Here is a 41,828-nt window from a genome sequence, read left to right on the forward strand (position 1 = left end):
GGGCGCCTTCCACCTCGACATCCGGCTGCGGATCGCGGCGGGAGAGGTGGTCGCCCTGCTCGGCCCGAACGGCGCCGGCAAGACCACCGCCCTGCGTGCCCTGGCCGGGCTGCACCCACTCACCGCCGGGCACCTCACCCTCGCCCAGGTCGATCTCGACCGGCCCGACCGGCGGGTGTGGGTGCCGCCCGAGCGGCGGCCGGTGGGCGTGGTGTTCCAGGACTACCTGCTCTTCCCGCACCTGAGCGCACTCGACAACGTCGCGTTCGGGCCGCGCCGGCACGGCGCCGACCGGCGTACCGCCCGAGCCCGGGCGGGAAACTGGCTGGACCGGGTCGGCCTGGGCGGGCAGGCCCGACACAAGCCGCGGCAGCTCTCCGGCGGGCAGGCCCAGCGGGTCGCCCTGGCCCGGGCCCTCGCCGTCGAGCCGACCCTGCTCCTGCTCGACGAGCCCCTCGCCGCGCTGGACGCGCGTACCCGGCTGGACACCCGCGCCGAACTCCAGCGGCACCTCGGCGACCATCCCGGCGCCACCCTGCTGGTCACCCACGACCCCCTCGATGCCCTGGTGCTGGCCGACCGGCTGGTCATCGTCGAGCACGGACGGGTGGTCCAGGAGGGCGACGCGGCGAGCGTCACCGCCCGCCCGCGCACCGACTACGTCGCCCGGCTGGTCGGCCTCAACCTGCACCGGGGCCGGGCCGACGGGCACCGGGTCACCGTCGGCGGGCTCACCCTCACCGCGGCGGACACGGTGCACGGGGACGCCTTCGTCGCCTTCCCACCCGCCGCCGTCGCGCTGCACCCGGTCCGCCCCGACGGCAGCCCACGCAACGTCTGGCCGGCCACCGTGACCGGGGTGCAGCGGCACGGCGACAACCTGCGCGTCCAGCTCGACGGGCCGGTCGCGGTGGCCGCCGACGTCACCCCCGCCGCGGCCGCCCAACTGCGGCTGCACCCCGGCCAGCCGGTCTGGGCGGCGGTCAAAGCGGCGGAGACGCGGGCATACCCGGCCTGAGAAACCCCTGAGTGACGGACGCCTCATGGACGGTCACCGGTCGGCCGGGGCAGGTTTGACGTCAAACTGCTCGGTCATCGGACGACGGAGTGACGACGAAAGGGGAAGGGGTGCCCGAGACGACCCGCATTCGGCCCAGTCACGACGCCGTACTGCCGGACGACGTGACCGACCCGCTGCTGTGGCGGGTGGCGTACGACGTGGCCGCCGCTCACCGACCCGACGCCACGGGCGTCTGCACCAGCCTGCTCTGCGTCGACCAGGGCGCGCCCTGCGCGCCGATGGTCTACGCCCGCCGGGCGATGCGGGTGGCCCGCGGCGGCGGACAGCGACCCGCGACCCGGGAGACGCCCGACCCGATGGCCAGCGACCAGCGGCGCGACGCCGCCTGACGACGACGCGCCCGGCGACCCGCGGGGTCGCCGGCACTCGCCGTGGAGCGGCCGGCTCAGTGGGTTGGGCCGAAGGCGGCGAGGAAGCGGTCCCGGAAGGCGTCCATCGGCCACACCGGGGCCTGCTGCCCGGGGCGCAGGCCGTCCTGCCAGCCCCAGCCGGCCACCCGGTTCAGCACCCTCGGGTCCGCCGCCACGATGGTGATCGGCACGTCCCGGCTGGCGTGCTCGCCGGTCACCGGCGCCGCCGGCTGGTGGTCGCCGAGGAAGACCAGCACCAGGTCGTCCCCGCCGTACGTCAGCACGTACGAGACCAGGGTGCGCAGGGTGTACTCGATCGACTGCCGGTAGCCGGCGCGGATCGCCGCGCTGTCCCGCTGCACCGGGCCCTCGATCCGGGCCCGGTGGTAGATCGTGCCGTCGCCGACCGCCGTCCAGGGCACCGGCTGGGGGATCGCCGACCACGGCGAGTGGCTGGAGATCAGCGGGATCTCCGCCATCAGCGGGGCGTGCGGCTTCGCCCGCTCCAGCCGCTGGAAGGTGGCCAGCGCGTACTGGTCGGGCATCGGCGCGTAGCTGAACTTGGGACCGCGGTAGGCGAGCCGCTCGGCACCGTAGTAGCGGTCGAAGCCGAAGAACTTCCCCTCCGGCCACGGTTGGGTGGCGGCCGGCATCACCCCGACCGTCTGCCAGCCGGCCCGGTGGAACGCGCCGCCCAGCGTGAGCCGGTTGCCGGCCAGCAGGTCGCGGTGGCGCTGGTCGTTGTCGACCCACAGCCCGGAGAGCAGCGTGTCGTGCGCCAGCCAGCTGCCGCCGCCGAAGGTGGGCGAGCGGAGGAAGCCGCTGCGGGCGTCGTACCCGGCCGCGCGCAGCCGGCGGTAGCCGTCATCGAGCACCGCGTTGACGCCCGGCGCGAGCCCGGGGGCCTCGACGGCGTCCCGGCCGTAGCTCTCCACGAACGCGACCAGCACGTCCTTGCCGCGCAACCCGGTCAGCAGCCGGTCGCCGGGGACGTCCCGGTACGCGTCGACGGACGCCTCCCGGGCGAACGCGACACGGTCCCGCAGCCCGGCGCGGAACTGCCCGGCGTGCGCCGCGACCAGCCTGGTGGCGTCCCGGTCGGCGACCGGAACGCCGGCGAGCCGGACCCCGAACAGGGCACAGCCCAGCCAGAGCACCGACAGCGCCGCGACCACCCGTACCGAGGCGGCCCGGTGCCGGGCGACCACCCGGGCCAGCCGCAGCGCACCCCGGGCCACCAGGACCGGCAGGCCGACGGCGAGCAGCAGCGCCCCGGCCGCTGCGGCGACCGCGCCGGCCCGGCCGACCGAGTCGGCCAGGAATCCGAAGCCGTCGTCGAACAGCCCCCAGTCGAGCAGCACGTCGAACGGGCGGTCGCGGGCCACGAAGAAGCCCATGTCCAGCAGCTTGAGCAGGACGAGCAGCCCGAGCACCAGGCCGAGCAGCAGCGCGACCGGCCGGCGGACCCGGGCCGGAAGCACCAGCAGCAGTCCCGCCGCGACCAGCCCTTCCAGCGGGATCCGCAGGAACGCGCCCGGTCCGAGCCGGTGCGGCTCGTCGGGTACGACCAGCGCCGCCAGCACGAGCATCGCGGCGAGCCCGGTGCCCGCCCCGGCCAGGATCCGGCGCCCCCGCGACGCCGCCACCTCGCGTGGCGCGGTCGCCTCCTCCGGCGTGATCGCCCCGCCCGGCAACATCGGCTCCTCCGGCGGTCCGAGCTCCCCGGGCGAGGTTGCCGAGGCCGGGGTGCGGGGCGGCGGGACGGGCGGGCCCGCGGCCAGCCGCCGCCGGGAGATGAGGGGTGACACGGCGAGGTCCTTCTCTGCGGGGGTGAGAGGGGGGCGTCAGACCGGCTGGTGAGCGGCGATCCGGGCGGGAACGGGCGCCGGCCGTGCGGGATGACCGCCCGGCACGGCCGGACCGACCACGTCGACGGGGACGGCCGCGGACGGTGCCGGCCGCACTGGGGCAAGCGCCCCGACCGAAGTGGTGGCGCGGGCCGGGCGGTGCCGCCACAGCCAGGCCACGTCACGGCCGAACGACTCGATCAGCAGGGCCAGCGCGCCGGCGACCAGCGCGGCGGTCGCCACCGGCGGCAGCAGGTGACTCGCCGCGACCGCCAGCACCACGCCCTGGACCGCCGCGACGACCTTGCGCCAGTACCGGGGCGGCAGGCTGCCGCGCATCCAGGGCAGCGCCCAACTCGCCGCGACGAAGGCGTACCGCATGCCGCCGATGGCCAGCACCCAGCCGCCGATCGACGGCGCCACGTGGGCGCTGAGCACGAGGATCAGGAACGCGTCGACCTCCATGTCGAACCGCGCACCCAGGGCGCTGGCCGTGCCGGTGCGCCGGGCCACCAGACCGTCGACCGCGTCCAGCGCCAGCGCCACGGCGGTCAGCGGGACCAGCACCGCCGGCGCCGGCCCAGCCCCGCCGGGCACCACGAGAGCCAGCACCCCGCCGACCAGCAGCGCCCGGGCGAGCGTCACCCGGTCGGCGGGACCGAGCCGCCGCGCGCCGCTCACGCGCAGGCCGCGCCACAGCAGGCCGCAGAGCACCCCGCCGTACGCCAGGCCGGCGGCCCAGCCCGCGACGCCGATGCCCACCGTGCCGGCGAGCCCGGCCAGCAGGGCGAACTGAGCGATCAGCCCGACCAGTGGGCCGTTTCGAACCGTGGACACTCTGCCTCCGTGTCTATGATCGACAACCCCTGTCCATCAACACGGAGAACTCGGCCGCCCGGTTCGGTCCGGACGTGGAGAAGAGGAGCACTGGTGACCCGGGAAGCTCGCGCCTTCTGGCTCCGCGCCCCCGGCGAGGGTGAGCTCCGCCCGGTCGACCTTCCGCCGCCCGGCCCCGACGAGGTGCTGGTCCGCGCCCGCTACTCCGGCGTCAGCCGGGGCACCGAGACCCTGGTCTTCACCGGCCGGGTCCCCACCGACCAGTACGCCACCATGCGCGCCCCGTTCCAGGAGGGCGACTTCCCGGCCCCGGTCAAGTACGGCTACCTGAGCGTCGGCACCGTCGAGGAGGGCCCGAACGCGCTGCGCGGGCGGAACGTCTTCTGCCTGCACCCGCACCAGACCCGGTACGTGGTGCCGGCCGACGCCGTGGTGGTCGTACCCGAGAACGTGCCGCCGGCCCGAGCGGTGCTGGCCGGCACGGTGGAGACGGCGGTGAACGCCCTCTGGGACGCCGCGCCGCTGGTCGGCGACCGGGTGACCGTGGTCGGCGCGGGCATGGTCGGCTGCTGCGTGGCCGCCCTGCTGGCCCGCTTCCCCGGCGTACGCACCGAGCTGGTCGACGCGGACCCGGCGCGGGCCGAGGTGGCCGCCGCGCTCGGGGTCGACTTCGCCCTGCCCGCCTACGCGACCGGCGACCGGGACCTGGTGGTGCACGCCAGCGCCACCGCCGAGGGGCTGCAACGCTCGCTCGACCTGCTCCGCCCGGAACGCACCGTGCTCGAGCTGAGCTGGTACGGCGACCGCCCGGTCACCCTGGCCCTGGGCGGCGCGTTCCACTCGAAGCGGCTCGGCATCCGCAGCAGCCAGGTCGGCACCGTCTCGCCCCGGCGGGGCGACCGGAGCTACGCCGACCGGCTGGCGCTGGCCCTGGAGCTGCTCGCCGACCCGGTGTTCGACGCGCTGCTCACCGGCCCGTCCCGCTTCGCCGAGCTGCCCGACGTGCTCGACCGGCTGGCCTCCGGCCGGCTCCCCGCGCTCTGCCACCTCATCACCTACGACGAGGAGTGATCCGTGTTCAGCGTGACCGTCCGGGACCACATGATGGTCGCCCACAGCTTCCGGGGCGAGGTGTTCGGCCCGGCCCAGCGGCTGCACGGCGCCACCTTCGTCGTCGACGCCACCTTCCGCCGGGAGGAGCTGGACGCCGACGGGATCGTGGTCGACATCGGCCTGGCCACCGAGCAGCTCAAGGCCGTGCTCGGCGAGCTGACCTACCGGAACCTGGACGACGAGCCGGCCTTCGCCGGGGTGAACACTACCACCGAGGTGCTGGCCCGCACGGTCGCCGACCGGCTCGCCGACGCCGTGCACGCCGGCCGCCTCGGCGCGGGCGCCCGCGGCCTCGCCGGGATCACCGTCACCCTGCACGAGTCGCATGTCGCCTGGGCCAGCTACGAGCGGTCGCTGTAGCCGGATGAGCGTCGTCCACGTGGTGCTGCCGGGCGACATCGACGACCCGGCCACCCCCAGCGGCGGCAACGCGTACGACCGGCGGGCCTGCCACGGTCTGGCCGCCCTCGGCTGGACGGTGCGGGAGCACCCGGTGCCCGGCGGCTGGCCGCATCCCGGGCCGGGGGAGCGGGCCGCCCTCGCCGGGCTGCTCGCAGGGTTGCCCGACGGCGCGCTCGTGCTGCTCGACGGGCTGGTCGCCTCGGTGGTGCCCGAGGTGCTGGCGCCGCACGCCCGGCGGCTGCGTCTGGTGGTGCTGGTGCACCTGCCGCTGGAGGACGAGGTCGAGGGGGCGGCCCTGGCGGCGGCGGCCGGCGTGGTCACCACCAGCGAGTGGACCCGCCGCCGGCTGCTCGACCGGTACCCGCTCCCGGCCGAGCGGGTGTGGGCCGCCCCGCCCGGCGTGGACCCGGCACCGCTCGCCCCTGCATCGCCGGGCGGCGGCCGGCTTCTCTGCGTCGCGGCGGTCACCCCGGTCAAGGGGCACGACATGCTCGCCGCCGCCCTGGCCACGCTCGCCGACCTGCCCTGGACCTGCGACTGCGTCGGCGCGCTCACCCGCGATCCCGGTTTCGTCGACCGGCTCCGGCGGCAGCTCACCGACGCCGGCCTGGCCGACCGGGTCCGGCTGCCGGGCCCCTGCTCCGGCGCCGCCCTGGCCGCCGCGTACGCCGGTACCGACCTGCTGGTCCTGCCGTCCCGGCAGGAGACCTACGGAATGGCGGTCACCGAGGCGCTCGCGCGGGGCGTACCGGTGCTGGGCAGCGCGACCGGCGGGCTGCCGGAGGCGCTCGGGCACACCCCGGACGGCGCTCGCCCCGGCCTGCTCGTATCCCCCGAGGACCCCGCGGCGCTGGCCGAGGCGCTGCGGCGCTGGCTCACCGGACCGGATCTGCGCGCCCGGCTGCGCGGCGCGGCCCGGCAGCGGCGGGACACCCTGACTGGCTGGACGGTCACCGCGGAGCGCGTGGCGGCGGCCCTCAGGGAGACGACGGCGGCATGACCACGCTACTTCCCCCCGATTTCGCCGACTGGCTGCGGCTGCGCGAGCCCGCCGACGCGGCGGCGCGCTCGGCCGAACTGGTCGACGCGGTCCGCCGCCGTCTGCCCGCCCACCGGCCGGTGATCGTGCACGACCTCGGCAGCGGCACCGGCTCGATGGTCCGCTGGCTCGCGCCCCGGCTGCCCGGACCGCAGCACTGGGTGCTGCACGAGCGGGACGCCGACCTGCGGGCGCACGCCGCCGTCGACCTGATCGCCGCCGCCGACGGCCGCCCGGTCACGGTGCGGACCTGCGGCTCCGACATCACCCGGTTGCGGGCCGCCGACCTCGCCGACGCCCACCTGGTCACCGCGTCGGCGCTGCTGGACATGCTCACCGCCGAGGAGATCGAGCGGATGGCGGCCGCCTGCACCGGCCGCCCTACCCTGTTCGCGATCACTGTGCTCGGCCGGGTCGAGTTCACCCCGGCCGATCCGCTCGACGCCGAGTTCGCCGCCGCGTTCAACGCCCACCAGCGCCGGACCGTCGACGGTCGGACCCTGCTCGGGCCCGACGCGGTGGCCGCCACGGTGGCGGCCTTCCGCCGCCGGGGCGTCGACGCCCAGGTCCGGGCCAGCCCGTGGCGGCTCGGCCCGGACCAGGCGGCGCTCACCGCCGAGTGGCTGGTCGGCTGGCTCGACGCGGCCGTGGCGGAGCGGCCGGAGCTGGCCGGGGCGGCCGGGTCCTACCGGGACCGGCGGCTGGCCGAGGCGGCGACGGGCCGGCTGCGCGTGGTGCTGCACCACGCCGACCTGCTGGCCGGGTGAACCGCGCAGCACTGCGGCACGTGACAACAGGGGAACACAGGGAGGACCGGTTGTCACATGCCACGATCGTCGCGCCCACCAAGGCGCTCGCGGACCCTCCCTCCTCCCGCCCCGGCCCGGCCGCCGTCGAGGCGGGCCCGACCCCGGCGGCCTGGTCGCCCTGGCCGTGGGTCCGGGCGCTCGGCGGGCTCGGGGTGCTCGCCGTCCTGGTCTGGTCGGTGGGCACCGGCCCGTTCCTGGCCGGGCTGCGGCTGATCGACGCGCCGGCCCTCGCCGCCGCGCTCGCCATCGGGGCGCTCACCACGGTCTGCTGCGCCTGGCGCTGGTCACTGGTCGCCGGCGGGCTGGGCGTCCGACTGCCGCTGAGCAGCGCCGTCGCCCACTGCTACCGGGCGGTCTTCCTCAACGCCACCCTCCCCGGCGGGGTGCTCGGCGACGTGCACCGGGCGGTCCGGCACGGCCGCGACGCCGGGGACGTCGTCCGGGGCGTCCGGGCGGTGGTCTGGGAGCGTACCGCCGGGCAGGTGGTGCAGCTGGTCATCGCGGTGGCCGTACTGGCCGTGCTGCCCTCCCCGGTCCGGCCGTACCTGCCGGCGGTGGTGGCCGGGCTGGCCGTCGCCGGGCTGGGACTGGTGCTGCTGGCCCGGGCGGTGCCCCGCTCCGGCGCGTCCCGGTGGGCCCGGGCGGCGCGTACCGCGGTGGCCGACGTCCGGGCCGGGCTGCTCGCCCGGCGGACCTGGCTCGGCGTGGTGCTGGCCTCCGCCGTGGTGGTCGCCGGCCACCTGGCCACCTTCGTGGTCGCGGCGCGCACCGCTGGCGCCGACGCGCCGCTGTCCCGGCTGCTGCCGCTGACCCTGCTGGCCCTGCTCGCCATGGGGTTGCCGGTGAACGTGGGCGGCTTCGGGCCGCGCGAGGGCGTGGCCGCCTGGGCGTTCGCCGCCGCGGGGCTCAGCGCCGCCCAGGGAGTTGCTACCGCCACCGTGTACGGGGCGCTGGTCCTGGCCGCCAGCCTGCCCGGCGCGGCGGTGCTGCTGGTCGGCCGGTTCCCTTTCCGGGTGTCGGGCGACTGTCGGTGATCCCGCCTACGGTGAGGGTGCGAGGTGTGCGGTGCCGGCGCGTCCGGCTGCCCCGGACGAAGGAGTACGGATGGACGAAGCGCTGCCGACGGCGACGGTCCGGACCCAGGTCTCGGTGCCGCTGCGGTTCCCCGACGGGTACGTGACGACCGCCCGGGTCTACTCCTTCCACGGCCTGGTGGACGACCGCGAGCACCTCGCCTTCGGGCTCGGCGACCGGGCGGGCACCGGGGCGAGCGCCGCCGGGGACACGTCCCCGCTGCTGGTGCGCCCGCACAGCGAATGCCTCACCGGGGACGTGTTCGGCAGCCAGCGCTGCGACTGCGGGCCGCAGCTGCGGGAGGCGGTCGAGCGGATCGCCGAGGCCGGCGGATACCTGCTCTACCTGCGTCAGGAGGGCCGGGGCATCGGCCTGTACGCCAAGCTCGACGCGTACGCCCTCCAGGACGGGGGTCTCGACACGTACGAGGCGAACGTGGCGCTGGGCCGGGGCGCCGACGAGCGCGACTACACGGTGGCCGCGCAGATGCTCGCGGCGCTGGGCGTGACCCGGGTGAACCTGCTCAGCAACAACCCGGACAAGGCGGCGCAGCTTGACCGGCTGGGCGTGACGGTGGTTGACCGGGTGTCGACCGGGGTGCACCTGTCCCCGGCGAACGCCAACTACCTGGCGGCGAAGGCGACCCGCGCCGACCACGCCCTCGACCTGCCGTTCGTGCCGTGACCGGCCGGCCCTACGTGCTGCTCAGCTGCGCGATGTCGATCGACGGCTACATCGACGACGCCTCAGCCGAGCGGCTGCTGTTCTCCAACGACTCCGACTTCGACCGGATCGACGCAGTCCGGGCCGGCTGCGACGCGATCCTGGTCGGCGCGGCCACGGTCCGCCGGGACGACCCGCGCCTGCTGGTGCGTTCCGAGCGGCGGCGGTCCGACCGGGTGGCGCGCGGCCTGCCCCCGTCGCCGGTCAAGGTCACCGTCACCGCCAGCGGTGACCTCGACCCGACCGCCCGCTTCTTCAACCTGGGCGACGGGGCGAAGCTGGTCTACTGCCCGGGTGGCGCGGTGGAGAAGACCCGGGAGCAGGTGGGCGAGGTGGCCACCGTGGTCGACGCGGGCGATCCGCTCACCCCGGAGGCGGTGCTCGCCGATCTCGCCGCCCGGGGCGTCCGTCGGCTGATGGTGGAGGGCGGCGGCAGCGTGCACGCCCAGTTCCTCGCCGCCGGCCTCGCCGACGAGTTGCACCTGGTGGTCGCGCCGTTCTTCGTCGGCGACGGCCGGGCGCCCCGCTTCGTCGCGGACGGACACTATCCGTGGCACCCGGGCCGTCGCGCCCGGGTCGTCGAGGTACGCCAGATCGGCGACGTGGTGCTCACCCGCTACGCCCTTTCCGACCGCTGTGACGGGCACGGCGGCGCGTAGCGGCGCGAGATCGGCGAGCTGGCGGTGTCTCGACGCGCTGGACACCGCCACCTCGGCGAACTGGCGCAACCGGCCGGGCCGTCAGAGCACCTGGGACAGGAACCGGCGCAGCCGCGGGTGCTCCGGCGCCTCGAAGACGGCGGCCGGCTCGCCGGCCTCCAGCACGACACCCCGGTCCATGAACGCCACCGTGTCGGCCACCTCACGGGCGAACCCCATCTCGTGGGTCACCACCACCATGGTCATGCCGGCGGCGGAGAGGTCGGCGATCACCCCGAGCACGCCCTTGACCAGCTCCGGGTCGAGCGCCGAGGTGGCCTCGTCGAAGAGCATCACCTGCGGTCGCAGGGCCAGCGCGCGGGCGATCGCCACCCGCTGCTGCTGCCCGCCGGACAGGTGCGCCGGCCGGGCGTCGGCCTTGGCGGCCAGCCCGACGAGGTCCAGCTGGGCCCGGGCCACCTGCACCGCCTCGTCCTCGGGGAGCTTCTTCAGCTTCCGCAGGGCGAGGGTGATGTTGCGCAGCACGGTCATGTGCGGGAAGAGGTTGAACTGCTGGAAGACCATGCCGATCCGCTGGCGCAGCGCGTCCGGGTCGTCGCGCAGCACGCTGCGGCCGTCCAGCAGCACGTCGCCGCAGTCCGGTTCGATGAGCCGGTTGATGGTGCGCAGGAGGGTCGACTTGCCGGACCCGGACGGGCCGATCACGCAGGCGGTGCCGCCCCGGGCCACGTCCAGGTCGGCGCCGCGCAGCACCTGGTGCGCGCCGAAGGCCAGGTGCACGTCCCGGACGGCGAGGCTGACCGAGGTGGCGGTGGCGGTGGTGGTCATCGCGGGTCCTTCCGTCCGGTGGTGGGCAGGGCGGTCTCCCCGGCCAGGGACAGCTCGACGTCGTCGGCGTCCTCCGGGGCGACGGCAACCGCCCGGCCCTGGCGCAGCCGCCGGTCGATCCAGTTGACCGCGTGGGTCAGCGGCACGGTCAGCACCAGATAGAACAGGCCGGCCAGCAGCAGCGCCGACTCGTTGCCGGTGGTGGCCGCGTAGTCCTGGCCGATCCGGAACAGCTCCCGCTGGCTGGCCACCAGGCCGAGGAAGTAGACCAGGCTGGAATCCTTGATCAGGGCGATGAGCTGGTTGACCCACGCCGGCAGCACCCGGCGTACCCCCTGCGGGACGATGACCAGCCGCATCGCTTCGCCCCAGGAGAAGCCGAGCGCGCGGGCACCCTCCAGCTGGGCGGCCTCCACGCTCTGGATGCCGGAGCGGAATATCTCCCCGATGTAGGCGGCGGCGATCAGCGACAGCGCCAGCACGCCGAGCGGGTAGGGGTTCGGTCCCCAGACCTGCATGCCGAGCGGCGCCAGGCCGACGCCGATGAGCAGGATGGTCGCCGCGGCCGGCAGGCCGCGGAACACGTCGGTGTAGACCCGGGCCGGCCACCGCAACCATCGGGTACGCGAGATGCCCGCGATCGCCAGCAGCATGCCCAGCACCGAGCCGAGCAGGGCGGCGGAGACCGCCAGGATCAGCGTGTTCGGCAGCCCGACCGTCAGCATCTCGGGCAGCGCCTCGCGCATGGAGTCCCAGTCGAAGAAGGTCTCCCACAGGGTGCTCAACGGATCCATCAGACGTCTCTCCTACCGCCCCGCTCGCTCGTCGTCGTACGTCAGGAAGCAGCCGACGGCGACGGCACCGCGACCGTGCCGCTGCCCGGCTTGAAGTCGGCCGGGATCGGCCGGCCCGGGTAGTACTGCGCCTGCAGCTTGCTCCAGGTGCCGTCGGCGATCACCTCGTCGAGGCCCTTGTTCAGCGCCTCGCGCAGCTTGTCGTTGCCCTTGGCGACCGCGTACGCGGTCGGGGCCGGGCTGAGCTGCTTGGCGGCCACCTTGACCTTGCCGTTGCTGTCGGCGGCGGACTTGTCGCCGATCTCGGCCGGGGCGATCCAGGCGTCGGCGGTGCCGGCCTTCAGCTGGTTGATCGCGCCGTTGTAGTCGGGCACCCGCACCGGGTTGAGGTTCTGCTTCGTGGCGTAGTCGTCCTGCACCGTGCCCTGCACGACCACCACCCGCTTGCCGGCGAGCTGGTCGAAGCTGGTGATCGACGAGCCGGCCGGCACGTCGAGCCCGAAGTAGCCGAAGTCGTAGCCGTTGCCGAAGTCGACGGTCTTCTTGCGGGCCTCGGTGATCGTGATGGACGAGCTGCCCACGTCGAACTTGTGGTTGTTGACCTGGGCGAGCAGGGCCGAGAAGTCGGTGCCGACGAACTCGACCTTCAGGCCGATCTTCGCGGCGACCGCGGTGAGCAGGTCGTTGTCGAAGCCGGTGAACTTGCCGTCCTTCAGGTACACGTTCGGCGGGGCGTCGGTGAGCGTGCCGGTCCGCAGCACGCCGGCCTGGAGGAGGCCGTACGGGTTGGCGGCCGCGCTGGTGGAGCCGCCGCCGTCGCCGCCGCAGGCGGTGAGGCTGGTGGCGGCGAGCACGGCGGCGGCGCCGAGCGCGGCGACGCGGGTCAGGGTGGGAAGGAATCGCACAGGTGTCTCCAGGGTCGAATGGCGACGTGGGCGCACGCCGCCGACGGCGCGCCCGGGACGGGCGAGCCGGAAGGGGATGGTGCGGAAGGAAGTGGAGGTGGGTGCTCAGCGCATTCGGCGACAGGCGTCGCTGCACACCCGCATCAGGTCGACGTGCCGGCGCTTGACCAGCGCGAAGTCGGCCGGGTACGCCACGCCGTCGGCGGGCGGGGTGCGGAGCTGAGCAGACATGGTTCTCCCTGGTCGGTGATGACCTGGGTACCAGGCCACGCTTGCACCGGCGTCCCGCCGATGCCTGGTCCTCACCCGGGGCACCCCACCGCGGAGGAGGGTTGCCGGCCAGCGAGCCGGGGCTTGGCGCTGGCGCTCATGACCTGGCGAAGAGGCTAGCAGCCGCCCCACCCGGGACGTCCAGCCGTTATGACCACCCTCACGTCACAGCCCTTACCCGGCCGGCTCAGGGGCGCCGTACCGGAGCGGGCCGGACGGTCCGGACCGACCCGATCCGCCGGTACCCGACGCGGCCGCTCGGGCGGGCGGGCACGATCGGGGCGTCCCGGCCGGTGCCGTGCCGGCCGTCGCCGGATGGCCGCTGCTCGTGGTACTCCTGCTCGACGTTGACGGTCCAGACGTCGTGCCGGGTGCCGCGGGCGATGTTCTCGGCCGTCAACATCGCCGTCAGCATCGAGTGGTCCTGGTTGTTGTAGCGGTGCATCCCGTTGCGCCCCACCGGGTGCACGTTCGGCACCTCGCGGGCCAGCCAGTCGCGGATCACGTCCAGGTTCCCCTGGTACCGCTCGTCGTAGACCGGGTACGCCTTCGGCATCCGCACCACGTGGCCGGCCTCCACGCACTCCGGCCGGACCAGGCCGAGCCGCTCCAGCTCCGCGGTGGCGAGCGCGACGAGTTCGTCGTCCGGGGTACGCCACATCTCGTCGTCCTCGAAGACGAAGTACTCCAGCCCGAGGCAGGTACGCCCGTCCTTGACCAGGTACGGCGACCAGGAGCCGAAGTTCTGGATGCGGCCCACCCGCACGGCCGGATCGTGCACGTAGATCCAGTTGTCGGGGAAGGAGAACTCGGCGGGCACCACCAGGGCGACGGTCAGGAAGTCCCGGTAGCACAGGTCGTCGGCGGCGGCACGGACCTCGGCCGGGGCCTCCGGGCGCATGGCGTGGACCAGCGCGGAGATCGGCATCGAGCAGATGACATGGTCGGCCCGCTCGGTGCGTTCCCCGTCCGCGTCGGCCACGGTCACGCCGGTGGCCCGCCGGGCCGCGGGATCCCGGTGCACGGCGGTCACGCGGACGCGGGTAGCCACCGATCCGCCCCGCTTCTCCACCTCCTCGGCGCAGCGCTCCCACATCATCCCGGGCCCGAACTTCGGGTACTGGAACTCCTCGATCAGGCTGGTCACGTCAGTGCGGCTGCGCCCGGGCAGCAGGGCGTTGCGCAGCGCCTTGGCAAGCGAGAGGTTCTTGATCCGCTGCGCCGCCCAGTCGGCCTGCAACTGGTCGGCGGGCATCCCCCAGACCTTCTCGGTGTACGTCTTGAAGAAGATCGAGTAGAGCCGCCACCCGAACCGGGCCGACACCCAGCCCTCGAAGTGCGACTGGTCCTTCGGCGGCCGCAGCCGCGTCCACGCGTACGAGCCGACGCAGCGAATCGCCTCGGCGATGCCCAGGTTGCGCAGCGCGTTGCCGGCGTTCAGGGGGTAGTCGAAGAGCGCGCCGCGGTAGTAGATCCGGCTCATCCGGGGCCGGAGCAGGAAATCCTCGTCCGGCAGGATCTCGTGCCAGAAGGCCTCGACCCGGGCGACCTTGGTGAAGAACCGGTGCCCCCCGATGTCGAAGCGCCAGCCGTCCCGCTCGACCGTGCGGCTGATGCCGCCCACGACGTCGTCGGCTTCGAAGACACGGACCGGCTCGCCGTGGCGCAGCAGCTCGTAGGCGGCGGTCAGACCGGCCGGTCCCGCGCCGATGATCACGGTGCCGTTGTCGTCGCCCATGCTGTCCGGAACCCCCCGCCGTGTCTGATGCGGCAGCGCGCATACCCGTCCGGCGCCCCGTATCACCTGTGTCGGCCGGGCGAATCTCACCCGCATCCGGTCCGCCGCGGCTTCGCCCGTGGACACAATCCCCTCGGTTCGGCGATGACCACGGGTGGGCGAGGTGCCAACGGGGATGCCGGGGACCTCCGCGGTCCGGCGGTCGGTCGCGGCCGCGACGACCGGTGGGGGACGGATGGGTGACGGGCTGCGGGCGGGCCGAGCGGCCCCGGTGGCGCGGCGCTCCCGCCGCCGCGACCGGCTGCGGGCGATGGTCCGCGCGGCGTCCGGGCTCGCCGCCCGGGTGCCCACCCCCTGGGGCTTCGTGCTCGCGGTCTTCGTCGGGTCGAAGGTCGTGCTCAGCCTGATCGGCGTGACCGTGCTGGCCGCCTGGGGCGGGGTGCCCGGCGCGCCACCCCCAGACGAGACGCTGATGCGCGCCCAGCAGCACGATGTCTCACCGCACCGGTGGATCTCCCTCTGGTTCGCGTGGGACTCGTTCCTCTACGACCATCTGGCCCAAGTGCCGCTCGACCGGCCCTGGCGCGACTTTGGCTTCCCGCTGCTCTACCCGTTCCTCGCCCGGCCGTTCGCCGTGCTGCTCGGCGGGCACACCGCGTGGGCGCTGCTGCTGGTCAGCAACGTCGCCCTCGTGTTCCAGCTCTACTACGCCCATCAGCTCGGTGGCCGCCTGCTCGGCGACGACGGAGCGGACGCCGCCGGCGCCTCGGGGCGTCGGTTCACCCGCTACCTGCTGCTCCTGCCGGCCGCCTTCTTGTTTCAGGCGGCGCTGACCGAGTCGCTCTTCCTCTGCCTCGCCCTGGCCGCCTTCTGGTACGCCGAGCGGGGCCGCTGGCCGCTGGTCGGGATCGTCGGCTACTTCCTCGCGCTGAGTCGCTCGATCGGCTTCCTGGTGGTCGTCCCGCTCGCCCTGGTCCTGCTGCGCCAGCACGGCTACCACCTCGGGCTGCGGGCGATCGGTCGGTACCTGAGGATCGGCTGGCCGCTGCTGCTCGTACCGGCCGGGTGGCTGACGTTCATGGCGTTCGGCAAGTGGCAGAGCGGCGACTGGTACGCGTACAAGCACGCCCAGGAAGAGGGCTGGGGCATCAGCGTGCAGAATCCGCTGGGGGTGATCATCCACGGGCTGACCGGTTCGCCGGGCGACGCCCTGCGGGCCTGGGTCGCCGTGGCCGTGCTGGTGATGGCGCTCGTCGGCCTGCGCCGGGCCGAGCTGCCGTACCTGGTCTACACGGTGATCGTGGTGCTGGTGCCGCTGTCGATGGGACCACTGGTGTACCGGAGCCTGCTCCGCTACCTGCTCGCCGCCTTCCCGGTCGCGCTGGTGCTGGCCCGCTGGGCGCAGCGAGCCACCCTCGACAGTTGGCTGACCGCCGCCCTGGCGCTCATCCAGGGCGCGCTGTTCGTGGTGTGGCTGACCTACTGGACGCACTTCATCATCTGAGGTGGCGGCTCCGGCGGCGGGATGCTCGATCTCCGCTCGCCCGAGGTGCCCGGCGTGATCCGTCTGCCGGTTGCTAGGTTTCTCCGGTGTTCGCCCTACCTCTGACCGACGACGCCGAGCTGCGGCCGCTCCAGCCCTGGCACGCCGACGAGTTCCTCGCCAATCTCGACCGGTGCCGGGAGCACATCGCCCCCTGGGTGGGCGCGTCCTTCGTGGCCACCGACGCCGAGTCCGCCCGCCGGGTCCTGCAGAACTACGCCGACCGGTGGGCGCGCGACGACGGTGGGATCTGGGGCATCTGGCAGCGCGGCACGTTGGTCGGCGGCGTGCTGTTCGTGTCGCTCAACACCACCACCGGCGTGTGCGAGGCCGGCTGCTGGCTGGAGCCTGACGCCGAGGGGCGGGGCCTGGTCACCCGCGCGGCTCGAGTGATCATCGACTGGGCGATCCGGGAGCGGGGCATCCATCGGGTGGAGTGGGTGACCAAGGCCGGCAACGAGCGCAGCATCGCCGTCGCGCGGCGGTTGGGCATGCGCCGCGACGGCGTCCTGCGCGCGGCCGCCCCGGGGCCGACCGGTCGGGCCGACATGGAGGTCTGGTCGGTGCTGGCTCCGGAGTGGACGGCGGAGCCGCCGCCCGCCCGCTGACCCGTGGCATCGCCACGCGGTGCGGTTCTGTCGTACCCGTACGTGAATATCTGTCCATGGCTGCCCCCGCACTGGCCGACCGGTCCCCCCAGCCGCGCGCCCTGCCGCTGCGCGAGGTCCGCACTCGGCTCACCCAACTCGTCGCCCTCGCCGAGCTGACCGACACGATCACCGTCGTCACCCGCGATGGCGATCCCCGTCCCGTCGCCGCGATCGTGCCCGCCCCGGCCGCCCGGACGGCGGCGCAGGCCCGGGCCGACGCCGAGCGCATTGCCGCGATCACCGCCGGCTGGTCCCGTCGCCTCGAGGAGCTGCACCGGCAGAGCAGCCGGCGGCACGCGGCCGAGCTGAGGGCCCTCACCGACGCCCTCGCCGAGGTGTGGGCCGAGGTGGACCGCCGCATCCCGCCCGGTGATCCGGCGCTGGCCCGGCTCCGCGCCGCCCACGCCGAGTTCCTCCGCGACTGATCTGCGCCGCCGGGTCACGGGTTCGTGCGGGTCCACCGCCGCCGGACCGCCACGCGACGCCAGATGCGCTGGGGCGTGGCGGTCACCGCGCCGGGATGCGGGTCAGTCCCGGCCGCGTTGGGCGCGGTAGCGGCGGATCAGCGCGGCGGTGGAGGAGTCCACGTCGCCGAGGTCCGGGTGGGACCCGGTGAGCTTGGGCGCGAGCTGGTTGGCCATCACCTTGCCCAGCTCGACACCCCACTGGTCGAACGCGTTGATGTCCCAGACCGCCGCCTCGGTGAAGACGATGTGCTCGTAGAGGGCGATCAGCTGGCCGAGCGTCGACGGGGTCAGCTTCGGCGCGATGATCGACGTGGTCGGGTGGTTGCCCGGCATCACCCGGTGCGGCACCACCTCGGCCGGGGTGCCCTCCGCCTCGACCTGCTCGCGGGTGCGGCCGAAGGCCAGCGCCGCGGTCTGCGCGAAGAAGTTCGACATGAACAGGTCGTGCATGTCGCCCAGGTCGTGGTTGGGCTGGCTGAACGCGATGAAGTCGGCCGGGATCAGCCGGGTTCCCTGGTGGATGAGCTGGTAGAAGGCGTGCTGGCCGTTGGTGCCCGGCTCGCCCCAGAAGATCTCCCCGGTCGGGTACGTCACCGGCCGGCCGTCGACGGTCACCGACTTGCCGTTGCTCTCCATGGTGAGCTGCTGCAGGTACGCCGGGAACCGGTGCAGGTATTGCGCGTACGGCAGCACCGCGTGGGTCTCCGCGTCGAGGAAGTCCGTGTACCAGACGTTCAGCAGGCCCAGCAGCGCCGGCATGTTCCGCTCCACCGGCGTGGTACGGAAGTGCTCGTCCACGGCGTGGTAGCCGGCCAGCATCTCGCGGAACCGGGTCGGCCCGACCGCCAGCATCACCGACAGGCCGACCGCCGACGGCAGCGAGTATCGGCCGCCCACCCAGTCCCAGAAGCCGAACATGTTCTCCGGGTCGATGCCGAAGTCGCGTACCCGCTGCTCGTTGGTGCTGACCGCGACGAAGTGGCGGGCGATCGCGGAGTCGTCCGCGTCCAGCCCGGCGAGCAGCCAGCGCCGTGCCTGGTCGGCGTTGGCGAGGGTTTCCTGGGTGGAGAACGTCTTGGACACCACGACGAACAGCGTGCTGGCCGGGTCCAGGTCGGTGGTCTTGTCGTGGATGTCGGTCGGATCGATGTTGGACACGAACCGGCAGCTGATCCCGGCGTCCCGGTACGCCTTCAACGCCTCGTACGCCATCACCGGCCCGAGGTCGGAGCCGCCGATGCCGATGTTGACCACCGTGGTGATCCGCTCGCCGGTGTAGCCGCGCCAGGCGCCCGAGCGGACCCGCTCGGCGAACGCCGACATCCGGTCCAGCACCCGGTGCACGTCGGCGACCACGTCCTGCCCGTCCACCACCAACGACGCGTCGCGGGGCAGGCGCAGCGCGGTGTGCAGGACGGCCCGGTCCTCGGTGGAGTTGATGTGCTCCCCGGCGAACATGGCGGCGATCCGGTCGGTCAGCCGGACCCGCTCGGCGAGCGCGGCGAGCAGGCGCAGGGTCTCGTCGGTGACCAGGTTCTTGCTGTAGTCCACGTGCAGGTCGGCGACGTCGCCGGTGAGCCGGTCACCCCGCTGCCCGTCGGCGGCGAACAGGTCCCGCAGGTGGGTGCCGCGCAGTTCCTCGGCGTGCTTGCGCAGGGCCTGCCATTCGTCGGTGGTGGTGACGTCCACAGCCATCGGGTTGATCTTCTCCTTCACGACGTGGTCTGCCAGCGGGCCGTCGTCGCCCCGCTGCCGGCGACCCCACCAGCCTGCCACCCGTCGACGGTGGGCGCGACGGGACCGGACATCACCCGTCCCTCGGAACGCGCGACGGCCGGCACGCCGGTTGCGACACCTGTTCGACACGCCGACTACGGGGAGACAGCGTGAGGTAGCGGACCGTACGCTCCGATCACTGGGCGTACCGGTGAGGAGGGTCCATGACGACGGTGATCGGGCCCCGGCCTCCGTCCGACGAGGACGAGCCGGCCGACGGCGCGGCGGAGCCGCTGCCGGAGCTGGAGGACGGCCACTGGATGCACCGGGCCACCGAGTTCGCCCACACCAGCTTCGGGTCGGTGGCCCGCCGGCTGCCCGCCCTGCTCCGCGAGGCCGTCGCGCTGGCCTGGGCGACGAGCCGCCGGGACACCGTCGCCTCGATCGGGCTGAACGTCGCCGCCGGTGTGCTCACCACGCTGGGGCTGCTCGCCACCACCGGGGTGCTGCGGCAGCTCTTCGCCGCCGGTCCGACCCCCGACCGGATCCGCGCCGCCCTGCCGTCCCTGGTCCTCGCCGCGCTGGCGGTGACCGCACGCGGCGCGCTGACCGTCGCCGCCGGCTGGGCGCAGGCCCGGCTCATTCCGCAGATCAACTACCAGGTGGAGCTGCGGCTCTTCGAGGCCACCACGGCGGTCGAGCTGGCCGCCTTCGACGACGCCGGCTTCGCCGAGGAGATGGACCGGGCCCGGGACCGGGGCATGGTGGAGGCCGCGTCGATCGTCGACGACACGGTCAACCTGCTCACCGGGGTGGTGGGGGTGCTGGCCACCGCCGCCGCGGTGACCGTGATCCAGCCGGTGCTGCTGCCCTGCCTGCTGCTCGCCGCCGCGCCGGAGGCGGTGACCGCGGTGCGGATGGCCCGCCGCCGGCACCTCGACTGGCTGGGCCGGATCACCCGACGCCGTCGGATGTGGATGCTCGCCCACCTGATGGCCGACCGGCACACCGCCCCGGAGATCCGGGCATACCAGATGCGAGATTTCCTGCTCGCCGAGTACCGCCGGGTCATCGGCCTGGAGACCCGCGCCGAGCTGCGGCTGGCCCGCGCGCAGAGCACCACCCGCGCGCTCGGCCTGTCGGTCACCGGGGTCGCCGCGTTCGCCCTGTACGCGGTCCTCGGCGCCCTGCTGCTGACCGGCGTGGTGGCCCTCGCGGCCGCCGCGACCGCCCTGCTGGCGTTGCAGTCCGCCCGGGCCGGGCTGCGAACCGCGGTGTTCGCCACCAACTCGCTCTACGAGGACGCGCTCTACTACCAGGACTACCGCGACTTCGTCGACCGCGCCGGGCAGCGGGTGCCGGCCGGCGGTGCGCGGGGCGTCGACGCCGTCGAGCACATCGAACTCGACCAGGTCACGATGCGCTACCCGGACACCGACGTCCCGGCCGTGGACGGCGTCAGTCTCACCATCCGCCAGGGGGAGGTGGTCGCCCTGGTGGGGGAGAACGGGTCTGGCAAGACCACCCTCGCCAAGCTCATCGCCGGCCTCTACCGGCCCACTGAGGGGGTGATCCGCTGGAACGGGGTGGACCTCGCCGAGCTGGATCCCCGGCAGGCCGGCGCCCAGGTGGCGGTGATGAGCCAGGACTGGCGCAAGTTCCCGTTCACCGCCCGGCAGAACATCCGGATCGGCCGGTACGACCGGGCCGCCGACCGCGCCGGCCCGACCGTCGAGGACGCCGCCCGGGGCGCCGCCGCCCACGACATGATCAACGGGTTGCCGTTCGGGTACGACACGCTGCTCGACCGGCAATTCAAGAACGGCCAGGACCTCTCCGGCGGCCAGTGGCAGCGGCTGGTGGCCGCCCGCGGCCTCTACCGGGACGCCCGGCTGCTGATCTGCGACGAGCCGTCGGCGGCCCTGGACGCCCGGGCCGAACACGCCCTCTTCCAGCACCTGCGGCGCCACCCCGACCGCGCGGTCGTCCTGATCACCCACCGGCTGGCCAACGTCCGGCACGCCGACCGGATCTTCGTGCTGGACCGCGGCCGGCTCATCCAGCAGGGCAACCACGACGAGCTGATGGCGCAGGACGGGCCCTACCGGGAGCTGTTCGAACTCCAGGCCGCCGGCTACCTGGCCGAGGCGGGGGGGAGGGCCGGGCTGACCGGTTGACCTCGAGTGCACTCGAACTCCTAGAGTTGCCGGACCGGCCGCCGCCCGGTCAACGCGGCGTACCCCCTCAGGAAGGAACAACCCTGTGCGCTACCGCGTTCTCGGCGGCACTGGCATCCAGGTCAGCACCCACTGCCTCGGCACCATGATGTTCGGCGCGGTCGGCAACCCCGACCACGACGACTGCGTACGCATCGTCCACGCCGCCCTCGACCAAGGCGTGAACTTCGTGGACACCGCCGACATGTACTCCGCGGGCGAGTCGGAGGTCATCGTCGGTAAGGCCCTGCGCGGCCGACGGGACGACGTGGTCCTCGCGACCAAGGTGCACTTCCCGATGGGGGAGGGGCCCAATCGGGGCGGCAACTCCCGGCGCTGGATCGTCCGGGAGGTGGAGGAGAGCCTGCGCCGCCTGGGCACCGACTGGATCGACCTCTACCAGGTGCACCGTCCCGACCACACCACCGACGTGGAGGAGACCCTCGGGGCGCTCACCGACCTGGTCCGCGCGGGCAAGATCCGCGCGTTCGGCTGCTCGACCTTCCCGGCCGAGGAGATCGTGGAGGCGCACCACGTCGCCGAGCGCCGGGCGCTCGGCCGGTTCCGCACCGAACAGCCGCCGTACTCCATCCTGGCCCGCGGGATCGAGACCGGGGTGCTCCCGGTCTGCCAGCGGTACGGCATGGGCGTGCTGGTGTGGAGCCCGCTGGCCTCCGGTTTCCTGTCCGGCCGTTACCGGCATGGCCAGTCCGTGGACCTCACCGCCGGTCGGCCGGCGCTCACCCCGGCCCGCTTCGACCCGGCGCTGCCCGGCAACGCGGCGAAGTACGCTGCCGTCGAGCAGCTCGTCGCGCTCGCCGACGAGGTCGGCTGCACCCTGCCCGAGCTGGCCGTCGCGTTCACCGTCGCGCATCCCGCGGTCACCTCGGCGATCATCGGGCCGCGCACGATGGAGCAGCTCGAGGGGCTGCTCAAGGGCGCTTCGGTCACCCTCGACGACGCGGTGCTGGACCGGATCGACGAGATCGTCCCGCCTGGCACCAACCTCTACCAGCCGGACGGCGCCTGGGCGCCGCCCGTCCTCACCGACCCGAGCCGCCGGCGCCGCCCCCTCGCGGAGCGCGCTGCCGCCTGACCGCCGGGCCGCGGTCATCGCCCCGGCGGGTCCGCTGGCATGATCACGGGATGCTCGCGATGCTGCCGCCCGAGTCCGTCCGCTCGCGCTGACCGCGGCCGCTTGTTCAGCGTTCCGCACTCCGTCACGGAAGAGTGGCTGTTCCGTGGGAAACAGCCACTCTTCCGTGAACGTGTGTGCGCGAAGACGGTAGCGCCTGATATCCGTCGACCGGTGTCCCGGCGTGCGCCACACTGACGGTGTGGATCATCGAGACCTGGTCCGGGTGAGCAAGCGGATGTCGCTGGCGCTGCGGCACCGCCCGGACCGGTTCGGCCTGACGCTCGACCGGGCCGGTTGGGTGCCGGTCGCCGAACTGCTCGCCGCCCTGCGGATCAGCCGCGTCGACCTCGACGCCGTGGTCGCCGGCAACGACAAGCAACGATTCGCCGTCGAACGCGGACCCGACGGCGCCGACCGGATCAGGGCCAACCAGGGCCATTCCGTCCCGGTCGACCTCGGTCTGACGCCGACCCCGCCGCCGGACCGGCTCTATCACGGCACCAGCGAGACCGTCCTGCCCGCGATCCGCGTCGAGGGGCTGCGCCGGGGGCGCCGGCACCACGTACACCTGTCGCCGGACGTGGAGACCGCCCGCCGGGTCGGGGCGCGCCGAAGCGGCGCGGTGGTGGTGCTGACCGTGGACGCGGCCGCCATGGCCGACAACGGCTACGTCTTCTATCGCAGCGCCAATGGGGTGTGGCTCACCGACGTGGTCCCCGCCGCCTACCTCACCACCTGACGCTGTCGCCTCGCCCAGCCCCGCGCGTTGACCATGAAGTTGTTGCTCCGACACGCCAATGCCGAGGGCAACAACTTCATGATCAATCAGCGGGTGCCGCGGTGGCAGTGGGCGGGGGTGGTGGGGGTGGTCAGGTCGCGGTGACCGGGTGGCGGACGACGCCGTCGAAGAGGTAGCCGAGGTCATTGTGGGCGGCCTGGTCGGGTTGGCCGGCGCCGGTGACGTCGGTGGCGCGGGCGCGCAGCGTCCAGGGGCCGGGCGCCGGGGGCCGCCAGACGGCCGTCCAGCGCTGCCAGGGGCCGCCCCGGTCGGCGGCGACCAGCTCCGCCGGGCGCCAGCCGTCGCCGGTGCACACCTCGACCCGGTCGATCGGCCCGGCCCCGGACCAGGACCGGCCACGCAGCAGCACCTCCGCGCCGGCCGGCACGCGGGCGTCCCAGGCGAGTTCGAACGCGCTCTTCACCGACTGGGTCGCCAGCGGCCCGCCATCGGCCGGGTGCCCAGGGCCGAACATGCGGTAGAACCGGGTGTTCCACGGGGAGAACAACGGTGTGGTGGAGACCTCGACCGGGCCCACCCACTTGATCGAGGAGATGCCGATCCAGCCGGGCACCACGAGGCGGACCGGGAATCCGTGGTCGGCGGGGAGCGGCTCGCCGTTCATCTCGTACGCCAGCAGCACGTCGTCGAGGGCCTTGGCGATCGGCAGGGGACGGCGTACCCGGCCGAGGTTGATCCCGCCGGTCACGTACTCGGGGTCCAGGCCCTCCGGCATCACGTCGACCGCGGTGTCCCGCAACCCGGCCAGCCGGAGCACCGCGCCCAGCCGCACGCCCCGCCAGCGGGCGACGCCGACGCCGCCGAGGCCCCAGGCCACGCCCGGCGCCGGGTCGTCCTGCTGACTGGCGAAGAAGCGCCGCCCGTTGCCGGCGCACTCGATCAGCGCGGTGGTCTCCTCGGCGGGCAGCCGCCGCAGGTCCGCGAGGCTGAACTCGACCGGCGCGTCCCGGGTGGGTGCGTCGCGCAGCCCGGTGCCGAACAGTTGCAGCCGCCAGGCGTCGGCGTCCAGGCGCGGCGTCACCGTGTGGTTGCGGACGAAGAAGCGGTCGTTCGGTACGACGTACCCCTGCCCGGCCATCGCCTCCCAGCGCATCTCGGCGTTGGTCTCGACCGGGCACAGCAGCTCCGGCGGCAGCGGCTTCGCGATCGGCGACGGCGCGCCGGGGTCGACACCCACCGGCGCCGGGGTCACCGCGACCGGTTCCCGTTCCGCCGCGGCGGCGGTGAGGGCGGCCATCGCGGAACCGAGTTCGAGCAGTTCGTCGCGGTCGACGCCGGCGCACCTGGCCTGCCCGGCGAGCCACTGCCGGGCCCGGCGGTCGTCGTGGTCGGCTTCCTCCGGGGAAGGGGAACGGGACACGGCTGACCTCCGGCTCGGCGACGCTGCATTCCTATTCAATCAATAGGAGTTTGCGCAGGGCCGGCGGAGGTCGGCGGCGCCGACCAGGGTCAGGCCGCCCACCGTTCGGCGAGGAAGTCGGCCAGCACCCGGGTGTGGGTGGAGAAGGCCAGCTCGACCGGCTCGGTGAGGACCAGCCACTCAGTGGCCTCCTCGGTCGGCGCCGACGGCGGCAGGTCGCCGACCGCCCGCTCGGGCAGCACGCCGAAGACCATCATGGTGCCGCCCGCCGGCGCGCCGTGCACCGCGAACAGGCGCGCCTGCTCGGCGTCGGCCAGCAGGCCGGTCTCCTCCCGCAGTTCGCGGACCAGCGCCTCCGACCACTCCTCGCCGTACTCGATGAAACCGCCGGGCAGGGCGAGCTGCCCGCGGGCCGGCTCGATGTCCCGGCGGACCGCCACCACGCCCAGGCCGGTCGGCGTCCGGACCGGCAGCACCGCCACCGCGACCGGCAGCGGGTTCCGCCACACCGTCCCGCCGCAGGCCGCGCAGACCCGCGGCCAGCCGGCCGCCGCCGGGTAGGCGGCGCCGCAGTATGAGCAGTGCGAATACGGTGTGACGGTCACGCCGCAGCACGTTACCCGCCCCGCCCGTGAGCCGTCAGGCTTCGGCCGCGACCGGGCAGCGGCGCCGCCCCTCCGGCGTGAACCAGAACGACTCCCCGAACGGCTGCCCGCCCTCGCGGGCCACGAGCAGCACCGGCTCGTCGAAGTCTCGGCATAGGTGTAGGCAGAGCAGCGGCCGGAACCGGTCGGCCGCGTAGAGGTACGCCTTGGCGTAGCGGGGGTTGGTGCCACCGAGAAGGAGCGACGGCGGGACGAAGCGGGTGTGGATGTCGGAGACAGCGTGGTCCTCGGCGACCCATTCCGGCAGGGCCGCCCGCAGGTCGGCGTACTCGGCGGGGGTGAGCAGCCGGTCCACGTCCAGCCAGCCGGCCCGGTACGCGTAGCCGGCGTGACCGACGCCGCCGCTTCCTCGTCGCGGTACGGCAACAGGCGGTCGACGGCCCCTCGCACGCCGTTGGCGAGAAACCAGCGCTGGTCGTGCCAGAGCTCCCGCTCGGCCGCCCACTCGTCCTCGAGGCCCTCGGCGTGGCTGAGCGCGCGGAAGAGCACCTCGAGGGCGGGCAGGCCCCCGTACATCCAGGGGTGCCGGACCGCGCGGTTGACCTCGGCACGCAGGTATGCCCGGATCTGATCCCCCGAGCGGGGGTGCGGGCGGTCACGGCCGGGCCTCGCGCAGCGCAGCGCGGACGTCCATCAGGGCGAAGCCGAGCAGGTTCTCGCCCCGCCACCGGGCCGGGTCCGCGGCGCGCGGGTCGTCGGCGGCCAGGCCGATGCCCCAGATCCGGTCCACCGGGCTCGCCTCGACGAGCACCCGCTCCCCGGTGCCGAGCAGGAAGCGGCCCAGTTCCTCGTGCTGGCCGAACTTGGCCACGCTGCCGGCGACGACGATCTCGTAGCGGCGCGCCGCCCAGGTCGCCTCGTCGAAGCCGCGGACCTGCCGGCCGAGCGCCTTGGCCCGCTGCGGGTGCCCGCTGGCGAGGACGCGCTCGGCGACCTCCGCGTCGCCGAACAGGGTGGCCTTCTGCCACATCATCCAGTGCTCGGCGGTGGCGTACGTCCGGCCGTCCACGGTGAACGGCGCCGGCCACCACTGGCTCAGGCAGCCGGCGCCGACGCTGCCGTCGCGCTGCGGACGGTGACCCCAGAAGTGAAGGAACTTGACCCGCCGTCCGGACCGGACGGCGGCGACGAGGTCGGCGACGGATCGGGGCGACACGATCGACAGTGTGCCCGAGGGCACCGACAATCCGCGGCCGCGTTTCGTCCGCTTCGGCGGTCGCGGGGTGCCCGCGGGCGCCCCGCGACGGCGGGCCGAGCGTCCCTGATCAGCTTAGTGATCCTGAGTCGGATTGAGTTTCCGGGATCGTTTCCACCGTGGTGGGGACGCGTGGGCGTGGAAGTGGAATCCTGCGCCCAAGGCGGCTCCGCGTGGCCGGTGGCCGGTGGTGGGTGTGCTGATCGTGTTCACGCCCTGGTGTCGGTGGGCTGCGCGGCGCAGCCTCAGCCGGTCCGTTGGTGCGTGTCCCTCCGGACGCTTTCCCGCCCGGCCGTGGGGCCGGGTGGGGGAGGGTGCCCTGCGTCGCCTGGGCGCGGGGCGTGGTGCCTTGCGCCGGGTGGGGCCGGTCTTCGACCGGTCGGCCCGGCGGGTCTTTGTGATGACCGCTGCCGTTTCGAGTTTGTCGACCACGGCGCGGATCACCATGTGCCCGCTGGCCTTGTCGATAACGGTCTTTGCCTGATGGGTCAGACCGCGGGCGGCGATCCGCCGCCATGCGCCCTGGTCGCGGTCGCCCTGCCACCGGCAGGACTGGTGGGGGCAGATCGCCCACTTCCAGCCTGGGGTGGTGGGGCGGTCGGGGGCCTTACAGTGCCGCAGCGGAGTCAGGCACTGCGGGCAATGCTTCGAGGTATTCCGCGCGGGGACGGTGACCACGGCGATACCCGCCTCGGCGGCGAGGTGCCGCATCCGGTCGACGATCTGCCCACGCACCTGCTGGGACAGCCGGGTGTTGAGGGTGGCGCCCATGCCCCGTGCTTCCAACGACCGCAGGTCTTCCACATAGATCACGCTCGCCGCGGCGGCGATCGCCTGGTCCACGGCCCATCTGGCGGCGGCCCACGCAAGCGCGACGTTCAGGTTCGTCCGGCGGTCGGAGACGTGGCGGATCTCGGCGCGCAGCACCTCGTGCTTGCCGACGAGGTGATGCCGCTCGTCACGGCCGGCGAGGCGTTGGTAGTGGTCGGCTTTGGCGTGCAACCGCTCTGACAGCCGCCGGAGGCGGTGCTGTTTGGCCAGGATCCCGGCGGCCCGGAACTGGCCACCGGCCCCCAACGCGGTGATCCGCCCATCCTCGTGAAGTCGCAGGGCCCCCGCGCTGAGGAGAGTGTTCAGCCCCCAGTCCACACCGACCGCGACCGTGTGCCCGGTGCGCCGGGCTTTCGGCACCGGGTGGCTGTATGCCATATCGGCGCGCACCTGCCGGCCGGTGACCCGGAGGGTGGGCAGGTGCAGCACCGCGCCCGTGGGGACCGTGGGCGGCAGCATGATCGGACAGGCCACCCACGTCCAATCCGCGTAGGCTCGCGGATCGGGGCGCGTGGGCAACTGCAACCGCAGCAACACCCTCCTGGGGTCGGTGTCGCTGCGTTCGATGGTGGCCTGCTGCCGATCACACGCGGCCAGCAGCAGCATCCGCGCGACCTTCGGGACGCCTTCAAGCTCGAACACATCCACCGGCAGCCGCCCATTGACGGCAAGGAACTTCGCGGCCTGCCGAGTGCGGGACTTGATAATGCTCGACGGTAGATGCTCCCCGCCCGGAACCGCCTTGCGTACCTGCTCCCACTCCTGCGCGGTGCGCTTGCGTGGATCGGCCGGCCACGTCGCCAGCACCCCAGCGGTCAGGTCAGCACGCCACGACGCCGAACGAAGTGCCCGCCCGGCCTGCTCCTGCGCCATGCGCACGACCCGGTCATTGACCCTCACACCCGCCGGCGCGGCGACCGTCCAGCCCAAGCGTCGCAACGCCATCCAGGCGTTCGGCGGAAGCTTCCGGCCGCTGGCGTCCACGCCGGAGGCCAACACCTCCACACCCGCGGGATTCCAGCGCTCCGCCAACAACCCGGAGACCATCCCCGCCACCAGATCGGCACACCAGCCGATCCGCTGCGCAAGCGCCGCCTGCGACAGAACCTCACCGCTCTCCTCGTCCACCCCCGATCGGAGCAAAGCGCGGGCGCAAGCGGTACGGGAGGCCTCACCCTCAGCCAGCGGCAGCTTCCCGGTCACCGACTCATCGCCCCGCCATCGATCAAAGAGAACCCGCGATCACGACCGACCCACATCACCGGAATCTCCCCCGAACCAGCCCAAAAGCGAAACGTCACCGTCCACACGGCTAACCTAGGATCACCGACGATTCCTAATCAAGTTGGTCAGCCTTCAGCCACCTAGCCGGGCGGCGACTGCGCTGCGCAGCTCGGGCAGCCGGTCGTGCAGCAGGCCAGGGCACTGGGTGTTGTTGAAGTCCTTGTGCCCGTAGATCTCGCTGGACGGGATGCCGTACTGCTGGCAGGTGAATGCGCAGAACCACACCAGGCTGTCCCATTGCGCCTGTGGCGGCTGCACGTCGAGGTAGGTGCCGTCGTTCTCGATGCCGATGGCCTGGCTGTTCTGTCCGACGCAGTGCGCGCCCTGCACCATGGTCTGCCCGTGCAGCAGCGCGTACAGGCTGCCGTGCCGGCCCTCGGTGAGAAAGCCGCCGCGGCTGTTGGTGAAATGCTGCCCGGAGTCGAGCCAGCCGTTGGTGTCCATGTGCAGGTTCTGGATGTCGCGCGAGTTTTGGTAGGCGTAGGCGAGGCTGTAGTCGGTGGTGTTCGGGAACGCCGTGTGATGAATGATGATCTTGTTGGGGCGGCTCTGCACCACGGTCACGTTGGACGAGGGCGGGCGGGCGCCCCAGGTCGCGCAGTTGGCGATCACCGGCTGGTCGACCCGGGTGGCGACGGCCCGCGCGCCGCGATCGCCGCCGAACTGGGTGAACGCCGTGGCGCCGGCCGCGGCGCCGAGCAGGACCGCGCCGCGCAGCACGGCCCGCCGGGGGACGGGGACGGACATCGGGGCCTCCCAGGGGTACGGACGCGGCCGGTGGCGGGCGGCTGCTCCGGGTCGCGGCGTGGCGTCGGACGCGCCGAGCCGAGTAGCCGGAAGGGGGCGGCCCGCCACCGGACGCCGGTCAGCAGGGTCCGTTGCAGGCCAGCACCTTGAGCCGGTCCAGGGTGCCGTTCCAGACGTTCTGGTCACCGGGGAAGACGCCGGAGGAGGCCCACTGCCAGAACGAGTACGTCCCCCAGCCGGCCGGCAGGGTGCCGACGCTGCTGGAGTAGCGCGCGATCCAGAGCGGGTTGTTGGCGGCGAACTGCGAGGTGTTGCCGGTGCAGGTGGTCCACCAGTCGGTGGTGGTGTAGATGGTGGCCCACCGGCCCGTGCGGGCGTAGTACTGGTTGACGAACGAGGCGATCCAGCTGCGCATCGAGGCCTGGCTCAGCCCGTAGCAGGTCGCGCCGTACGGGTTGTACTCGATGTCCAGCGCGCCCGGCAGCGTCTTGCCGTCCTTGGACCAGCCGCCGCCGTGGTCCACGAAGTAGTTGGCCTGGGTGGCGCCGCTCGTGGTGTCCGGCCGGGCGAAGTGGTACGAGCCGCGGATCATCCCGACGTTGTACGAGCCGTTGTACTGCTGGGCGAAGTACGGGTTGGTGTAGTAGGTGCCCTCGGTCGCCTTCACGTACGCGAACCGGGCGCCGTTGTTCCAGGCGGCGGACCAGTTCACGTTGCCCTGGTAGCTGGAGACGTCCATGCCGGGCAGGCCGGCGGGCGCGGCGCTGGCGGGCGTCGCGCCGAGGAGGGCCGAGGCGGCGAGGGTGACGGTGGCGAGCGCGGCCGTGGCGGCCGTACGCAGCGCCGTTCGCAGGGGACGGTTCATCTTTCCTCCCGGGGGGTCTGCCGCTGGTGGCGGCGGGAGTTGGGTGAAAGGAACTGTCAGTATTACGGCACACGCTGGAGACAAATTTCAATAGATGTATGGAAGATCATCTTTCGGATTTGTCGCGCCGCACGTCCCGGGGCGTCCGGGCCGAGGACGTCAGCGGGAAACGCAGTGCCGCACGAGAAACACCTCGGCCGGCGTGTCGATCCCGGCGCCGCCCGTTCGTGTGGAGGGTGAAGGGGCCGGCATCGGGTCGGCCCGGACGGGCGAGGAGGAGCACATGAAGCAGTACCTGATCAGCATGTACCAGCCGGCCGGTGCGGGGCTGCCGGACCCCGAGTTCCTGGCCGACGTGATGCGCAAGGTCGACGCCATCCACGACGAACTGGTCGAGGCCGGGTCCTGGGTCTTCGGCAACGGCCTGCACGCCCCGGAGACCGCCACGGTGCTGCGCCCGAAGGGGGACGAGGTGCTGATCACCGACGGGCCGTACGTGGAGGGCAAGGAGTACCTGGGCGGGTTCACCATCATCACCGCCCCCGACCTGGACGCCGCCCTGGAATGGGGCCGCCGGTACGCCCTGGCGACCACCCTGCCGATCGAGGTGCGCCCGTTCCAGGGCGAGGTCTGACGCGTGCCTGACCCGACCGACGTCGAGCGGGTCTTCCGCGCGGAGTACGGCCGCGCGGTCGCCGTCCTGGTCCGGCTCCTCGGCGACATCGACCTCGCCGAGGAGGCGGTCCAGGAGGCGTTCACCACGGCGGTCGACCGCTGGGCCAGGCAAGGGCCGCCGCCCAGCCCGGCCGGCTGGATCATCACCACCGCGCGGAACCGGGCCATCGATCGGCTGCGCCGCGAGGCGTCCCGCGCCGACCGGCACGCGCAGGCCGCCCTTCTGTACGCCCCCGACGCGCCGGCCGAGGAGGGACCCGTGGGCGACGACCGGCTCCGCCTGATCTTCACCTGCTGCCACCCGGCGCTGGGCACCGCCGCCCGGGTCGCGCTGACCCTGCGGCTGCTCGGCGGGCTGAGCACCGCCGAGATCGCCGGAGCCTTCCTGGTGCCCGAGCCGACCATGGCGCAACGCCTGGTCCGGGCCAAGGCCAAGATCCGGGACGCCCGGATCCCGTACCGGGTGCCACGCGACGCCGACCTGCCGGACCGGCTGCGGGCCGTGCTGGCCGTCGTCTACCTGATCTTCAACGAGGGGCACACGGCCAGCTCGGGGGAGCGGCTGGTCCGGGACGAGCTGTGTGCCGAGGCGATCCGGCTGGGCCGGCTGCTCGAAGAGCTGATGCCTGACGAACCGGAGGTGCTCGGGCTGCTGGCGTTGCTGCTGCTCACCGAGGCGCGGCGGGCCGCGCGTACCGGGCCGGACGGCGACCTGGTGCCGCTGGGCGAGCAGGACCGGGGCTGCTGGGACCGGACACTGATCGTCGAGGGGCAGGCCCTCGTGCGGCGCTGCCTGCGGCGGGACCGGCCCGGCCCGTACCAGATCCAGGCGGCGATCAACGCCGTGCACAGTGACGCGCCGACGGCGGCCGACACCGACTGGGCCCAGATCCTCGCCCTGTACGACCAGCTCGTGCGGCACGCCCCCGGGCCGGTGGTGGCGCTGAACCGGGCGGTGGCGCTGGCCGAGGTGGCCGGCCCGGCCGTCGCGCTGGCCCAGGTGGACGGCCTGGAGCTGGCCGGCTACCACGTCTTCCACGCGGTCCGCGCCGACCTGCTGCGCCGGCTCGGCCGCGCGGGTGAGGCGGTCGCGGCGTACGACGCGGCGATCGCCCGGACCGACAACCACGCCGAGCGGGTCCACCTGCGGCGCGCCCGGGACCGGCTGGGCGGGTGAGCAGGGCCACGCCGGTTCCGGCCGTCCGCTGGTCACGGCCCCGGCCGCCCGGACCGGCGGGCGGGCGGGGCTGCGTCGGGAATCCCCAGCCCGCAGAATCGTCCGGTGCGGCGCGGCGTGTGGAAGTGGAGTCTCGTCACCGTCGTGACCCTGCTGGGCGCCGGCGGCACCGCCTGGGTCTGGCTCCGGTACGACTTCGAGAAGGTCAACTGGCTCTGGGGCGTGGTGGCCGGGGTCATCGCGGTCTATGTGGTGGTGGACCAGCTCTTCGCCGACCGGGAGGTGGCCCCGCCGACGGCCTGGGCGCACCGGCGGGCCGCCGCCGACGAACTCGCCGAGCTGATCCGGCGGGAGCCCACCGACCAGGGCCTGCTGCGCGCGATCGACGAGCCGTACCCGCTGCCGGTGGCCTGGCGCACCGCCCCGGACCGGCTGCTGCCGTCCTGGCGGTCGATCGGCCGGTCCGCCGAGGCCGGACCCATCGACCTCGCCGGGCGGGACGGGGCGCTGTGGGAGTGCTACCGGGCCGTCCCCTCCGGCCGCCTGCTGGTGCTGGGACCGCCCGGATCCGGCAAGTCGATCATCGCGTTGCGGCTGGTCCGCGAGTTCGCCGCCCGGCGCGACCCGGAGGTCCCGGTCCCGGTGCTCCTGCCCGTGGATTCCTGGGATCCGGGCGCGGAAGGGTTCCACGACTGGCTGGTCGACCGGATCACCCGGCGGTACCCGTCCCTGGCCGCGGGGCATCCGCGCCGGGCGGCGGTGGTGCGTGACCTGCTGGTGGCCGACCTGGTGGTGCCGGTGCTGGACGGCCTGGACGAGCTGCCCGACGACCGGCTGAGCGCGTGCCTGGCGGAACTCAACGAGCTGCCGACCCAACGGTTCGTGCTGACCTGCCGCTCCGCCGTCTACGAGAAGTACCTCATCCAGGGGGAGCGGCTGCGGGCGACCGCGGTGGTGACCCTCGCGCCGCTGACCGCCGCGCAGGTCGGTCGGTACCTGCGCGACGCCGCACCGCTGCACCAGGTGACGAACTGGTCCACGGTGGCCGACCGGCTCGACGCCGACGCCGAGCTGGCCGCGGCGCTGTCCACCCCGTTGCTGGTGGCCCTGGCCCGGACCGCGTTCGACCAGCCCGGCACCGACCCGCGCGACCTGCTCCCGCTGGCCGCCGAGCGGGGCCGCCGCTCGGTGGAGGACGAGGTGCTGTCCCGCGCGGTCGACGCGGCCCTGCGGTCGCGGCGCGGCGGGCAGGGCCTGCGCCGGTGGGAACCGGACCGGTCCCGTGACTACCTCACCCAGTTGGCCAGCCACCTGGAGTCACTGGACACCCGGGAGTTCCGCTGGTGGCAGCTCGCCGTCGCGCTCCCGCGTCCGTTCTGGGTCGCCTTCGACGGGCTGCGGGCCGCTCTCGCGGCGTGGATCGCCCTCTCGCCGGTCCGGGACGCGCTCGGCGCCCTCGCCGCCGTGACCGGTCACGCCCAGGTTCGCGACCTGCTGCACGGCGTCGCCGCCCAGCCGGCCGTGCTGGTGCTCTTGGCGGCCCTGGCCGCGGCCCTCCGGTCGGCGCTGCGCGACGACCCGCAGCACGGCGTGCCGCCGGTACGGCCGGTCTTCACCGGCGGGCTCCGGGCTCTCCTCGAGGGGCTGGTCGGCGGACTGGTCGGCGGTGCCTTGTGGGGCGTGCTGACCTGGCCGCTGTTCGTGGCGATCGGGCCGCCGCCCCGGCTCGTCCCGCTGCTCGGCACCGTGCCCGCCCTGGCGCACTGGTCGGTGCCGACGCAGTGCGCCGTGGCCGTGGGCGCCGGCTGGTGCGTGTTCACCGTCGTCCGCTCCGCGCTGCGGGTCGACCTGTCCGCTCCGGCGGCGGAGCTGAGCGCGCTCAGCCCGGCGGGGACGCTGCGGGCGGATCGCGCTGCGACGCTCGCCGCCCTGCCGCTGACCGCCGCCCGCGCCGTGGCGCTGTGGTTCGCCGGCCTCGCCGCTCTCTGGCTGGCCGGCCTGTCCGATTTCCCGCAGCCGGTGGCACAGGTGTACGCGGGCCTCGGCCTGGGTCTGGGCTGGTGGCTGTACCGGCGGGGCGGTGGTGCCTGGTTCCGCTTCGGCGTGGCCCGGTTCGTGCTCGCCGCGCGCAATCAGCTCCCGTACCCCCTGCTGGCGTTCCTCGACCACGTCGAGGCGGTCGGTCTGCTCCGGCGCGGCGCTGGTGCCTACCGGTTTCGGCACGGCCGGCTGCAGGCCCGGCTGGCCGCCGGCTCGGTGGCCGGCCGGCGCGGCAGCCGGCTGCGCGAGGAGTTCGCCGTCGAACTCGCCGGGGCCGGCTACTGGCCGGAGGCGTTCCGGATGCTGGCCGCCGTCGCCGGCACCCGGGCGGCCAACGTCGGGCTCGACGACGATCGGACCGCGGTGGCCCTGCGCCGGGCGGTCCTGGTCGGGGCGGCGGCCGGGCACTGGAGCGAGCTGGCCGACCTGCTCGCCCAGCTCCCGGCGCCGCCGTCGCCCGGGGACGCGGCGGCGCCCACCCCGGTGGTCGAGCAGCGGCGGCTGCTCGCCGATCTGGTCGGCCGGGACGCCCCGGTCCGTGACCTGCTCGCCGCCGCCGACGAACTGGCCGCGCGGGAGGAACGCAGCGGGCGGCGCGACCCGGCCACCGTCGAGCTACAGGCGGTGCTCCGGTACGCCGCCGGTGACGTCGCGGCGGCGCGGGAGGCGTGCGAACGGTTGGTCGCCTCCGTGCGGTCCGCCGACGTCGACGCCCAGTGGTCCGCCCCGCTGGCCGCCGGGCTGCTGGCCGGGCTGGTCGTCACCGACGGCCGCCCGACCGAGGCGGTGGCGATCTGCCGGTACGACCTGGCCCTCGCCGACGTGCTGCCTGCCGGGACGGACCTGCTTCCGCTGGTGGAGACCTGGCGGTGGTCGGTGGCGGTGCTGCGTCGGGTCACCGACGAGGCGGCCGAGACGCTGCGGCGGATCCGCCTCGCGGCTCACGCCGAGCGGGAGCGCGGCAACCGGCCGGTGCTGACCCGCCGGGAGTTCGCCGAGATCGGCCTGCAGGGCTGCCACCGGGCCATCGGGCATCCGATGTTCGGGCCGCTGGCGCTCGGGGCGGCGTACCGGCTCGTCACGGTGCTCCAGGCCCCGGACATCGTGGCGCTCACCCTGCACCGCCCGGCACCCATGTGGCACGACGCCTGACGGTCCGCCCGACTGCGGTTTCCCGGAGACGGGGGTGGAGTGATCGGGCGGGCTCCTCGGCCTTGACAGGCCGGCGAAACCAGTCGCGCAAATACCGGATTTTCAGAACGTGATTTGGAGTTCCGCTACCGGTACAGTGACGCGGTGCGAAACGGTGTGCAGGCCCAGGTGCCGGTGCTGTACGTCGCGGACGCCGACGCCGCGCGACGGTTCTACGAGGTCTTCGGCTACTCCGAGCTGCGCACCGGGGGCGACGGCGAGTCCCGCTGGTCCTATCTGCAGTGCGGGGAGCTGACCCTGCTGCTGGCCGCCGTCACGCCGCGCCTGGTCACCGTCGAGTTGCCCCTGCTCATCTACCTCTACGTCGACGACCTCACCGCCACGATCGACCGGCTGACCGCCGCCGGCTACCCCGTCGAGCGGGCCGGGTACCCGGACCACGCCCCGGGCGGCGAGTGCCGCACCACCGACCCGGACGGCAACGTCGTCGTGTTCGGACAGCGGCGGGCCGTACCCGAGCAGGCCCGCAGCCCGGAAGCGGACAAGGAGGCCCGGTTCTCCCTGATCCGCGAGGCCGCCGAGCGGGTCAGCCGGCATGGCAGCGCGCCGGCCCGCTGCCAGATCGGCGGTCCACGCGGCGAGGCGTGCCCGGAGCCGGCCGAGGTGAAGCTGGCCGACTCGTGGGGCGACACGGTGTGGGGCTGCCTGGCCCACGCCGACGAGACGCTGCTCAACGCCCGCGGTGCGTTCCTGGCCACCGAGGACGGGCAGGGGCTGGGCGCGTACCTGCGCACCCGGCAGCCCCCGTCACCCCCCATCGCTCGGGCGGCGAACCCCTAGTCGTGCCGGTCATGAGGTCGCCGCGGTCCAGGCGGCGCCACACCGACCGCTGGTCAACCTCCGGGTGCCCGGCCCGTCTCCGAGGCCGGGTCGCCGTGCGGTGACGGCTTCTCGCTCGCCGGGTCGGATGCCGGTTGCGGCTCGGGACCGGGGTGCGGTCGGGACGCCGAGGGCTGCTGCGGAAAGAGTTCGAGCAGCATGGACTGGTCGACGGACGACTCCTTGCCTTTGCGTTTCCGGCGCAGTTCCTCCGCACGCCGCTCAGCGGCCTTCCCCTTCGCCTTGCTCTCCCGGCGATAGCGCGTGTACTCCTCACGCACCGCGTCCGGCATGTCCGCGGTTGGCGGCCGGGCGGCGAGATCGTCCAGGATCCGCATCCAGCGCCGGTGGAGTTCCTCGGCCTGCTCCATCCGCTGCTGCTCCAGGTCGCGCTCGCGCTCCTGGGCGATGCGCCGGTCCGCGTACGGCTGCAGGATCCTGCGGACCCGCTCGTCGAGTTCCACCAACACCTCGGGCTCGCACTCGAAGGCCTCGCCGCCATGCTGGTACGGCCACGGCAACTTGTCGTCGCCCGCGAATGCCGCCTGCACCGCGGTCTCCACCTTTCGGGCGTGTTGTGGCGGGACGTCACGGGCACAGCCGCTGGCGATCCGCCGCAGCCGCTCCATCGCCTTGGGCTGGAAGTAGTCGATGTACCAGTCGAATGACTCGGGGTGTGTGGTCGTACAGGACCAGGTGAACGTGGCGCGGATGACAAAGCCGTACACCTGGTCCTGCGACAACACCAGCAGGGGCGGTAGGACCCGCTGGTCGACGAGCTTCACGGTCGGCCGCGGCTCTTCTCGCCACTGCAGCTCCGCCAGCCGGGGCCGGATCGTCGTCTTCCACAGCTCCTTCGACCTGGTCTGCACGGTGTCGCGGACGCGCTGCGTGCGATCGAGCCAGCGTCGCCGCCGGTCCTCGGAGGTCTTTTCAGTGCTTGGTGTCCGGCTGGGCGCGCTGGCTCCGGGGGCCTTCTCGTCGGCGCCGGGGCTGTCGTCAGTGCCAGGCGCGTCGTCGGCGTCGGACGTCTCGGTCATCGCACCATCCCCCCCGTCGGAGCGGCCATCCGTCCTGAGCCGTCGCCGGCTGTGCCGCTGGCGCTGGCCGACGTCGGGTGAGGGGTGTACGAGGTCACCTTGATGACCCGCCGTTCCACGCTAACAAGGCGGGGACGCAGCCGACAGCAGCCGCGCGGGCCTACGACTCACATCCCGGCTCGGCGGGGTGCTGGTGGCGGGGCGGAGGCCGGCGAGTTGGACGTAGATTTCCCGCTTGGCGGTCGCATAGCCGCGCCGGTTGATGACGTAGCCGGTCAGCCAGACCCAGCCGGCATACGTGGGTCGGTCGCAGACCGAGACGACGCGGAAGGTCAGGGCGCGGTCGCCGGCGAACTGCACCGAGGCGCGACCGTCGATCCGGAGCAGATCCCCTGGTTCCGGGCGCACGGCTACCAAGGGCCCTCGTTCGGCGGCCGGCACTCCCGGGCGTGCATGGTCTGCCAGTCGCGCAGCGCCCGCTTGAGCCGCTCGTTCTCCTCGCTGAGCAGGCGTACCTGCCGGTGCAGGTCGGCCAGTTCGTCGGCGACTTCGGCCTGGAACTCGCGTACCTGATCGGGGTCGACGCCCCGGCGGCGCGGGTCGAACGTGCGGGTCCGCACCTCGTGCGGGGTCAACCGTGCCGGGTAACCGGTGCCGTAGAGCTGGCCGGATCGATACACCTGGGCCACGACGATCCTTTCCAGGGCAGGCGGGAGCGCGGCGGGTCCGTGCGGTGGGTGTGGAAGGGCGGGCCGTCCGCACGCCGGCCGCGGGCGGCCCGCCCGCTCCGCCGCCGCAGCTCTGGTCAGCGGTACGGCGGCGGAGCAGTCCGGTGGGTCGGGACGGGGCATGCGCACCCGCCCCGACCAGGGGGATGAGCCGTACCCGTTGCCACGCGAGAAAGCGGCTCGGCACCAACATATCTAGACATGTCAGATGAGTCAACGCTGCTTGTTAGGCTCGTCGCGGTGTGATCGAATCGGATTGCCACGCGAGGAGTGCCATGCGAGAAGTGCCGGACTACTGGCGCATCGCCGACGATGTGATCGCCGACGTCAGATCCAACAAGCTGAAGCCGGGGGACAAGTTGCCCTCGATCGCTGAGTTGCGCGATCGCTACGACGTCAGCCATGGCACGGTGCAGATGGCCTACGCCCGGCTGGAGGCGTTGCGGGTCATCCGGCGCCAGCAGGGCAAGGGTGTCTTCGTCACCGACCCGAAGACCTGGATGCGCGAACCCTGACAGTCCAGTGGCGGCGTGACGGATTGCTGACAGTAGCGACGGCGGGACCGTGGAGTGTCGGACCCGGGCGGGAGACTGACCTCCCGCCGCCGGAGGTGTCCATGCCCTACGTCAGGTCGCACACCAGAAGGAACGGCGCCCGGGTCCGGGCGCACTACCGGAAGCGGCGCCGGGCCGGATCCGCGTCGACTGCTCGTCGGCGTCGTGGATCCCGACGGTCGGGCATCGATCTGGGGATTGTGCTGGCCGTCCTGGGGGCGGCGGCGCTCGTGGTCCTGGTTGTTGACTTCGTTGGCCGGCACCCGTACTGGTCGGCGTTCCTCGTTGGCCTGACCTTCGCGGTCGCGGTGGTGGTCGCGCTGTTCGTGTCCCGCGAGCGTCGCCGCCAGCGGGCGGTGCACGCCGAGCGGGACCGGCTGATCGCGGTGACCGACGCGATGAGCGGCGCGGAGTTCGAGCAGTGGTTCGCCCGCCTCCTCATCGTCTCCGGCTTCCGGCAGGTACGCGTGTGCGGCGGCTCGGGCGACCGGGGCGCGGACGTCACGGCTATCGCCCCGGACGGCCGGCGGGTGGTGGTGCAGTGCAAGCGGCAGAGCGCCGGCAACCGGGTCGGAAGCGCGGCGATCCAACGTTTTGCGGGTACCTGCCGGGAGATCCACCACGGCGAACTCTGCATGATCGTCACCAACGGCTTCTTCACCAACGGGGACGGTGTCCACCTGGCTCGCCGGCTCGACATCACGCTGGTCGACCGGAGTTCGCTGGAGCTGTGGGCCTGGACCGGCCGCCCGCCCCGCGCCCTGGCCTGAAGGGCCGGCACCCGCTGGTTCGGTGCCGGCGCGCTCGGCGCGACCCGGATCGTCTGCTGACACCACCGCGGGCAGGGATGACCCTCCAGGTCCCCAGCCCGCGATCATCCATCGTTCATCGAGGATTGTGGAACGGTTTTCACCCGGGGCCTGTACGTCGAGAAGGATCCTCGCCAGACTGGGCGCGATCGGGGAAACGAACTCGATCGATGCCTAGTCGCCTCAGGACAGGGAGGATCCCCTTGACTCCGCTCGGTTCCGCCGCCGCCCGCGTACGCCGGATGTTCGGCGCATTCGCTCTGCTCACGGCCATGGTCGCCACCGCGCTCGTCGGCCCGTCGGTGCTCTCGCCCACCCTCGCCGACCCCGCCCAGGCAGCCGTCTACAGCTCCTGCACGATGACCCGCTGCGCGGACGCCCGCACCGCGCGTTCCGGCTGGTCGGCCAAGGGCTTCCCGGCCAGCCGTGGCTGGTACTCGTGGAGCGGCGGCCAGTGCAACTTCGCCGGCGGCCAGTTCTACAACCGCGAGGGGCAGCTCCCCACCAACGCCACCTACTACGAATACGACGTCTACCCGCGCGCCTGCGGCGCCTCGCGGGACGCGTACCGGATCGTGGTCAACAAGAGCACCGGCGTGACCTGGTTCTCGCCCGACCACTACGCCAACTTCTACCGGCTCTGACCAGGACGTCGCGGGTCGGGTCGAGTGCCGACCCGACCCGGCCCGCGGGACCGTGCAGGAGGTACGGATGACGGCAGCGCACCCGCCGGCCTGGCTCGCGTTCGATGCGGGACCGGACGCCGGGCCTGCCGGGCCGGACGTCGAGCCCGTCGGACTGAACGCCGAGCATGCCCGGGTCGTCCTTGCCGGGGCGGACGCCCGTACCCGGGCGGGGCTCTTCGACGCGCTGGCCACGGCCTTGCCCCTGCCGGACTACTTCGGAGGCAACTGGGACGCGCTCGCCGACGTGCTGGCCGACCGGCTCGACACCGGCCCGCTGGCGCTGGTCGTCCGCGACGCGGGGGAGCTGCTGGTCGAGGAGCCGCCCGCGCAGCTCGCCACCCTGCTCGACGTGCTCGGCCAGGTCGCCGTCGGCGGGCGCGCCCCGCTGCGGGTGGTGCTGCGCGAGCACCCGGACCGGCTGCCCGCGCTCCGGCACCGGATCGCCACCGCCCTCGCCAGCACCACGACCGGCCCGCCGCCGGACCCCCGCTGACCGACCCACCACCACGTCACGCGCCGCCGCCGAACTGGGCACGGAGGACGCCGGGGAGAAGCGCGGCCGCACCGGCCCCGGCCCAGCGAGGCCCCCGTTTCACGGAACGAGTGGCCTCTGCGCGCGAAATGAGGGCTTTCCATGAAGTTGTGCGGATCTTGGGGCACGGGGCACGGGGCACGGGGCACGGGCGTGCGGCGCGGCGGGTGGTGGTCAGTTGGCGTGGTCGAGGATGGCGCTGAAGCGTTCCTCGGCCAGGTCGAGCTGGGCGAAGATGTGCTGCTTGACCGGCGCGGACAGCGGCGTGTCCGGCCGGGCGATGAGGTCCCGGAACACCGGCACCAGGGGCCGGTACTTGGCGGCCGACCGGGCCACCTTCGGGCCCACCGTGTGGATCACGCCCACTCCGTTGTCGGTGAAGTCCGACACCTTGATCACCCGGGCCCAGGGTTCCCGGTCCAGGCTCGCCGCGACGTGTTCCCGGTACTGGACGTGCCGGTCGCGCCCCGGGTCGTACACAGGGTTGGTGACCGCGCCGACCAGGCGGGCGACGCGCGGGCCGAACCGGTCGGCGAGCGTGGCCAGCGCCGCCGCCGTCGGGTCGCCGGCGTCGGCTCCCGGTCGCTGCGCGGCGGTAGGCGCGCCGAGTTGGAGTTGTCGCAGGTCCAGGCCGGCCAGCTCCGCCGGGTGGTCCTCCACGGCGTCGTGCAGCAGGCCCGCGACGATCACGTCCACGTCGCGTACCTGGTAGTGGTGCATCATCCGGATCACCACTCGCAGCAGGTGGTTGAGGTACGGCTCGCGGACCCGCCGGTCGTCGCGGTGCAGGTCGGCGGCGAGGTCCAGGGCCTCGGTCAGCCGCTTCTGCGCGGCGTCGTCGAACGCGCGGATCTCCAGCCGGAACCGCGCCAGCAGGCCCGGCTCGCCGTGGATCTCGGTGATCGCGTGCATCGGCATGGTGGCCAGGTACGCGGGGAACTCCATGGTCCACTTATAGCTGATCTTCGCTGCTGCCGTGGGCGCGTGGTCGGCCACCCGACGGCCGGCGCCTGCCGTCGAAAAGCCGGTTGACCCGGCGTACGGCCGGAGCGGCGGGCGACAATCGGCGGATGGACCGGCTGCTGAACCTGCTGGTGGCGCTGCCGCCCGCGCTGGTCCTGGCGTTGGTCTTCCTGCTGCCGGCGCTGGAGGCGTCCACCTTTCTCGGGCTGGTCGTACCGGGTGAGATCGCCGTGCTGGTCGGTGGCGTGCTCGCCCACGAGGGACGGCTACCGCTCTGGGCGGTGATCGTGGCCGCGATCGCCGGGGCGGCCGTCGGTGACCAGGTCGGCTACCTGGTCGGCCGCCGCTACGGCCAGCGGCTGCTGGACCGGGCACCCCGGCGGCTCGTCCGCTCCGGCGAGCTGCAACGGGGGCTGGACCTGCTGCGCCGCCGGGGCGCCCTCGCGGTGGTGCTCGGCCGGTGGGCGGCGGCGCTACGCGCACTGGTGCCCGGGCTGGCCGGGACGAGCCACATGCCGCACCGGGCGTTCACCGTGGCGAACATCGCCGGCGGCGCGCTCTGGGCGGTGACCGTGGCCGTGCTCGGCTATCTGGCCGGCGCGTCGTTCCGGCTGCTGGAACGGCGGCTCGGCTGGGGCGGCGAGGCGG

Annotated in this window: 42 protein-coding genes, 1 pseudogene and 1 riboswitch (1 of these 44 only partly in view); of the genes and pseudogenes, 24 read left to right on the forward strand and 19 right to left on the reverse strand. The window is 73.6% G+C overall.

Annotated elements, in window-relative coordinates; genetic code table 11:
* Positions 1–1,018 carry the 3' portion of an ABC transporter ATP-binding protein gene (locus FXF52_RS15625; protein WP_370517989.1) on the forward strand. 44 nt of this gene lie to the left of the window's left edge, so the window shows 1,018 of its 1,062 coding nt (coding positions 45–1,062); its start codon lies beyond the left edge, outside the window; its stop codon occupies positions 1,016–1,018.
* A 110-nt stretch (positions 1,019–1,128) separates the two neighbouring features.
* Positions 1,129–1,410 carry a hypothetical protein gene (locus FXF52_RS15630; RefSeq protein ID WP_148797622.1) on the forward strand — a complete coding sequence of 94 codons (282 nt, stop codon included), beginning with the start codon at positions 1,129–1,131 and terminating at the stop codon, positions 1,408–1,410.
* A gap of 56 nt (positions 1,411–1,466) precedes the next feature.
* On the opposite strand, the gene FXF52_RS15635 is transcribed toward FXF52_RS15630, so the two are convergent.
* The gene (locus FXF52_RS15635) at positions 1,467–3,239 is read right to left on the reverse strand and encodes a sulfatase-like hydrolase/transferase (protein WP_148797623.1); all 1,773 of its coding nucleotides are present in this window, start codon (positions 3,237–3,239) and stop codon (positions 1,467–1,469) included.
* 141 nt (positions 3,240–3,380) lie between these two features.
* Positions 3,381–4,115 (reverse strand): annotated as a pseudogene (locus FXF52_RS15640) (CDP-alcohol phosphatidyltransferase family protein); the annotation flags it as partial.
* 93 nt (positions 4,116–4,208) lie between these two features.
* On the opposite strand from FXF52_RS15640, the gene FXF52_RS15645 reads away from it, so the two are divergent.
* The 7 genes from FXF52_RS15645 to FXF52_RS15675 all read left to right on the forward strand — a co-directional run bounded on the left by FXF52_RS15645 (position 4,209) and on the right by FXF52_RS15675 (position 9,934).
* Complete coding sequence (locus FXF52_RS15645) at positions 4,209–5,186, forward strand: zinc-binding alcohol dehydrogenase (protein ID WP_148797625.1); 978 nt, start codon at positions 4,209–4,211, stop codon at positions 5,184–5,186.
* Between the two features lie 3 nt (positions 5,187–5,189).
* Positions 5,190–5,588, forward strand: a complete 399-nt coding sequence (locus FXF52_RS15650) for a 6-carboxytetrahydropterin synthase (RefSeq protein WP_148797626.1) — start codon at positions 5,190–5,192, stop codon at positions 5,586–5,588.
* A 4-nt stretch (positions 5,589–5,592) separates the two neighbouring features.
* The gene (locus FXF52_RS15655) at positions 5,593–6,630 is read left to right on the forward strand and encodes a glycosyltransferase family 4 protein (protein ID WP_148797627.1); all 1,038 of its coding nucleotides are present in this window, start codon (positions 5,593–5,595) and stop codon (positions 6,628–6,630) included.
* The gene (locus FXF52_RS15660) at positions 6,627–7,436 is read left to right on the forward strand and encodes an SAM-dependent methyltransferase (protein ID WP_148797628.1); all 810 of its coding nucleotides are present in this window, start codon (positions 6,627–6,629) and stop codon (positions 7,434–7,436) included. The genes FXF52_RS15655 and FXF52_RS15660 overlap by 4 nt, the downstream gene beginning before the upstream one ends.
* Positions 7,437–7,630: 194 nt before the next feature.
* The gene (locus FXF52_RS15665) at positions 7,631–8,512 is read left to right on the forward strand and encodes a lysylphosphatidylglycerol synthase domain-containing protein (protein WP_255472011.1); all 882 of its coding nucleotides are present in this window, start codon (positions 7,631–7,633) and stop codon (positions 8,510–8,512) included.
* A gap of 70 nt (positions 8,513–8,582) precedes the next feature.
* Positions 8,583–9,236 carry a GTP cyclohydrolase II gene (gene ribA / locus FXF52_RS15670; RefSeq protein ID WP_148797629.1) on the forward strand — a complete coding sequence of 218 codons (654 nt, stop codon included), beginning with the start codon at positions 8,583–8,585 and terminating at the stop codon, positions 9,234–9,236.
* Positions 9,233–9,934, forward strand: a complete 702-nt coding sequence (locus tag FXF52_RS15675; RefSeq protein ID WP_148797630.1) for a dihydrofolate reductase family protein — start codon at positions 9,233–9,235, stop codon at positions 9,932–9,934. The genes ribA and FXF52_RS15675 overlap by 4 nt, the downstream gene beginning before the upstream one ends.
* Positions 9,935–10,015: 81 nt before the next feature.
* Here FXF52_RS15675 and FXF52_RS15680 read toward each other — a convergent pair whose 3' ends face one another.
* The 5 genes from FXF52_RS15680 to FXF52_RS15695 all read right to left on the reverse strand — a co-directional run bounded on the left by FXF52_RS15680 (position 10,016) and on the right by FXF52_RS15695 (position 14,469).
* Positions 10,016–10,762 (reverse strand): amino acid ABC transporter ATP-binding protein, encoded by a 747-nt coding sequence (locus tag FXF52_RS15680; protein WP_148797631.1) that lies wholly within the window; start codon positions 10,760–10,762, stop codon positions 10,016–10,018.
* Positions 10,759–11,556, reverse strand: coding sequence for an amino acid ABC transporter permease (locus tag FXF52_RS15685; protein WP_148797632.1), 798 nt, complete (start codon positions 11,554–11,556; stop codon positions 10,759–10,761). Before FXF52_RS15685 ends, FXF52_RS15680 begins: the two co-directional genes overlap by 4 nt.
* A 41-nt stretch (positions 11,557–11,597) precedes the next feature.
* Positions 11,598–12,461: an ABC transporter substrate-binding protein gene (locus tag FXF52_RS15690; RefSeq protein ID WP_148797633.1), complete on the reverse strand. Its 864-nt coding sequence runs from the start codon at positions 12,459–12,461 to the stop codon at positions 11,598–11,600.
* 105 nt (positions 12,462–12,566) lie between these two features.
* Positions 12,567–12,692, reverse strand: coding sequence for a hypothetical protein (locus FXF52_RS43080; protein ID WP_255472008.1), 126 nt, complete (start codon positions 12,690–12,692; stop codon positions 12,567–12,569).
* A 32-nt stretch (positions 12,693–12,724) separates the two neighbouring features.
* A riboswitch (SAM riboswitch) is annotated at positions 12,725–12,836 on the reverse strand.
* An 82-nt stretch (positions 12,837–12,918) separates the two neighbouring features.
* Positions 12,919–14,469 carry an NAD(P)/FAD-dependent oxidoreductase gene (locus tag FXF52_RS15695; protein WP_148797634.1) on the reverse strand — a complete coding sequence of 517 codons (1,551 nt, stop codon included), beginning with the start codon at positions 14,467–14,469 and terminating at the stop codon, positions 12,919–12,921.
* A gap of 175 nt (positions 14,470–14,644) precedes the next feature.
* Here FXF52_RS15695 and FXF52_RS15700 point away from each other — a divergent pair, with 175 nt between their 5' ends.
* The 3 genes from FXF52_RS15700 to FXF52_RS15710 all read left to right on the forward strand — a co-directional run bounded on the left by FXF52_RS15700 (position 14,645) and on the right by FXF52_RS15710 (position 17,087).
* Complete coding sequence (locus FXF52_RS15700) at positions 14,645–15,973, forward strand: hypothetical protein (RefSeq protein WP_255472009.1); 1,329 nt, start codon at positions 14,645–14,647, stop codon at positions 15,971–15,973.
* Positions 15,974–16,059: 86 nt separating this feature from the next.
* A complete protein-coding gene (locus FXF52_RS15705) occupies positions 16,060–16,620 on the forward strand; it encodes a GNAT family N-acetyltransferase (RefSeq protein WP_148797635.1) in 561 nt (186 codons plus the stop codon).
* A gap of 56 nt (positions 16,621–16,676) precedes the next feature.
* A complete protein-coding gene (locus FXF52_RS15710; protein WP_148797636.1) occupies positions 16,677–17,087 on the forward strand; it encodes a type II toxin-antitoxin system Phd/YefM family antitoxin in 411 nt (136 codons plus the stop codon).
* A 102-nt stretch (positions 17,088–17,189) separates the two neighbouring features.
* Here FXF52_RS15710 and pgi read toward each other — a convergent pair whose 3' ends face one another.
* Positions 17,190–18,824 (reverse strand): glucose-6-phosphate isomerase, encoded by a 1,635-nt coding sequence (pgi, locus tag FXF52_RS15715; RefSeq protein WP_148797666.1) that lies wholly within the window; start codon positions 18,822–18,824, stop codon positions 17,190–17,192.
* 245 nt (positions 18,825–19,069) lie between these two features.
* Here pgi and FXF52_RS15720 point away from each other — a divergent pair, with 245 nt between their 5' ends.
* The 3 genes from FXF52_RS15720 (at position 19,070) to FXF52_RS15730 (ending at position 22,938) form a co-directional block, all read left to right on the forward strand.
* Positions 19,070–21,022: an ABC transporter ATP-binding protein gene (locus tag FXF52_RS15720; RefSeq protein ID WP_148797637.1), complete on the forward strand. Its 1,953-nt coding sequence runs from the start codon at positions 19,070–19,072 to the stop codon at positions 21,020–21,022.
* Positions 21,023–21,107: 85 nt separating this feature from the next.
* Positions 21,108–22,157: an aldo/keto reductase gene (locus tag FXF52_RS15725; protein WP_148797638.1), complete on the forward strand. Its 1,050-nt coding sequence runs from the start codon at positions 21,108–21,110 to the stop codon at positions 22,155–22,157.
* 241 nt (positions 22,158–22,398) lie between these two features.
* Positions 22,399–22,938, forward strand: coding sequence for an RNA 2'-phosphotransferase (locus tag FXF52_RS15730; protein WP_148797639.1), 540 nt, complete (start codon positions 22,399–22,401; stop codon positions 22,936–22,938).
* Positions 22,939–23,068: 130 nt separating this feature from the next.
* On the opposite strand, the gene FXF52_RS15735 is transcribed toward FXF52_RS15730, so the two are convergent.
* The 7 genes from FXF52_RS15735 to FXF52_RS15765 all read right to left on the reverse strand — a co-directional run bounded on the left by FXF52_RS15735 (position 23,069) and on the right by FXF52_RS15765 (position 29,945).
* Entirely contained in the window at positions 23,069–24,358 is a 1,290-nt protein-coding gene (locus tag FXF52_RS15735; RefSeq protein ID WP_148797640.1) for a sulfite oxidase, read from the reverse strand.
* A gap of 89 nt (positions 24,359–24,447) precedes the next feature.
* Positions 24,448–24,963 carry an NUDIX domain-containing protein gene (locus FXF52_RS15740; protein ID WP_148797641.1) on the reverse strand — a complete coding sequence of 172 codons (516 nt, stop codon included), beginning with the start codon at positions 24,961–24,963 and terminating at the stop codon, positions 24,448–24,450.
* A gap of 34 nt (positions 24,964–24,997) precedes the next feature.
* On the reverse strand, positions 24,998–25,318 hold the full coding sequence (locus tag FXF52_RS15745) for a hypothetical protein (protein ID WP_148797642.1): 321 nt from the start codon (positions 25,316–25,318) through the stop codon (positions 24,998–25,000).
* Between the two features lie 300 nt (positions 25,319–25,618).
* On the reverse strand, positions 25,619–26,182 hold the full coding sequence (locus FXF52_RS15750; protein ID WP_187413521.1) for an NADAR family protein: 564 nt from the start codon (positions 26,180–26,182) through the stop codon (positions 25,619–25,621).
* A gap of 111 nt (positions 26,183–26,293) precedes the next feature.
* On the reverse strand, positions 26,294–28,177 hold the full coding sequence (locus FXF52_RS15755; RefSeq protein WP_222870535.1) for a zinc ribbon domain-containing protein: 1,884 nt from the start codon (positions 28,175–28,177) through the stop codon (positions 26,294–26,296).
* A gap of 228 nt (positions 28,178–28,405) precedes the next feature.
* Complete coding sequence (locus FXF52_RS15760; RefSeq protein ID WP_148797645.1) at positions 28,406–29,080, reverse strand: peptidoglycan recognition family protein; 675 nt, start codon at positions 29,078–29,080, stop codon at positions 28,406–28,408.
* Between the two features lie 118 nt (positions 29,081–29,198).
* Positions 29,199–29,945, reverse strand: a complete 747-nt coding sequence (locus tag FXF52_RS15765; protein WP_148797646.1) for a lysozyme — start codon at positions 29,943–29,945, stop codon at positions 29,199–29,201.
* 283 nt (positions 29,946–30,228) lie between these two features.
* Here FXF52_RS15765 and FXF52_RS15770 point away from each other — a divergent pair, with 283 nt between their 5' ends.
* The 4 genes from FXF52_RS15770 to FXF52_RS15785 all read left to right on the forward strand — a co-directional run bounded on the left by FXF52_RS15770 (position 30,229) and on the right by FXF52_RS15785 (position 35,829).
* Positions 30,229–30,579: a YciI family protein gene (locus tag FXF52_RS15770; RefSeq protein WP_148797647.1), complete on the forward strand. Its 351-nt coding sequence runs from the start codon at positions 30,229–30,231 to the stop codon at positions 30,577–30,579.
* Between the two features lie 3 nt (positions 30,580–30,582).
* Positions 30,583–31,797: an RNA polymerase sigma factor gene (locus FXF52_RS15775; protein ID WP_148797648.1), complete on the forward strand. Its 1,215-nt coding sequence runs from the start codon at positions 30,583–30,585 to the stop codon at positions 31,795–31,797.
* 105 nt (positions 31,798–31,902) lie between these two features.
* Complete coding sequence (locus FXF52_RS15780; RefSeq protein ID WP_148797649.1) at positions 31,903–34,989, forward strand: NACHT domain-containing protein; 3,087 nt, start codon at positions 31,903–31,905, stop codon at positions 34,987–34,989.
* A 144-nt stretch (positions 34,990–35,133) separates the two neighbouring features.
* Positions 35,134–35,829, forward strand: a complete 696-nt coding sequence (locus tag FXF52_RS15785) for a glyoxalase/bleomycin resistance/extradiol dioxygenase family protein (RefSeq protein ID WP_148797650.1) — start codon at positions 35,134–35,136, stop codon at positions 35,827–35,829.
* Between the two features lie 53 nt (positions 35,830–35,882).
* On the opposite strand, the gene FXF52_RS15790 is transcribed toward FXF52_RS15785, so the two are convergent.
* The 3 genes from FXF52_RS15790 to FXF52_RS43085 form a co-directional block, all read right to left on the reverse strand.
* Positions 35,883–36,908 carry a hypothetical protein gene (locus FXF52_RS15790; protein ID WP_148797651.1) on the reverse strand — a complete coding sequence of 342 codons (1,026 nt, stop codon included), beginning with the start codon at positions 36,906–36,908 and terminating at the stop codon, positions 35,883–35,885.
* A 120-nt stretch (positions 36,909–37,028) separates the two neighbouring features.
* Positions 37,029–37,325, reverse strand: a complete 297-nt coding sequence (locus tag FXF52_RS15795) for a hypothetical protein (protein ID WP_370517992.1) — start codon at positions 37,323–37,325, stop codon at positions 37,029–37,031.
* Positions 37,319–37,597: a DivIVA domain-containing protein gene (locus FXF52_RS43085; RefSeq protein WP_255472010.1), complete on the reverse strand. Its 279-nt coding sequence runs from the start codon at positions 37,595–37,597 to the stop codon at positions 37,319–37,321. Before FXF52_RS43085 ends, FXF52_RS15795 begins: the two co-directional genes overlap by 7 nt.
* 314 nt (positions 37,598–37,911) lie before the next feature.
* Between FXF52_RS43085 and FXF52_RS15805 the strand changes: the two genes are divergently transcribed.
* The 4 genes from FXF52_RS15805 (at position 37,912) to FXF52_RS15820 (ending at position 40,178) form a co-directional block, all read left to right on the forward strand.
* Positions 37,912–38,151 carry a winged helix-turn-helix domain-containing protein gene (locus FXF52_RS15805; protein WP_148797653.1) on the forward strand — a complete coding sequence of 80 codons (240 nt, stop codon included), beginning with the start codon at positions 37,912–37,914 and terminating at the stop codon, positions 38,149–38,151.
* A 239-nt stretch (positions 38,152–38,390) separates the two neighbouring features.
* Positions 38,391–38,960 carry a restriction endonuclease gene (locus tag FXF52_RS15810; RefSeq protein ID WP_187413519.1) on the forward strand — a complete coding sequence of 190 codons (570 nt, stop codon included), beginning with the start codon at positions 38,391–38,393 and terminating at the stop codon, positions 38,958–38,960.
* Positions 38,961–39,241: 281 nt separating this feature from the next.
* A complete protein-coding gene (locus FXF52_RS15815) occupies positions 39,242–39,643 on the forward strand; it encodes a ribonuclease domain-containing protein (protein ID WP_370517993.1) in 402 nt (133 codons plus the stop codon).
* 67 nt (positions 39,644–39,710) lie between these two features.
* The gene (locus FXF52_RS15820; protein ID WP_148797656.1) at positions 39,711–40,178 is read left to right on the forward strand and encodes a barstar family protein; all 468 of its coding nucleotides are present in this window, start codon (positions 39,711–39,713) and stop codon (positions 40,176–40,178) included.
* Between the two features lie 213 nt (positions 40,179–40,391).
* Here FXF52_RS15820 and FXF52_RS15825 read toward each other — a convergent pair whose 3' ends face one another.
* Positions 40,392–41,162 (reverse strand): HD domain-containing protein, encoded by a 771-nt coding sequence (locus tag FXF52_RS15825; protein WP_148797668.1) that lies wholly within the window; start codon positions 41,160–41,162, stop codon positions 40,392–40,394.
* Positions 41,163–41,287: 125 nt separating this feature from the next.
* On the opposite strand from FXF52_RS15825, the gene FXF52_RS15830 reads away from it, so the two are divergent.
* Positions 41,288–41,828: DedA family protein (locus FXF52_RS15830; RefSeq protein WP_148797657.1), on the forward strand; the 541-nt coding region annotated here is incomplete at its 3' end.

It is taken from the genome of Micromonospora sp. MP36, from assembly GCF_008119785.1.
Classification (GTDB): domain Bacteria; phylum Actinomycetota; class Actinomycetes; order Mycobacteriales; family Micromonosporaceae; genus Micromonospora.

What these genes read in the sequence shown, in the direction of transcription:
- FXF52_RS15760 (WP_148797645.1), bottom strand. Translation starts at nt 29,080, where the DNA reads ATGTCCGTCCCCGTCCCCCGGCGGGCCGTGCTGCGCGGCGCGGTCCTG.
- FXF52_RS15815 (WP_370517993.1), top strand. Translation starts at nt 39,242, where the DNA reads ATGTTCGGCGCATTCGCTCTGCTCACGGCCATGGTCGCCACCGCGCTC.
- FXF52_RS15655 (WP_148797627.1), top strand. Translation starts at nt 5,593, where the DNA reads ATGAGCGTCGTCCACGTGGTGCTGCCGGGCGACATCGACGACCCGGCC.
- FXF52_RS15680 (WP_148797631.1), bottom strand. Translation starts at nt 10,762, where the DNA reads ATGACCACCACCGCCACCGCCACCTCGGTCAGCCTCGCCGTCCGGGAC.
- FXF52_RS15695 (WP_148797634.1), bottom strand. Translation starts at nt 14,469, where the DNA reads ATGGGCGACGACAACGGCACCGTGATCATCGGCGCGGGACCGGCCGGT.
- FXF52_RS15710 (WP_148797636.1), top strand. Translation starts at nt 16,677, where the DNA reads ATGGCTGCCCCCGCACTGGCCGACCGGTCCCCCCAGCCGCGCGCCCTG.
- FXF52_RS15825 (WP_148797668.1), bottom strand. Translation starts at nt 41,162, where the DNA reads ATGGAGTTCCCCGCGTACCTGGCCACCATGCCGATGCACGCGATCACC.
- FXF52_RS15685 (WP_148797632.1), bottom strand. Translation starts at nt 11,556, where the DNA reads ATGGATCCGTTGAGCACCCTGTGGGAGACCTTCTTCGACTGGGACTCC.
- ribA (WP_148797629.1), top strand. Translation starts at nt 8,583, where the DNA reads ATGGACGAAGCGCTGCCGACGGCGACGGTCCGGACCCAGGTCTCGGTG.
- FXF52_RS15770 (WP_148797647.1), top strand. Translation starts at nt 30,229, where the DNA reads ATGAAGCAGTACCTGATCAGCATGTACCAGCCGGCCGGTGCGGGGCTG.
- FXF52_RS15765 (WP_148797646.1), bottom strand. Translation starts at nt 29,945, where the DNA reads ATGAACCGTCCCCTGCGAACGGCGCTGCGTACGGCCGCCACGGCCGCG.
- FXF52_RS43080 (WP_255472008.1), bottom strand. Translation starts at nt 12,692, where the DNA reads ATGTCTGCTCAGCTCCGCACCCCGCCCGCCGACGGCGTGGCGTACCCG.
- FXF52_RS15720 (WP_148797637.1), top strand. Translation starts at nt 19,070, where the DNA reads ATGACGACGGTGATCGGGCCCCGGCCTCCGTCCGACGAGGACGAGCCG.
- pgi (WP_148797666.1), bottom strand. Translation starts at nt 18,824, where the DNA reads ATGGCTGTGGACGTCACCACCACCGACGAATGGCAGGCCCTGCGCAAG.
- FXF52_RS15805 (WP_148797653.1), top strand. Translation starts at nt 37,912, where the DNA reads ATGCGAGAAGTGCCGGACTACTGGCGCATCGCCGACGATGTGATCGCC.
- FXF52_RS15790 (WP_148797651.1), bottom strand. Translation starts at nt 36,908, where the DNA reads ATGACCGAGACGTCCGACGCCGACGACGCGCCTGGCACTGACGACAGC.
- FXF52_RS15820 (WP_148797656.1), top strand. Translation starts at nt 39,711, where the DNA reads ATGACGGCAGCGCACCCGCCGGCCTGGCTCGCGTTCGATGCGGGACCG.
- FXF52_RS15660 (WP_148797628.1), top strand. Translation starts at nt 6,627, where the DNA reads ATGACCACGCTACTTCCCCCCGATTTCGCCGACTGGCTGCGGCTGCGC.
- FXF52_RS15700 (WP_255472009.1), top strand. Translation starts at nt 14,645, where the DNA reads ATGCCGGGGACCTCCGCGGTCCGGCGGTCGGTCGCGGCCGCGACGACC.